The sequence below is a fragment of the Leucobacter faecis genome (assembly GCF_054456695.2).
Window position 1 is genome coordinate 172,490 of sequence record NZ_JBTJER020000003.1, and the last position, 57,671, is coordinate 230,160.

A 57,671-nucleotide genomic window follows, 5' to 3' on the forward strand; every position below is an offset into this window, starting at 1 on the left:
CGAAGCGCATGGTGAACTGGTTCAGGCTTGCGCCCACGACCACGACAACGTCGGCTTGGGCGACGACGTCCATTGCGGCGGCCTGGCCAAATCCACCCGTGACCCCGAGGTCGTACTGGGCGTTGGGAAAGATGCTGCGGCCGAGTGCGGTGGTGGCGGTGAGGGCTCCGAGTGACCCGGCGAGAGCGCCAAGTTCGGCGCCCGCCTTCGCGAGATGAGCGCCGTGGCCGGCGAGAATCAAGGGCCGCTCGGCTTCAATCAGCGTGTGTGCCGCGGTTTCGACCTGGTGGGCGGGGGCGGCTCCTGCCGCGTGCAGTGCGGCGAGACCATCGGGGTGGGGCTTGCTCTGCGCAGTGTCGTGCGCTGCGATCTGGGCTGCATCGTGCTGCGATACCGAGGCAGCGAGCGTGGCAAGCACGGCCGGGTCGTTCAGGTCGATGCCCTCGGGTTTAGGCTTTGGGGCCGGAGCTGGCACCGCGTGTGCGCTCACGATGTCGTAGGGAATGCCGAGCACGACGGGGCGCCGCGCGTGTGCCGCGTACGCCACGGCGCGCTCAACTGTGCGCTCAATGTTGGTGATCGAGAGGGTATGCGTGCGTACGCCCATCGCCGCGGCCAGCATTTCTTGGTCGACGTCCCACGGGCGCGGTCCGGTGCTCGGGGCGTCGCCGACGACCACGAGCATGGGGGTGCGCGCCTGGGCAGCTTCTGCGAGTGCCGTGAGAGTGTTGGTGAAGCCCGCGCCGTAGGTGGTGGTGGCGATGGCGAGCTTACCGCTGACGCGGGTGTAGGCGTCGGCGGCGGCGACCGTGCCTGCCTCGTGACGCACAGCCGTGTAGCTCACGCCCTCTGCAGTGAGGTCTTCAATGAGGTGGGCGTTGCCGTTGCCCATGAGGCCAAAGCTGGCCTCGGTGTGCTGGGCGAGGGCGCGTGCAAGCGCGCGGGTGAGCGTGGTGGGTGATGACATCACAGTGCCTTTCGCGTAACTAAGCGAGGTGAGAGTGGGAACCGTGTATGTCTCGCCGGGCGGGGCACCTGTGGCGTACCCGGCAGCAGCGCCCCTTTTTCGAGCGCCTTGCCGGCCGGGCCTTGTGGCGGCCGGGCTGGACACTGAAAGCATAGCGGCACAGGGGTGCAAAGGTGACAAATCTGAGACCATTGGCTAAAGTGACACTCAACACACCGTGTGCAACAATCGGGCAGAGAGTTCGATAGTTGAACTTCACGGAGGTTGACTTGAAACCGACAAGGGAGTCCTCAACATAATGTCTACCCCCGCCAGTACATATTCCATTCCCATCACGCCAGAGAAACGTAGCGAGCTGCGCCGCGTCGCAGCCGCCACCGTGATCGGAACCACGATCGAGTGGTACGACTTCTTCCTCTATGCGAGCGCCGCAGGCCTCGTCTTTGGCAAGTTGTTCTTTGAACCCGCCGGCCCCGAGTTTGCGACGATCCTGTCGTTCGCGACGGTCGGTGTGAGCTTCCTATTCCGCCCGCTCGGTGCGTTCCTTGCGGGCCACTACGGTGACCGCATCGGCCGCAAGGCGATGCTCGTCATCACGCTGATTCTTATGGGTGTAGCCACCACGCTCATTGGTGTGCTGCCGACATATAACCACGGCGCATACACTGCTGGCATGCTCGCGCCAGTGCTGCTTGTGCTGCTGCGCATCGTGCAGGGTCTCTCGACGGGCGGCGAGTGGGGCGGCGCCGTACTCATGGCTGTCGAGCACGCACCCACGAGGCAACGCGGTCGCATGGGCGCGTTCCCGCAGATCGGCGTGCCGATCGGCCTGCTGCTCGCCTCGGGTGTACTCGCGCTCATGACCGGTGTCATCTCGCCCGGCGAAGCGTTCCTCGAGTGGGGCTGGCGCATTCCGTTCCTGCTGAGCATCGTGCTGATCGTGGTGGGCATCATCGTGCGCCGCACGGTTGAAGAGAGCCCCGTGTTCAACGAGATCGCTGAACGCAAGGAGCGCAGCTCGATGCCCGCTGTGCAGTTGTTCAAGAAGCACGGCCTGCTCGTGCTGCTCGCTGCCCTCACCTTCGCCGGCAACAACGCGGCTGGCTACATGACGACCGGTGGCTACATTCAGAACTACGCCACGCAGCCGCTCGAAGACGGGGGACACGTGGGCATGGAGCGCACGCCCGTGCTGCTCGCGGTCGCGGCGGCTTCGCTCGTGTGGCTCGCGGTGACCTTCTTTGCGGGTGTGATCTCTGACCGGATCGGCCGTAGGAACACCTACATTGCCGGCTGGATCGCGTTTCTTGCTGTTGTCTTCATTCTGTTTCCGCTCGTCAATACGGGCAGTGTGTTCTTGCTGTTCCTGGGGCTCGCACTGTTTGCCATCGGCAACGGGCTCACGTATGGCCAGCAGGCGGCGTACTTCGCCGAGTTGTTCCCCGCCTCGATTCGCTACTCGGGCGTCTCGATTACCTATGCGATCGGCGCGATTCTCGGCGGTGCGTTCGCGCCCATGATCTCGGCTTGGCTGGTTGCTACGACGGGGTCTGCCACCTCGGTGGCGTTTTACATCGCGGGCGTCATGGTGGTGGCGTTCATCGCCACGCTGCTGCTGCGCGACCGCACGGGCATTCCGCTCGAGCACGAGTACGAAGAGCAGCAGCAGACGGGCCACTTCATCTGGGAGAAGGAACCCGCGAAATGGTGAGGTAGTGTCACCGAACGGGCGAAGGCCCGGTCTCACCGCTCTCCGGTCGCGCAGGCTTCGCCCGCGCTCCTGCCAGACCCAGCCAAGCGGTGAGACCGGGCCTTCGCCCGTTCGGCGGTTCGTCGTCCTGCCGGAGCTTGTCACTTCGTCGTCCTGCGGGAGCTTGTCACTTCGTCGTCCTGCGGGAGCTTGTCACTTCGTCGTCCTGCGGGAGCTTCTCACTTCGTCATTCTGCGGGAGCGAAGCGACTCGCAGAATCCAGGACCTCCTCGCGCGCGGCTCGACCCGTGGCGTTTGCGTCGAGACTGCGATCCGACACCAAAAATCGGGGAAATTGATGTTCTAGCCTAGATCGGTGCAGCGGGCTTGAGTGGGTGTGGACCCTGCGACTCCTTCGTCGCGCAGGGTGACGAAGGGGAAGGCGCACCGGCGCAGGGTGACGATGATGGGGATGGAGCGCCAGCCCGGTCGTCTGGGGAGCGGTGTACCCACCAACTGTCGTCTGGGGAGCGGTGTACCCGCCAACTGTCGCCTGGGGGACGGTGTGCCCACCAACTGTCGTCCTGCGGGAGCGAAGCGAGTCGCAGGACCCACACCCGTGGTGCGCGCTAGCGGTAGTTGCGGGCGACCCGCTCGGCGGCGGCTTTGAGCGCGGCGACGACGTCTTCAACGGGATCCGGAGCGTTGAAATGCACGATCGCGATGGCGGCGGGCGCCTCACCCGCGATGCGCAGCGGCACCGCGATTGAGGTGACGCCGTCGATCACCTCGCTCTCGCTGAGCGCATAACCGCGTTCGGCCGCCGAGACTGACTCGGGCGTGGCGGCCTCCTGCCCAAGCAGTGACGTGCGCTCGGCCTGGCTGAGTGACGCCTCGATCGCGTGGCCTGGGGCGCCCAGCTGCCAGGAGTGGCGGTCACCCGGGCGCCGGGCTACCGCGGCTGCCACGCCGACGGGTTCGACCGACGCGAGCGTGATGATCTCGTCGCCGTCGAGCACCGTGACAAACGCGGTCATGCCGGTGGCCTGCGCGAGCCGGGTGAGCTCGGGGGTGACGGCGGTCGTGAGCCCCGGGGCGACGCCGCGCGCGAGCGCTGCCATGCGTGGGCCGAGGCGAATGAGCCCCGCGTCGTCGCGCAGCGCAAAGCGGTACTCCTCGAGTGTGCGCAGCAGCCGGTACGCGTTTGAGCGGTGCACACCGAGCTCCTCGGCGAGCTCAGCGATCGACAGCGGGCGCTGTGCCTCACCCAAGATCTCGAGCGCCTTAAGCCCGCGCGCGAGAGTCTGCGATCCCGCGGGGGCGGGCTGTGCCGGCGTAATGGTCGCGGCGGCTTTGGTGGTTGGGCTCATCTCGACATTCTCCTCTAGGGGCCGCTGGGAACTTTGGGTGGGAGTCAGTATTGAGTCTGGCGCACGAAAAGCGTATGATCAGTGTGCGATATTCAAACGACATGTTCATTATATGAACAAAGCAACGATGCTCACAAGGAGTTACAGTGCAGTTTCACCATCACGGTTACGTCTCGGGCGACCCGCGCGTCCTCCCCGCCGCTGGCGTTGGCGCAGACCGCCCCGAAGACCTCCCCGATGAGATCGATGTGCTGATCGTCGGATCCGGCCCCGCGGGCATTGTCGCCGCGGCGCAGCTCGCGCAGTTTCCCGGCGTTGTCACCCGCATCGTTGAGCGCCGCGAGGGGCGCCTCGTGCTGGGCCAGGCCGACGGCATTCAGGCGCGCAGCGTCGAAACTTTTCAGGCGTTCGGCTTTGCCGCGCAGATTCGGCAAGAGGCCTACCAGATCACCGAGACCGTGTTCTGGACTCCTGACCCCGAGAACCGCGAGAACATCGTACGCTCCTCGATTACGCCTGACGATGCCAAGGGCATCAGCGAGTTTCCGCACCTCATTGTGAACCAGGCCCGCGTCATTGACTACTTCGCCGAGTACGGCTCGCGCGCGCCCGCCCGCAGCAAGGTCGACTACGGCTGGGAGTTCGTCGACCTGACGGTAGGCGAGGGTGAGTTCCCCGTCGAAGTGACGCTGCGCCGGGTGAGTGGCCACAGTGGCGCAGGCATCAACGCGGCGGCAGACGACCTCACAGTGAGCGAGACCCGCACGGTGCGCGCCAAGTACGTGGTGGGCGCAGACGGCGCGGGGTCGCGCGTGCGCAAGTCGATCGGTGGATCGCTCTCGGGCTCGACCTCGATGCACGCGTGGGGCGTGATGGACGTGCTCGCGAAGACCGACTTCCCCGACATTCGCAAGAAGTGCATTATTCACTCTGAAGCGGGCAGCATTCTGCATATTCCGCGCGAGGGTAACCACCTCTGCCGCATCTATGTCGACCTCGGTGAGGTCGACGGGAGCGACGGCGGCAAGGTGCGCAAGACGCCGCTGTCAGACGTGGTGGCTCAGGCCAACGCGATCATGCACCCGTACTCGATCGACGTGCAAGACGTGCCCTGGCACAGTGTCTACGAGGTCGCGCACCGGCTCACCGACCGCTTTGATGACGCCGCCACCTCGCCCGACGGTAAGCCCCGTGTGTTCTTGATGGGTGACGCCTGCCACACGCACAGCGCCAAGGCCGGCCAGGGCATGAACGTGTCGATGCAAGACGGCTGGAACCTGGGCTGGAAGCTCGGGTATGTGCTCGAGGGGCGCAGCCCCGAAGCGCTGCTCGAGACCTATTCGGCCGAGCGCTGGGTGACCTCGAAGAACCTGATCGACTTCGACCACGAATGGTCGTCGCTCATGGCGAAGAAGCCCGAAGAGTTCGACTCGCCATCTGAGCTTGAAGACTTCTACTTGCAGACCGCCGAGTTCCCTGCCGGGTTTATGACCGAGTACACCGAGTCGATGCTGGTGGGGGACCTCGCACACCAGGCGCTCGCGCCCGGTTTTCCCATCGGCAAGCGCTTCAAGTCAGTTGAAACGACGCGGGTGGCCGACGCCGTCGACGTGCACCTGGGGCACCACCACCGCGCCGACGGCCGCTACCGCATCTACGCGTTCGCTGACGCCGGGGGAGAGAAGCTGAGCCGCTGGGCCGACGCCATGCTGGCCGACGGCTCACCCGTACGCCGATTCACGCCCACGGACACCGATGTCGATTCGGTGTTCGATGTGAAGGCCGTCTACCAAGAGCAGCACCACGATGTTGCGATTGATCGGGCGTCGAAGCTGTTTCTGCCCGCGTCTGGCCCGTTCGGCCTCACCGACTACGAGAAGATCTACGCGGTGCACCGCGACGTCGACATCTTCGAAGAACGTGGCGTGAGCCGCGACGGTGCCGTGATCGTTGTGCGCCCCGACCAGTATGTGGCGGGCATCTTCACGCTCGATGACACTGACGGGCTCGCCGAGCTGCTCGGCCGCGCGTTTCTGCCGCAGCAGTAGCGACGTGGCGTGCGCCGCAGGTGACCTGCGGCGCACGCTGCTCGCCCGGTAGGTGACCGATCCGGACCCCTGGCGAGCGGCGCAAAAAAGGCTGAGGCCCCGAGAACGAACTGTTCTCGGGGCCTCAGGTGTTGTGGGCGGCGGTCTGAGCCGCCGCCCACGTGAGCTAATTAGCCAGCGAAGCGGAAGAGCTTCTTGTTGGCGAACTCCAGCATGCCGCCCTTGCCGAGCTCGCGGCCGTAGCCCGACTTCTTCACGCCACCGAAGGGCACGTCTGCGCCCTCGAGGCCTGCGCCGCCGATGAAGACCATGCCCACGTCGAGCTGGTTGCCGATCTCTTCTGCGCGCTCGAGGTCATCACAGATGACGACCGAGCCGAGGCCGTAGGGCGACGAGTTTGCGAGTTCGATCGCCTCTTCGTCGCTCGAGACCTTGTACAGCTGTGCGACGGGGCCGAAGAGCTCCTGGCTGTACACGTCCATCGCGGGGGTGATGTTGGTGATCACCGTGGGGGTGTAGAGGTTGCCCTCGGGGGTGTTATCGCCCACGAGCACCTCGGCGCCCTGGTCGAGCGCACCCTGCACCTGTGCAGTGAGGTTCTTCGTCGCGGCGTCAGACGACATGGGGCCAAAGTCGCCCGCCTCGTACGACTGGCCAGCGATGGCGGCCTTGAACTTCTCAGCGAACTCGTCGAAGTACTTGTCCATGACGACGATGCGCTTCGAGCCGTTGCACGCCTGGCCGGTGTTCTCCATGCGGCCGCCGACAGCGTGCTCAACAGCGTGGTCGAGATCGTCGGTGTCGAGCACGAGGAAGACGTCAGAGCCGCCCAGCTCGAGCACACACTTCTTCAGCTCGCGGCCGGCCTGCTCGGCCACGATTGCGCCCGCGCGCTCCGACCCGGTGAGCGAGATGCCCTGCACGCGATCGTCCTTGATGATGTCGGCGATCTGGTCGTGCGTCGCGAAGATGTTGACGTAGGCGCCCTTGGGGAAGCCGGCGTCGAGGAACAGCTGCTCGAGCGCAAGGGCTGACTCGGGGCACTGTGCCGCGTGCTTCAGCACGATCGTGTTGCCCAGCACCAGGTTGGGCACTGCGAAGCGTGCGACCTGGTAGTAGGGGTAGTTCCAGGGCATGATGCCGAGGATCACGCCGGTGCCCTGGTGGCGCACGAAGGTCTTGAGGCCGTCTTCGACCTCGAGTACCTCGTCGGCGAGCCACTTCTCAGCGTTGTCGGCGAATGCTGCGGTGATGGCGCCCGAGAACTCGGCCTCGCCCACAGACTGCTCGAGGGGCTTGCCCATCTCGCGGTTGATGATCGCGCCGAGCTCGTCCTTGCGCTCGTCGAACAGTTCTGCTGCGCGCTTTGCGAGTGCTGCGCGCTCGGCAACGCTGGTCTTGCGTGCCCACTCCTTGTAGGCGCTCTGCGCCGAGGTGAGTGCTGCCTCGATGTCGGCGGCGGTTGCGTCGGGGTACTCGGCAACGGTCTCGCCCGTGGCCGGGTTGATGACGGCGAACGTGCTCATCAGACTGACTCCTTCAGTAACGTCGTTGTGGTGGATGACACTGTTTAGTCTCCCACAACCGTACGTTTGGCACTAGCTCGCAGCGCCGCAATATGCGCATGTCAGCCACATCTCAGCTTCGGTTTCATGCGTGTATCGATAAGTTGACAACGAATTCCGCAGAAATAGGCCTCGGGTGTAATTTGTCAACGTCATTGTCTGGCAGAATGACAACGTACGAGACGCAATGAGGCCACCTCACTCAAACGATGTAGATCTAGAAACTCACCATCGGCGACGTCGCCGGAAAAGAAGTGCCAATGACGAAACACACTCTCAAAAACGCCACCGAGACCGGCCACATTCACGTCGGTAAGGGGCTTAACCAGGGCGCCCTGGGTGTTGTGGGCTCCACTGTCATCGGGCTTGCTTCAACCGCGCCACTCTATTCGCTCGCCGCGACTCTCGGCTATGTGATCGTTGCGGTCGGTGCCCAGGCCCCGCTCGTGTTTGTGGTCGCTTGTATACCGATGGTCTTTGCGGCACTCGCATATCAAGAACTCAACCGCGAGATGCCCGACTGCGGCACCAGCTTTGTGTGGGGTACGAAAGCATTTGGGCCGGTGACCGGCTGGATCGCCGGCTGGGCGGTTGCTGTTGCCGGGGTGATGGTGCTCGCCAACGTGGGCGAGATCACGGGTAAGTACTTTTGGCTCTTGCTGGGTAACGACGAGTTCGCGAATAACCGCGTCATCGTCATCGCAACGTCGGTGGTGTTCATGGCGCTCATGACGTTCGTGAGCACGGTGGGGGTGCAGATTGGCGAGCGCATGCAGATGGTATTGATGGTCATTCAAACCGTTGCGATGCTCGCATTCGGGGTGCTGGCGCTGCTGCACGCTTCAGACGGAACAAACGCGGGTTCGGTCGCCTTCGACTGGAACTGGTTCAACCCCGCCGAGCTCACGAGCTGGTCCGGTTTCATGCAGGCTGTGCTGCTCGCACTCTTCATCTACTGGGGCTGGGACAGCTGCCTTGCCCTCAACGAAGAGACGAAGAATCCGCGCAAGACCCCCGGTCATGCCGCGCTCTTGAGCATCGTGATTCTCATCGTGCTGTACGTGGGTGTCTCAGTGACGGCGATGATGTTCGCTGGCTTCGGTAACACGGGCTTTGGGCTTACGAACGAGGCCAACCTCGATGACGTGTTCACCGTCTTGAGCGGCGCCCTCTTCGGCCCCTGGGGCTGGTTCTTGATTCTCGGGGTCATGCTCTCGGCCGCGTCATCGACGCAAACCACCATTCTGCCGACTGCGCGCGGCACTCTGTCGATGGCGGTATATCGCGCCCTCCCCGCGAAGTTCGCTGAGCTGCACCCCCGGTTCAAAACCCCGTGGTTCTCGACGACCGTGATGGGCGCCGCGGCGATCGTGTACTACGTCGGCATGTCGATCCTGTCTGAAGACATGCTCGCCGACTCGCTCACCTCGATGGGGCTCGCGGTCGCGCTCTACTACGCCATCACGTCGTTTGGCTGCGTCTGGTACTTCCGCGACACCCTGCGCGACAGCGCCCGCAACCTGTGGCTGCGCGGCATTCTGCCGGCGCTCGGCGGCATTATGCTCGGCTACGCTTTCGTGCAGTCCGCGATCGACATGATCAATGTCGACTACAGCTACACCGTGATCTTTGGGGTGGGCGGCGCGTTCGTCATCGGCGTCGGGGCGATACTGGTGGGCTTTGTGCTCATGGGTTTCTGGTGGCTTCGTGCCGGATCACGCCCGTTCTTCACCGGGCGCAGTCTCAACCGCGACACTCCCGTGTTGGTCCCCGACGCCTAACGCGCTCGGTTGCTTGCGCCGGCGTCGACGGCGTGCCGAGCGCACAATAGCCACGACCACGATCGCCGCGACACCGGCGACGACGAGCCACGGCAGCAGCACACCGAGAACCACGACCGCGCCCGCACCCGTTGCTATGAGGGACGCCCAGCCCGCCATGAGCCCGTCCCAGAAATTGGAGGGGCCGCCGCCGGGCAGCACACTCGGGGCCGTGATTGACACCCAAATTGTCGACTCAGACACCTGTTCGTCGAGCGCCTTGAACTGGGCGCGCAGCCCGTCGAGCTCTTGCTGGCGTTGGGTGAGCGCGCCCTCGGCCTCGATCAACTCGCTCGTGGTGGCCGCCCCGGCCATGAGGTCGTTCAGCCGCTTCACCGAAGTCTCGAGAGCTTTGATGCGGGCCTCGAGATCGACGTACTGGGTAGTTACATCTTGCGCTGAGCTGGTTTGAGACAGCACCTCGCCGACGTCACTCAGTGTCGCAATGGCTGCCTCAAGCTGCGAGGGCGGCACGCGTACCGTGAGTGAAGCACTCGCGGGGGTGTCGCCCGTCGCGCGAAAGACGGTGCGAGATTCGACGCTGCCGCCAAGCTTCGTGACCGCCTGCGTGACCTCGTCTGCGGCTTCGTCGGGGTGTTGTGCTTCGAGCTGCACCTCGGCGGTAGAGATAACGTGCTGGCCTGGATCCATTTCCATGCCTGACGTGGCTTCGGGCGATACCTCGAGCTTGTTGCGCGCAGACTCATCCTGCGCAGACGATGCGCCGTCGAAGGCGAGCCCCGCACCACCCGCGCTGTCTGATCCCGAAGAGCCACTTGCACAACCCACAAGCGAACCGAGCAGGCCGAACGCGAGCGCCACCGCCGCTGCGCGCATCGTGAATCGTTTACCGTTCATGGTCACACCATAGGTGCGCCGGGGCGGCCGCGACAGCGGGGCGCCGATCCGGTGTCAAATTGTGACCGACCGACTAGCCGAGCGAGCTAGGGCAGGGGAATGGTGATCGTGCCGGTGTCGGCGGGAGGCTCGATGATGCGGCCCTTAAGATCGGGGATCCAGCGCATCGCCGCGAGCGCGCAGAGTGTGCCGATGCCGAGCACGATCGCCGACACCATGATGGCGCCGCGCGGCCCAGCCACGTCGATGGCCATGCCAGCGATGGCAGATCCGGTGGCGACTCCCACGAGCTGCCCCGTGCCGACCCAGCCAAACGCTTCAGCTGTCTCAGAGAACCGCACTGACGCGCTGACGATGTTTGAGATCGCGGCGAATGCGGGCGCGGTGCCGATTCCACCGAGAAACAGTACGGTGCTGAGCCACCAGATGTTGAGGCTTACGAGGCAGGCTAGAGTGCCAGCGAGCACGATCGTCATGCGCAGCGCGAGCGACCACGGTCGCATGTCGCGGTGACCGATGAGCAGGCCGCCCACGAGGGAGCCGCCCGCGAAGAGGGCGAGCACGACGCCAGATTCGAGGCTGCCCTGGTCTTCGCCGGTCGGGCCGCGAAACGCCGCGACAATGCCCGCTTCGATCGCGGCGAACGACGCGACAAAGAAGAACCCGATCACGGTCGAGATAATGACGCTGGGGTAGCGCAGCACCGCACCGAAGCCGCGCTTCGCGGCGGGTAGCTTGAGGCTGCCGAGTGCCGGGCTCATGATGAACCAGGCGCCGCCGAGCAGCATGAACCCGGCAGCGGTGAGAAGTCCCACGGTCGTGCCAAACTGCGATGACACGAGCACGGCGACAACCGGGCCGAGCACCCAGATGAGCTCTTGCGCCGCAGCATCGAGCGAGAAGAGCGCCGAGAGCTGGTTGCCAGGCACGAGCCGCGGATACATGGTGCGCACGGCGGGCGTAACCGGGGGAGTTGCGAGCCCCACACCCAGTGCCAGCACCGCGACGACGAAGAGCGGCAGCTTGGTCACGGCGATCGTGGCGAGCAACACCGCGCACAGCACCGACGTGACGGTGAGTACCGGGCGCATGCCCCAGCGGCCCATGAAGCGGCTGCTCAGTGGGCCCGACACAGCCTGGCCCACGCTCTGAGTGGCGAGCACGAGGCCCGCTGACGTGTAGTCGCCGTACGCTAACTGAATGTGCAGCAGCAGAATAATCGAGAGCATGCCAAACGGAAATCGCGCCAGCAGCTGCGAGGAGAGTACTCGAAATACGCCGGGGTTCTTGCCCAATTGACCGTAGATGCTCACCACAGGATTCTAGTGTGTGCCGGGCCGTTGTCACGCGTGTTGCGCTAACTATCGATGGCGTGTCTGAGGCGTCGCGTGATTACGTCAAAGTACCGATGCCGAGGGAGCCCGAGCTTTCTAAAGTGGAAGCGTAAACACTTCACACATTCTTCGTGACATGTAAGGACAAGACAATGGCGTTGCAGCTCAAGCGCATGGACAACTTCGATATTCTCACCAACGACGTGCCCAGGCTCGTCGAGTTCTATAACGGGCTGCTGGGGCTGCCGTTTTACCTGCCGTACGAGGCGAGCGACGTGCCCGAAGAGCAGTGGGCCGGCATCGACTTCGGTAACGTGACGCTCTACATCTTCCACACCACGAATGCGGGCGACGTGTTCCGTCGCTCATCGGTGAACCTCGAAGACCCGGTGGGCATGGACTCATTTGCGTTTGAGATTGAGAACCTCGACGATACGATCGCTGAGCTCGACGGCAAGGTCACCTGGGTGCACGACGAGATCACGACCTGGCAGCAGCCCTCGGGCGTCTGGTACCGCTACCGTCCATTCTTTGACCCCGACGGCAACATGATCTACGTGACTGAGCCGCACACCGAGCACCGCCCGGCGGCGTAACGCACGGCGCACCCTAGGCCGACGGCGCACGCCAGCGAAATGCGCCGTCGGTGTAGGGCTCGGGGCCGAGGCAGCGGTGTTCGCCGTCTTGGACTTGAAAGATCAGTTGGGCATTGCCCATCGACGGGTCACTCGTCTGCTCGGGGTATGCGACGGTTGACTGTAATCCGGCCGCAAAGTTATAGCTGCCGTTCACACCGCGGTATCGCGTCGCGCGTAGCGCCGTGAGGGTGCCTGGCACATCGCTCGGGTCTGCCGCCAGCCGCCACGCACCCGCGAGCACCTGTGCCATGTCGTAGGCGAGCCCGGCCTGCGACAGCCCGGGTGTGACGCCGTAACGCGCGGCATAAGCGCTGCGAAACTGTGCACCGAACGGGTCGGCATACGTGCCAGAGACGGTCGCCCACACCACCCCTTCGGCTGCGGCTCCCATCTCTGTCACAAACTCGGGCACCGACGGCGCATAGATCGTGTAAATGACCGAGGGGCACCCTGCCGCGTGCAACCGCAGCAGCAGCGCTGCCAACACCGACGGCAGAAACTCGCTCACGACGAGCACCGTCGGCGGGTCAAGCGTAATTTCTGCGACGAGCGCGTCAATCGCGGCGGCGTCCTCGGGCAGCGGATCAACCCGCTGCGTGCGCCAACCGCGCTCGGTGAGCAGCGCGAGCGTAGCCGCATCGGCGATCTGGCCGCTGTCGACGGTGGTCTCTACAAAACGCACGGTGCGTTCGTGCGCGCCACTCGTGCCGTCTTCGCGCGTATCAAGCAGCTCGAGAAACCGTGCGAGCCCCGGGCCGTAATTGGATTCGGGCGGCACGCACTGAAACAGCGTGCGATAGCGATCCGGATCACGGGCGAGCGCAGCCAGATGCCTGCTGGAGGTCATCGTGTGCAGCACCGGGATCGTGAGCGAACTCGCCGCGTCGAGCGCGGCCTGTTCGTCAAAGACGTAGCTCATGAGTGCGCCGTGCACTTCGAGATGGCGCAGCGTTTCGAACGTGCGGGCGACGCCAGCGGCCGTGTAGATGTCGGCATCGACGTGTACGGTCTCGATGGACCGCCCGCGCACGCCTCCTGTGCTGTTAAGCTCTTCGACCGCGAGCTCGGCGCCGCGGCGCGACTGGGTGCCGTCGTGCCGGGCGGGGCCCCGCTGTGGGTAGACGAGCGCGAGCCTGATGGGGTGTGGGGCCCGTGACGCCTGGGCCGAGTGAGCCGAAGCGATCCGGGCCGACTGGGTGGTCGCGCTGTGCGGGGTAGGTTCGGTGACGAGCGCCGCGATGTCGAGGGCCCCCAGAGCCTCGGCCGCGACGGGCATGGGCATGCGAGCCCAGCCGTGCTGCACCGCGAGCACACCGGCCGCGGTGCGGCTGATCGCTCCGAGCTTGCCGCGAATCGTTTCAACCTGGGTTGATACGGTGCGCGGGCTCGTAAACAGTGCTTCGGCTATGGCCGGGTTTGAATGCCCCGCGGCGACGAGGGTGAGCACTTCAAGCTCGCGCGGGGTGAGCCGGTGCGGCAACTGCGTGAGCGTTGCTGTCACGAGCGTCGCGGCGGCACCCGATGCATAGTCGGTGGCGAGCGTCACCTCGAGCCAGCGGCGTGACGCGGCGAGCTCGAGCAGAAACCTGATGCGGTCGTGCACAGAATCTCGTTGCCTGCGTGCGTAACGCAGCAGATCGGTGGTCTCGAGGGCCTCGCGTAATAGGGCCCCGCCGCCCCCGTCGGCGGCGACGTGGCCGTCGACGGGGAGCACAAAGCGAAACGAGTTCACGGGAGCGTGACTCACAGGGGCCTCCTTGCGCGAAGCGGGGACTGTAAGGTTACAGATTACTGGGCCAGCTCGTGAGACGGAGCGGGTGCGTCGGATGGAGCGGGTGCATCGGGTGCGAGCAGCTCCGCGTAATCGAGCGTGTGCCACGGCGTATTGCACGGGGTGCCTTCTGCCAGATGAATCGTGCGGCCGGCCGGGTCCAACACCACTGAGGCGAGGGTCGCCCACTGGGCGGCACGGTCTGAGCGGGTGTCGGGGTGGCAGCAAATCGAGCTGGGCGCATCGGCGTGGTCGGCGAGCGCCGCTTGCATGTCAGAGAGGCTGAGCGTGCCTTGCGGTGTGACGACGGTGCGGGTGAGTCGCCCGAGCCGCACGAAGCTGTCAGCCATTGACGCGGGGGCGAGGTCGTAGCCGCCTGCCGGGGTACGCACGAAGTGGTTGGTGTGGGCGACTGCGCCGCCCACCGCGGTTAATGGGTGTAGAGTGCGGGCGTCGCCGGGGGCTGTCTCGATGTTAAGGACCGCCCCGTCTGCGGTCGCGAGAATGTAATTGCCAGATGATGCGCGGGGCACACTCGCAAGCATTTCGACGGCGTCAGAGATATGACGGGCGTCTGCGACCGCCCGCACCAGCACGTGAAACGGCACCCCGTGTGAGCCGCCGTCGAGGGAGCACACGATCGTGTTGATGCCGATTGCGACGCCCGCCTGGTTGAGGGTGGTCTTCGCGAGAAGGCCTGCTTCTACGACGGACACAAAGTTGGGCCCGTCTTGGCGCTCGGTTTCGAGCACGATGACACCGTCAGCGAGCACGTCGAGCCAGTCCCAGTTTTGCGCAACGACTGCTTGCCCCCACTCAACGCGATCGGGTTCGAGGGCGAAGCTTGAGCATTCTCCGCGCAGCCAAGGAGCTACGGCGCCCGCCTTTGACACGGCCTGCCGCCAGAGGATCTCGGTACGGCAGTTCATCGCGAGCACATCGGCGAACGGCAGCCCAGCCCCCTGGGCAATGCCCTCAAGCTCGGTGAGTAGCTGAGGGAAGTGGGCGCGAATCGCGGGCACAAATCCGAGTGCAAAAGCGGTCGCTTCGTCCCACGCCACTCCCTTCGCAGCGAATGCGCGCTCATAGCCCTCGCGGGTGACGCGAATCTGAGCTCGTGCTAGCTCGCCGTACTGGCGGGAGCGGGTGATGGCGTCGCCTGAGACGCGAATACGGGGGTAGCGGGTGGCGCTCATGCCAGGACTCCTGTGGTGTTCAGTGCGAGCGGCCCGTGCGCCGCAATCTGGGCGCGGGCGTGCTCGGCGATGTCTGTGGTCGGGGCGATCCAGGCCCCCGTCGAAGTGACGTGCTGCAACAACCGCTCAAGGAACGCCAGGCGAGAGGGGCGGCCCGTGAGAAACGGATGAAATGTGAGCATGACGTGCCCGCCGAGATCTGCGATGCCGTCGATTTCGGGGAGCCACACGTCGAGCACTTCGCGGGGCGAACGAATCGTCTTCTCCCACGTATCGTTTGCAAACCAAAAGTGCGGGGCGTCATCGAGCAGCCACGACACGGGCACTTCAATGAGGTCGTGGGTCTCATGCTGATACGGCAAGATGTGGTCGAGCAGATTCGAACTGTAGCGCAAGCCCGCCTCCGCGAGCAGGTCGAGCGTGTGCGGTGTGAACTCCCACGAGGGTGAGCGGTATCCGGTAACGGTCGCCCCGAACGAGTGCAGCGTCGCAAGACCCTGCTCGAGCTCCGCGCGCTCTTCCTCAAGCGTGAGCGTGGTGGGATTAGTGTGCGAATGCCCGTGGTGGGCGACTTCATGGCCGGCAACGATGATCGCACGCACCGCGTCGGGGTGCCGCAGCGCATCTTTACCGGGTATGTAGAACGTGGCGGTGACACCGTACTTACGCAGTAGTTCAAGAATCAGAGGCACGCCCACTTTGGGTCCATAGGCGCCCTGCGACAGCACGCCAGGGGAATGCGCGTTGGCGGGGTTCTCGCCAATCCAAAGTTCTTCGGCGTCGAAGTCAAAGCTGAACGTGGCGGCATAGCGCTGCCCGCCGGGCCAGTGAGACATGTGGTTCTCCTAAAGTCGCGCGTGATCGACATTGAATCAAGGCGGGCGTCAAGCCCTGCTTCGAGTCTGCTGGAACCCTAACCGCGTGGCATGCGCGGAATGACGTATCTTTGCGCGTGTTTAGCGGCCCCGCCGGCTGCGCTATCGTGTGCGGCCGTAGATCAGCTTGTGTACCTTGAGGATCGGCCTGGTCGAGGTCGAACGCACGCCCGGCAGGGCCGCGATGCGCAGATTGAGTATCTCCCAGAGTTCGTGGTTATCTGCGCAGCGCACTTCGCACACGATGTCGCTCTCGCCCAGCACGGTCGACACGTATGTCGTCTCGGGCATTGCCACGAGCGCCGCCACGACAGCTTCGTGGCTCGCGGGCTCGACCGTCAGCTGCACGAGTGCGAGCTGCGATTCACCCACCTCGTGTGGGTCTGCGAACGCGATGATGCGCAGGATTCCCTGGTCGCCCAGTCGCTTCATGCGGGCCCGGATCGTCGCCTCCGGGGTGTCGAGGTTGCGTGCGATTTCACGCATCGAGCGTCGGCCGTCTTGTTCGAGCTCGCGGATGATTGCGCGGTCGAGGTCGTCCATTGCGGTGATAGCCATGCCACAACTGTAACCGGCTGCGGTACGAATACGTCATATGGCGGATCGCCACGAGGGGGATTGCGTGGTTTTATCGAATTTGCATTACGCAAATCGCAATCTATAGTGGTTTCATTCAACAAATGCGCAGCACGGCTGACATTCAAAGACGAAGAACCAAGCCGCACGGCTATAAGCCAAGACCGCGCATTGAGAGGACAAAGACGTGACTCAGCACGAGAGCCCCGCGGGCAGCCCGTCGGGTGAAGAATATGCGCAGACCCTGCGCTGGTGGGACGGCTTCACCATCAGCCTGTCGATCCCGGCCGCACTATTTATTGGTATGGGCTACGCGATCGGTGCGGTTGGAGGATGGACTACCCTCGCCCTGCTGGGCGCCGTGGCGATCATCGCTTGCCTGCAAAACTTCATCTACTCAGAGCTCGCCGGCATGTTTCCCCGCATCGTCGGTGGCATCGCCGCCTACGCAAACGAGGCGTGGCGCTCACGCACCACGATCGTGGGCCCCCTCGCAGCCTTTGGTTACTGGTTCGCTTGGTCGAGCTCCCTCGCGATCTACGGCATTCAGATCGGTTCGCTCGTGCAGGCGCAGTGGTTTCCAGAACAGACCTGGACTATCTCGACAGGGCTCGCAGACATCGGCTTCGCTCACTTCGTGGGGCTCGGCGTGCTCGTGCTCGGCTGGATTCTCAACATTCTCGGCATGCGCGTAGCCATGTGGCTGATGTACGTGACCGGCGCCGTCATCTTGATTCCCATCATCGTGTTTGCGCTCGCGCCATTCTTTAGCGGTCAGTGGGACGTCGCTAACCTCGAGTGGGGCCTCGCCGACAGCGGCGAAGCTGGCTGGACCACCTGGATCGCCTGGATGTTCGTGCTCGCATGGTCGGTGTACGGCGTCGAGTCGGTCGCCTCGTTCACCCCCGAGTACAAACGCCCCGTCTCAGACACCCGCCGGGCGCTGCGACTTGCGGGCGTGTTCGTGATCGCCGTGTATGTCCTCGTACCACTCGGCGTGGGCGGCCTCGCCGACAGACAAGACGTCATCTCAGACCCGGTCGCGTTCTACAGCGGCCTGTTTGAAAACTTGCTTCCGGGCAGCGGTCCCGTCGTGACCATCTGTCTCATCGCGGGGCTCATGCTACTCATGATGATGACCACCGCCGATGGCGGGCGCGTACTGCAGGGCAGCGCTGAGCAAGGGCTCACCATTAAGCAGCTCGGCGAACTCAACCGCTTCGGCATGCCCGCACGGGCGATGACCTTCGACCTCATACTCAACGTGATTCTCATCGTGTTCGTGGGCGAAGCCCTCGCGGTCATCACAGCGGGCATCATGGGCTACATTCTGTGCCACGTGCTCGCGCTCTCGGGCTTCGTGCTGCTGCGCATCGACAGACCTCACGCCCCGCGGCCCATCAGGCTCGGCAAAGCGTGGGTCTACGTGGCGGCGCTGCTCGCGATTGTCGACCTCTCGGTGTGGGCGATTGGCACCGCGAACGCCGAGATCACCGGCTATGGCGGCCCGCGCGAAATCCTCATCGCAGTGTTCGTGCTCGCCACCTCGATCGTGCTCTACGCGATCAGGCGCGTCGGCCAAGACAAGCAACCCTGGGTCTGGCGTAACCCGCGCAGCGCGGCCTCGCTCGCCGAGGTCGAAGCACCGGCCCTCGCCCTCGTCACCCGCGGTGAACTCGCGGGCAACGACCCCACCGACTCGGCACACTCGCTCACGAAGGAGAACGCATGAACACCCAGCCACTCACCGACCTCACCGACCTCACAGGCCGGGTAGCGGTCGTTACCGGCGCGGCTCGCGGCATGGGGGCGGCCCACGCACGCTCGCTCGCCGCACGCGGCGCCCGGGTGCTGCTCGCCGATCTCGATGAGGACGTGTTCGAGACCGCACGCGCCCTCAGCGCCCTGGGACCCAAGGCAAGCGCGATCCGGATCGACATCACAAGCCCAGATGCGGCCGCCGAGCTGCGGGCCGCCCTCGCCGCCGCGAGCGAAGGCGACGAGCCACGACTCGATATTCTTGTGCACAACGCTGGCATCATGCACGACTGGCGCACCCTTGACGAGACCGAGGCCGACGAGCTCGACCGGTACTACCGCGTCAACGTGAAGGCCCCCTACGCGATCACCCGCGCGCTTGCAGATCTGTTGCGCGCGAGCGACCACGGTCGCGTCATCATCATCTCGTCGACGTGGGGGCAGGTGCCCGACGGGCACTCGTTCGGCTACATGATCTCGAAGGCCGCGCAGTTGGGGCTCATGAAAGCGCTCGCCGCAGCGCTTCTGCCCGACGGTGTGCTCGTCAATGCGGTGGCACCCGGTTCGATTCACACCCGCATGATTCCCGACGAGTACTACGACGTCGAGGTCGCCTCGGTGCCGCTCGGGCGCCTCGGCAAGCCCGAAGAAATAGCAGAGACGGTCGCCTTTCTCGCTTCAGACGGGGCCGGGTTTCTCACCGGTCAGACGCTATCGGTCAACGGTGGCGCGCTGCGCGTGGGCGTGTAGTGCAGCGCACGCTTGGCTACCACCCCTAGCTTCCTATTTTCACAGTTCACCAACACTAAAGGAGAAGACTCATGTCTGATACCGCAACGCTCGAAAAGAAGAGCAACCGCGAGCTCGTCGAACAGGCGATGCGCCACAGCTGGTTTCCTGTCGCACGCTCGGTAGACCTCGTCGCGGGCGGCAAGCCCGAGTCGGCCGTGCTTTTGGGCGTGCAGCTCGTCGTCTACCGTAATGGCAACGGCGAAGCCGCTGTCGCCTCGCGCCGCTGCCCGCACCGCGGCGCCGACCTGTCTCTCGGCCAGGTGCACGACGCATCGATCGGGTGCCCCTACCACGGCTGGCAGTTTGCGAGCGGCGACGGCCTGTGCGTGCGCGTCCCGTCGATCGAGGATCAGAGCAAAATTCCGGCGAAGGCGCGGCTCAAGACGTTTCCCGTGACCGAGCGCTACGGCCTCGTGTGGACCGCGCTTGAAGAGCCGCTCGAGCCGGTCTACGAGCTGCCCGAGTGGGAGGCAGAGCCGTTTGAGTGGCTGCAGGCGAACCCGCTCGATTCGCCCGTGGGTGTCGCGGTGACGGTCGAGAACTTTCGCGATGTCGCCCACTTCCCGTTCGTGCACAAGGTGTCGATGGGCCCCACCCCCGAAGTGGTCGAGCCGCTCAAGGTCACCCGTGATGGCAGCCACGTGTGGATGAGCCGCCCGCTGAACGCGGGCACGGGTGAATGGGCCGGTGATGGCGACTGCACTATGCAGTATCACTGTGTTGCCCCTGGCTTGTCGTCGATCACCTACGACTACGAGAAGTTTGGACGCCGCGTAGTGGCGGGTTTCCCGAGCCCCATCTCGTTTGAGCACGTGAAGATCTTCTGGGGTGTGGCAAACGCGCTCGACTACACGGGCGCAGACCTCGAAGAGAACCTGCGCCTCGAAGAGATGGTGTACCTCGAAGACATTCCGATCGTCGAGAACCTGCAGCCGCGAGAGGTGCCGTGGGACGCAGAGATCGAAGAGTTCTCTGCCCCCGCCGATATCTTCACGCTCAACTACCGCCGCGCGTTCCTCGATCGCGCACGCCGCACGGAGGAGAAGTTCTATGGCCGCGACGCTGCTCAGTAGCACCCACGTCGCCCCGACGCACCGCGTCACGGTGCGAACGGTGGGGGAGGAGGCGACGGGCATTCGCTCGTTCGCCTTCGAACCCATCGACGGGGTGCCACTGTCGGGGTGGAAGCCGGGCGCCCACATCGACTTGCACCTGCCCTCGGGCACCATTCGGCAGTATTCGCTGTGCGGTGACCACGAAGACCGGGCGGGGTACCGCATCGCGGTGCTCGAAATACCCGACGGTCGCGGTGGATCAGTTGAAGTACACCGCGAACTGCGCGAGGGAGCCACTCTCGATATTGGGGTGCCACGCAACGATTTTCGCTTGAGCGATGCCCCCGCCTACCTGTTCGTAGCGGGCGGTATCGGCATTACGCCCATCCTGTCGATGATTCGCGACGTTGCGAGGCGAGGCAAGCCGTGGCGGCTTGTCTACGGGGCTCGCACCGCGCAGCACTTCGCGTTTACCGCCGAGATCGACGAGCTCGCCCGCACCACATGGGGCAGGGTCGACTATTTCGCTCAAGACGAGGTGGGGCACGCACCGCTTGCGCAGCTGGTACGCGACTCGGTCGGTCACGGGGTGTACTGCTGCGGGCCCGGCCCGCTGATGGATGCGCTCGGCGCCGAAATGACGGCGCAGGGTCGCGGTAGCGACCTCGTTATTGAACGCTTTGCACCGGTAGCCCCCATCGCGGCTGAGGGAGCCGAGGGCTTCGAAGTCGAACTCGCTGACAGCGGTGTGAGCGTCACCGTGGCGCCTGACGAGTCGATCCTTGACGCGATTCGCGCCGCCGGTATCGACGCGCCCTCATCGTGCGAGATGGGCATCTGCGGCACCTGCGAGACCCGCGTCGTCTCGGGTGACGTCGATCACCAAGACTCGCTCCTCACCGACGACGAACGTGATGCGGGTGACGTCATGATGATCTGCGTCTCGCGGGCTCTCTCGCCCAAGCTGGTGCTCGCGCGGTAGCGCACTTCTGGCGGCGCTGGCCGCGAATGCGCTTGGGGCGCCGGATCACTGATCCGGCGCCCCATGTGTCTTGCGGGTGAGCTTGCGAACGGCCCGCACACCTACGACCTAGTAGCTTGACGAGCTCGTCGAATAGCTCGTGCCGCCGCCCTGGGCGCGACGGCCCTGTCGGCGCTGACCCTGGGCTGCTCCGCCGTGGCCGCGGCCCTCGCCGCTGTGGCCCTGGCTGCGCCCGGATCCCTGACCGCGACCCTGGGCGCTGCCGCCCTGGCTACGCTGGCCGTGTTCCTGGCCCCGCTGGCCCTGGCCGCGGCCCGCACCCTGGCCACCCTGGCCACGATCCGGAGCTGCGCCCTGACCGCCCTGACCGCCCTGACCGCCCTGGCCTGCTGCACGACCCCGGCCGCCACGCGAACGCTTGCGTTTCGCGTTGGCGCCCTGCGAGTTGCCCTGGCCTGCGGGGGCGTGACCCGCGGCGCGCTGCTGCGCAGCCTGCGCCTCGGCGCGCTTGCGCTCGGTCTCCTTGGGGTCGACGCGGGGAGCGACCTCGCCAATGAGCGGCAGTACCGCGGCAGCTTCGGCGACGCGAGCATCAAGCTGCTGGGGCGTGACCCGGATCTTGGCCGCGCGCATGATCTGTCGCATCTCACCGCGCTGTTCGGGCAGCACGATGGTGACAACGTCGCCCTCGTTGCCGGCACGAGCGGTGCGGCCCGAGCGGTGCAGGTACGCCTTGTGCTCGACGGGCGGGTCGATGTGCACGACGAGGTCGACGCCGTCGACGTGCACGCCGCGGGCGGCGACGTCGGTGGCGACGAGAACCTTGGCCTCGCCCGACTTGAACTCTGCGAGGTTGCGGTCACGAGCGTTCTGCGACAGGTTACCCTGCAGCTCAACAGCCGGAATGCCGGCCGCGGTGAGCTGCTTCGCGAGCTTCTTCGCCTGGTGCTTCATGCGCGTGAAGAAGATGCGGCGCGCGGTGCCCGAGGCGAGCGCCTCGATGAGTGCGTCCTTCTGGCCCTTGCCAGCTACCTCGAATACGTGGTGTGTGAGCTGCGGTACAACGGACTCGGCCGAGTCGACCGAGTGCATGATGGGTGAGTGCAGGTACTTCTTGACGAGGTTGTCGACCCCGTTATCAAGGGTCGCACTGAAGAGCAGACGCTGGCCCTGCTTAGGGGTCTTGTTCATGATGCGCGTGACGACGGGCAGAAAGCCCATATCGGCCATGTGATCGGCCTCGTCGAGCACCGTGATCTCGACACCGTCGAGGCTCACGACGCCCTGCTTCATGAGGTCGTCGAGGCGGCCTGGGGCAGCGACCACAATATCGACGCCGGCCTCGAGCGCGGCCTCCTGGCGGCGCTGCGGCACGCCACCGAAGATGGTGGTGACCTTGACGCCAACGGGGTCAGCGATCATCTTGATCGTCTCGGCGAGCTGCGTGACGAGCTCGCGGGTGGGCGCGAGCACAATGCCGCGGGGGCGGCTCGGGCGGCGCTTCTTTGCGGCATCCTCCATGAGGTTTGCGACGAGCGGAATACCAAACGCGATCGACTTGCCCGAGCCGGTGCGGCCGCGGCCGAGCACGTCGCGGCCCGCGAGGGTGTCGACGAGTGTGTCGCGCTGAATGGGGAAGGGCGCGGTCTTGCCGTTCTTGGCGAGCGCGTCGGCGATCGCCTCGGGTACGCCGAGCTCAACGAATGAGGGTGTGGGTGATTCGGTCACTGGTGACCTTTCATGCTGGGGGCAGCGCTGCGGGGCGGCTTCGCACCCCTGTGGGCGCACGAAAGTCGCTGATACACGCGTCGCTGCAAAGTGTCGAGTGCGCGGGATCGCGCATCCGTTCGCCGCGGGTCGGGCCGAACGGCGCCCAGGCTTGCACGTGTGTTGAAGCGTGTGAGCGGGCGGTGCGGTGATTGCGACGCGTGGCGCATAAACGCCAACCTGTTGAGCTTACCCGACAAGCGGCCGAATCACGAGTGCTATTTTTTGAGGCGTGCTTGTGCGCAGAATGTCGTGATCTGGGCCCGCGGGGCGTGGCATGATCTGTGTATGGGACGCATCTCGATTAGGGAGTACTACGACGACGACCTCGACGCGGTAGTGCGGTTGTGGTGGGAGGCGCACGCCTCCACCGAGCCGCCCGTGTACTCGCTCGCAGAAGTGACGGCCTCATGCCGGGAGGACCACGCGGTCGTGGCGGTGCACGACGGCGAAGTAATCGCGGCCGCTGTGGGGCGCGCTGCCCACGCGCAGGGTTGGATTGTCTTCTTTGGGATCAGTGAGCACTCTCGCACCGAGAACGTGTCGGGGCAGCTGCTCGACGCGCTCGAACGCAAGATGGCCCCGCTCGGACTGAGCGTCTTGAGCGTGCTGATTCCCGAGGGTGGCAGGCTCGACCTGCTCACCTCGAACGGGTTTCAGACCAGGCACAGCCTACGCTACCTCGAACGGCAGATGCCCGTTCAGCGACGCGAGCTCGACCTGCTCAAGGACGTCGGCGGCCGCGTGCTGCCCAGGCACCTGTGGGAGAACGTGGCTGGGATGCGGCGCGAGAAGCAACTGCTCGAGGAGCGTCTCGTGGCTCCGCTGGCCCAGCCGGATCTCGCCGATCGTTACGGGGTGGTGCCGCCGCGGGCGGTGATGCTGTTCGGGCCGCCCGGTACGGGCAAGACAACGTTTGCGAAGGCTGTGGCGTCGCGGCTTGACTGGCCGTTCGTGGAGGTGTTTCCCTCTCGACTGGGCGACGGCAAGAGCTCGATGGCGGCGTCGCTGCGCAGCGTGTTCGAGCGTATTGCTGAACTCGAGCACGGGGTCGTGTTCATCGATGAAGTCGAAGAGATTGCGTCGCAGCGCAGCGATCCGCCGAACCCGACGCAGGGGGTTACGAACGAGCTGCTCAAGATCGTCGCCGACTTTCGTGACCGTGAAGGGCTGTTGCTCGTGTGTGCGACGAACTTTGTGCGCGGACTCGATGCCGCGTTTATGCGACATGGACGGTTCGACTACGTGCTGCCAATTGGGCTGCCCGACGCGGAGGCGCGCGAGGCGATTTGGCGCCGTTACGTGCCCGACGAGATCGCCCAGACCGTCGATTTCGCTGAACTGGTGGAGCGCAGCAGCGGGCTCACCCCGGCCGACATCGAGTATGCAGCGCGGCGCGCTTCGCAAGACGCGCTTGCGCGCGCGTTGCGTGCACAGGACGGGCTGGGCGCAGCCCCCCGCGCTGTGCAGCAGCCGACCGACCTGTCGACCGCTGACTACCTTGAGGCGCTCAGCCACACCCGTGCCACCGTTTCTGCTGAACAGCAGTCTTCGTTTCTCGAAGACATCGACACGCTCGCCCGGCTGTAGCCGGGCCGCGATGTCGGTGGCAGCGCATAGGGTCGAGGGAGACGGCTGCCGGGGATCCGGAGCGAGCAACAGAGGAAGGAACACCGCGTGTTCATTCAGCAGCGGGCAGACGGGGGCACCCGCCTCGTCACGAGCGCGAGCGACCTTTCGGCGGCGAGCGCGTGCGAGTTCGCGTTTTTGCGGCGCGTCGACGCGAAGTTTGGGCGCGACGTTGTCGTGCCGCTTGACGATGATGCGATGTTGGCGCGCGCGGCCAGGCTGGGTGACGCGCACGAGGAGCGCACGCTCGCGGCGTACGTGCGGCAGTGGGGCGAGGGCGCGCCGGGGGAGCCCGGCGGCGTCGCTCAGATTGAGTGGCCCGCATCGATGAGCGAGGCTGATCTGCTCGCGCGGCAAGAGGAGACGGTGCGGGCGCTTACCGGCCGCGCCGAGGTGGTGTTTCAGGCCACCTTTTTCGATGGGGTGCAGCGCGCCGCTGACGGCGCAGGGGCGCCCGAGATCGGGTTTGTCGGGTTCGCCGACTTTTTGCGGCTTACCCCGTCGGGCGCATACGAGGTGCAAGACACGAAGCTGGCGCGCCGGGCGCGCGTGACCGCGCTCATGCAGCTCGCCGCCTACGCTGAGCAGCTGGAGCGTGTGGGCATCGAGCCTGCCCAAGAAGCGGTGTTGATCTTGGGCGACGGGGCGCGCTCGGTGCACCGCGTGGCAGACGTAGCGCCGGTGTTTCGGTCGCGCAGGCAGCGCTTGCACGAGATCTTGATCGCGAGCGCGCTGCGGGCGGGGCCCGATGGGCTCACCTCGTCGGCGGCGCCTGTCGCCTGGGGCGACGCGGGCGTTTGGGCGTGCGGTCGGTGCGAGGTGTGTGAGCCCGAGATCACGCGGCATCGTGACTCGTTGTTGATCGCGGGCATTAGGCGCACGCAGCGTGACAGGCTCATCGCGGCGGGCTACACCAACATTGAAGATGTCGCCGCGGCGGGCGTCTCAGCGGGGTGGGTGGAGCCGCGTGGGCTGCAGGCGCCGAACGCAGGGGGTGAGTTCGAACCACACAGCTGCCTCATTTTAGAGTTCGAAGTGCCGGGTATCTCGCAGCGGGTACTCGAGCGCATCGCCCGCCAGGCTGCGCTGCAGTTGCGGGCCGAAAGCGGCACACTGCCGCCGGTGGAGGTGGCGGTGCCCGAGGCGTTGGGCGCGATTCCAGCCCCCAACCCGGGCGACCTGTTTTTTGATTTTGAGGGCGACCCGATGTATCGGGAGCCGGGTGGTGAGGGCGCCAGGTGGGGGCTCGACTACCTGTTTGGCATGGTCGATGCGAACGAGTCGTTTACTGCATTGTGGGCGCACGACCTCGCTGCCGAGAAGCAGGCGCTCATCGATTTTCTTGCGCTCGTGCGTGAGCGCCGGGCCGCATACCCGGGCATGCGCATTTACCACTATGCCGCGTACGAGCGCACCCACCTGTTGAGCATCGCCGCCCGTCACAGTGTTGGCGAAGCAGAGGTCGACCAGCTGCTGCGCGAGCACGTGCTCGTGGACCTGTACCCGATCGTGCGGCAGGCGCTGGTTGTAGGCTCCCGCTCCTACTCCATCAAGAAGCTCGAACCGCTGTATATGGGTGACGAGCTGCGCGACGAAGCGGGGGTGACGAACGCGGCCCAGTCGGTGACCGAGTACGCCGATGCGATGGCGGCGCTGGCGTCTTCCCGCGCTGCCGAGCGCGCTGAGGGTGAGCGACGGCTCGAGGCGATCGGCGACTATAACCGTTACGACTGCGTCTCGACGCTGCGGCTGCGCGATTGGCTGCTCTCGCTCGCGGCGGCTGCTGGCGTTTCTCCGTATCAGCCGAGCGACAACGACCGAGGTGACGATACGGGCCCCGACCTCTCGGCGAGCGCGATCGGAGAAGAACTGCTCGAGCTCGCCGCCGTCGCCGCCGACCGTGATGAGCCCGAGGAAGCGCAGGCGCTCAGGCTCGCCGCGAGCGCCATCGATTACCACCAGCGCGAACAAAAGTCGTTCTGGTGGGCGCACTTTGCGAGGCTCGTCGACCCCGTCGAAGAGTGGGCCGACACGAAAGATGTGCTCGTCGTCGAACCCGCCCTCACCCGCATCGAAGACGAATGGCACAAGCCACCCCGCGCCCGCACCGAGCGGCGCAGGTTGCGCCTCGCCGGGAGCATCGCACCCGGCAGCTCACTCAAAAGCGGCGACGTCTACCTCGTGTATGACACTCCCACGCCGTTTCCTCAGATTGGCGCCGCCCCTGGGGCGCGAGGGGCCAGGCGTGCCCGCATCGTCGAACGCGACGGCGACGTGATCGTCGTCGACGAAACGCTCGCGGCGGGCAGCGAGCCATACTTTGAGTTGCCGGTCGCGCTCACCCCGGGTCCGCCACCCCCTGCGGGCGCACAGAAGGGCGCGATTGAAGAGTGGGGGCAGGCGCTCGCCGCCGCCCGCCGCGCAGGCACCGCCTTTCCGAACGCGGTCTACGAGCTGTTGCGCCGTGACGAGCCTACGATCGCAGGCGGGTTCGCTCCCATCGACGCCGCACCAGACGGTGCGATCCGGGCGCTGACGTCGAGTCTTACCCGCTCAGAGCACGCGGCGCTTGCCGTGCAGGGTCCGCCCGGTACCGGTAAAACGTACCTCGCGTCGCGCGTGATCAAGCGGCTCGTGGAAGAGCGGGGGTGGCGCATCGGGGTGGTGGGCCAGTCGCACAAGGTCGTCGAGAACGTGCTCAACGCGACCGTGCTCGCAGGGCTCCCTATGGGCCAAGTCGCGAAGGTACCGCAGGGCGGCAAGCTCGCAGACGACGCGCCTCAACCCGAGTTTGCTGTGCTGCCCGGCAACGGGCACGCCGAGTTCTTGCGCACCCACGAAGCGCAGGGCACCGGCTGCGTCATCGGCGGCACCGCCTGGGACTTTAGCAACGAAAAACGGTTCGCACGCGGCAGCCTCGACTTGCTCGTCGTTGATGAGGCGGGCCAGTTCTCACTCGCCCCCACGATCGCGGCATCGGTGGCGGCCGAACGTCTGCTGCTGCTGGGCGACCCGCAGCAGCTGCCGCAGGTCTCACAGGGCTCACACCCCGAGCCCATCGACGAGTCGGCGCTCGGCTGGCTCATCGCCCACCACGACACACTGCCCGCCAGCCGCGGCTACTTTCTTGCCGATACCCGTCGCATGCGCGCCGAGCTCGCAGACGTCGTCTCTGAACTGTCGTACGAGGGCAAGCTGCGCGCCCACGAGAGTGCCGGCAGCCGCGAGGTGACCGGTGCCGGGCCTGCGGGGCTCACCTGGCATCCCGTCGAGCACGCGGGCAATGCGACCTATGCGCCAGAAGAAGCGGCCGAGGTCGTACAGATTGCCCGCCTAGCGCTTGCCGGTTCCCTGCGCGAGTCAGGCGGGAGCCCGCGCCCACTCACCCCAGACGACGTGATCGTCGTTGCCGCCTACAACGCTCAGGTTGAGTGCGTAAGCGAAGCGCTCGCCGCCGCGGGGCTCGGTGGGGTGCGGGTTGGCACGGTCGACAAGTTTCAGGGCCAAGAGGCCGTAATTGCGATCGTGACGCTCGCCGCATCGAGTGCTGAAGACGTGCCGCGCGGGCTCGACTTCTTGCTCATGCGTAACCGGCTTAACGTGGCGATTAGTCGCGCCCAGTGGTCGGCGCACCTCGTCTCGTCGTCGCGCCTCGGCGCTGGCTTACCGGGTAACGTCGAGGGGCTCGCTGCGCTCTCGGGCTATCTGCGGCTGCTTGAACGGGCGCACTGATGCCGCAGCCCTGTTCGGTGCTGCGGCATCTGCGTGCCCGGCCCTGACTTTCAGTTCACCAACGGTTCTTCAGCGCACGGTAGCGTACAGTTCGCGCCACTGCTGTGACTGGATCACTTGGCGGGCGGGGCCGTGGGCTGCCAAAGTCCGGTTAAACAATAAAATATTGTCGAAGTAACTCTGCACGGTGGCAGGGTTATGGTGCACTGCAAGGATCGTTCTTCCAGAGGCGGAGAGCTCGCGCAACTGTTGCGTGATGATGAGCTCGCTGGCATGGTCTACGCCAGTGAGAGGTTCATCAAGAATAAACAGCTCGGCCCGCTGCGCGAGCGCTCGTGCAAGAAATACACGCTGCAGTTGACCCCCTGAGAGATCGCCGATGCGGCTACCAGAATAGTCGCCCATTCCCAGCTGAGACAGTGACTCCGCGGCAACTTTTCGATCGACCGCACGCACTCGCTGTCCAAATTTTCGTCTCGGATAGGTGCCGAGAAGGACCGTGTCAAAGGCTGTGATGGGGAACGTGAGATCAATATTACTTCGTTGGGGTACATAGGCCACCCTGGGTCTCACTTTGCGTAACGGCTGACCGAAAAATGTGACACTTCCGTGTATCGAAGCGGTCAAACCGAGCAGGCTCTGTACCAGCGTCGACTTCCCGGCTCCGTTCGGCCCCATGAGTGCAGAGAGCGAACCTGAAGGGAGAGCAAACGACACGCTGCTCGCTATTACGGTGCCGGGGTACCCAATGGTGAGGTCTACAGATTCAAGGGCGGTGCTACTCAACGGCATCTACCGCCGCACCCAACCCTGCACCAATCTGCTTGATGTTGAAACGAAGCATCTCAAGGTAGGTCGCGCCGTTCGTGTTTGAACCCCCAAGCTCGTCAGAGAAGACTTCGCCGAATATGGGGGTCGTCGTTTCGCTTGCGACGGTCTCCATCGGGCGCGTGTCAACGTTTGACTCGACGAACAGTGCGGGGACAGGGTTGTTCTTCAGCTCCTCAATGAGCGTTGACACCTGCGCGGGTGAACCGAGGTCGCCCGTGTCGATTGCCCAAATATATAGGCCCTGTAGGCCATATCGGTCGTTCATGTACTGGAATGCGTTCTCACTTGTGACGAATGTTCGATGCGCTGGTGGGATCGTTGCTACGGTATCGGTGTATTCGCGGTCGATCACAGCAAGCTTCTCAAGGTAACTCTCTGCACGAGCGGCGTAGTTTTCTGCGTGATCGGGGTCGGCCGAGATGAGCCCGTCGCGGATATTCTTCGTATAGATCATTCCCACATTGGGATCAAGAAATGCGTGTGGATTAACTTCGTGCTCGCTTCCAGGCCCGTCGGAAAGGTACATCGGCTCCACCCCCACACTCGCCTCAACGACATGTTCATCGTCCAACCCGCTGCCTGTCGTGTCCAACAAACTCTCCAGCCAACCGTCTCCGAGCTCCATATTCAGACCGTTCCAAATGATTACGTCTGCCTCGGCTGTGTGCGATACATCGTCGGGAAGCGGCTGATACTCGTGTGGGTCTGTTCCGAGTGGGACAATGCTGTGCACGCTGACGTCGTCACCCCCCACCTCTTTCACGATGTCCTCAAGGATCGAGAATGTTGTCACTACACTGAGCTGCTGTTTGGCTTGGCCCGGGCCCGATGCATCGACGATTGCACATCCTCCAAGGAAGAGAGCGGCCGCCGCCGCAACGGACAGTACCGAGCGGGTATTTTTCTTCATACAGTTTCTCTTTCGGGTAGGGAATGATCGGGAGAGGTGCGGAGGGGCGCTGCAGATGCTTTTGTCCTTCGCTGGGAACACTTCTGAACCGCGAAAACCACGACAAAGATGGTCGCAGATGCGAGAACAATTGCAGGGCCGGAGGGGACATTGAGGTAGAAGCTCGCAATCAACCCGGTCAAGCTCGCGAATGCGCCAAAGCCCGCGGCAATGATCATCATTCGGCTGACGGAGCGCGCGATGAGAAAGGCGGTGGCTGCAGGCGTGATTAATAGTGCGACAACAAGGATCACGCCCACCGCTTGCAAGGAAGCAACCGTCACAAGGGTGAGCAGCGCCATAAGCGTGTAATGCATAACGACGGGTGATATTCCATAAGTGGCGGCGATCACCGGGTCGAAGGTGGTGATCAGTAGCTCTTGGTACAGCAAAGCGACGGCCAACAGAACCAGTACTGCTACCGAAATCGTCACGAGCATGTCGCTTCGACCGATGGCGAGGACATTGCCAAACAGAATCTTCGTGAGGTCTGTCGACGAGGGTTTCAGTGATATTAGTACGATTCCTAGCGAGAACATGGCGGTGAACACGATCCCGATGACCGCGTCATTTCGGATCCTTGTCTGGCTGCTGAAGTAGCTGATCCCCGTCGCGGTGAGAAGGCCGGCAATCAGAGCACCGGGGAAGAACCCGAAACCGAGCGCTGCCGACGCCGCAATGCCGGGGAGCACCGCGTGAGAGATCGCATCTCCGATGAGGGACGCGCCACGCAACAGTGTCAGAGTTCCCACAATGCCGCAGACCACGCCCACGACAAGTGAGGTGGTGAGCGCCCTTTGCAAGTATGCATACACAAAAACGGATTCAAAAAATTCCAATTGACAATATCCTCCAAATCTTCATTCCGACCACTGTAACAAATAAGTTCGGTTAGGCGAACTTTGCAGTTCGATAGCGTTTCGGGGGGATTGATTCAAAATTGAGACCTTGTTTTCGGGCACAGAAGCGTAGTGTGAACGAGGGAGTCGCGAATGGCTCCCTCGCACTGACTCGGTTCGCACTGACATGGAGGTCAACATGGCTGAGAATCCCGGCACGCTGTCGAAAGAAGAAAGGGCTGCCGTGAAGCAGCGTGCGGCTGAGCTGCGCGCGCAAGAACGTGCGGGCAAGAACCGCGCCGCGGGTGAGCAAGCGGTGCGTGAAGCGATCGCTGAGATGCCGGATCAGGATCGCGAGCTCGCCGAAGGAATCGACAGCATTGTGTCTGAGGTCGCTCCGCACCTCATGCCGAAAACCTGGTACGGGTTTCCGGCGTATGCCGACGCGAACGGCAAGATCGTGGTGTTCTTTAAGGCGGCTTCCAAGTTCACGACGCGGTATGCGACTCTCGGATTCGAGGAAGCTGCGCAACTTGACGACGGTGAGCTGTGGCCCACCTCGTTTGCGCTCGTTTCGCTCACACCAGAGTCGAAGCGCACCATTGCTGACTGCATTCGCCGGGCGGCGGGCAGCCCAAGCGCCTAATGCTGGGCATGCGCCGGGCAAACGTGGTTGAGTGGGCGCATGACTGCATCATCGGAGATCACGAAACACGACCGTAGGTTTCTGCAGCGCTGCATCGACCTGGCACAAGAAGCACTCGACAGCGGCGACGAGCCGTTCGGGTCGGTGCTGGTGAACGCGCAGGGTCAAGAGCTGTTTGCCGACCGCAACCGCGTGGCAGGCGGCGACCACACGCGCCACCCCGAGTTTGAGATCGCCAGGTGGGCAGCCGCTCATCTCACTGTGGAGGTGCGGCACGCCGCGACCGTCTACACCTCGGGTGAACACTGCCCCATGTGCGCCGCAGCGCACGCCTGGGTCGGCCTCGGGCGCATCGTGTATGCGAGCAGCAGCGCGCAGCTCACGACGTGGCTCGCAGAATGGGGCGTCGCTCCCGCACCAGTGCTCCCGCTGCCCATTCACGCTGTGGCGCCGCTCACTCCCGTGGCCGGACCCGACGATGAACTTAGCCAGCAGGTGCGCGCGCTGCACGCGCAACATTACTCACAAGATCTCAGATAGGTCCCTGCGAAGGCTCAGGTTGCAGCCCCGACGGCTCTCGGTGAGGATTTAAGGCGGGGGCCAAATACGGCCCCCGCCTAGAACAAGCGACTCAAGTCGCTTTGCTCGGAGTATGAACGGTCTGAGACCTAGTGGTCCATCCGGTAAATGAAGGCAGCCATCGCCTCTCGAGTGACTTTTTCCTTGGGTGCGTAAGCCGGCTTCGAACCGGGGACCTGGTTGCCTGTGGAGAGGCCACTGCTGTGCATCCAGCTAATCTCGTTGTAGAACTTGCTCTTGGGGGTCATGTCAGAAAAGGGTGACGAGCTGGGGCCCCGATACTTCGAATTGCTGAATCGATACAGGAAAGCAGCCATGGCCTCACGGGAAATTTGGTCCTTGGGGGCAAACACCGGCTTCTGTCCGGGTCGCGCAGTGCCGGTAGAGATATTGCGCTTGTGCATCCAGGCGATCTCTCGGTAGAACTTGTCAGTTGGCTTCACATCAGCGAATGGTGACACCCGAGGGGCCGTGTAATTCTCGCCAGAGAGACGGTACAAGAATGCGGCCATGGCTTCGCGAGACACCCGGTCCTTAGGGTTGTAAGTTGTTTCGCCTGTGCATCCCTCGATCTTATTGCCAGAACTCAGCCCCGCCGTGCCCATCCAGTTGATCTCGCGATAGAACTTGGACCAGGGGCGTACGTCGAGAAAGTGCCCCTTTTGGTTCTTCGTGATTGCTGCGAAATTCGTCACATTCGTCGAGTTGAAGCCAGCTCCGTTGTAGACAATTCCCACCCCTACGTCGGTAACCTCGGGGTCGACCATCATCGCGGCCACCTCATAGTCGTATGCGGATTCAAGCAGGAAATCATATCCAGTGAGCCAGTCGTAGCTACCGATGACTGATTGACCGACCCAGTCAGCGTTGGGCGAGAGGCTCAGCAGGTTACTTTGTGTACTGACCCAACCTCGGTTCATCACGGTGGTGCCCCAGCTACGGGCTTTGGTGCTGAGCGCAGTGTCGTAATTGACGATTGGTAGGCAGAGATCGACTCGAACAGCGTTGAATAGATCCCGAAACTCAGCCTCATTGTCTGAAGAAAGTGAGCCCCCAATGGGGCCTCGAGTGCCGAGGCTGCTGGTGTCAGCGGAGGCTACATCTAGTAGGGGGAGGCGCGCCACGAGCGATTCTTGCAGGTGGCTCGCCTGACCGCTGTCGGTTGACTTGGTGGACTCTCGGGCGATGTTTTCTTGGGGCTCTGCACCAGTGCCCTCGGCCGAAGCGTCTTCAACGAGCGGAGCTACTTGCTCCTGCGCGTTTTCAGACCCGAGATTGCCTTCTCCTTCGTCAGGGGCTTGCCTTGAGCTCTCATCTGGTGCCGAAAGATCCTGTGTATCGCTCGTCCTCGTTTCGTCGGGCTGCTCGTCATAAGCGAACGAAGCGGCACTTGGAACGAGCGCCGATAAAGCGATTCCACAGCTAACGGCAATCGCTGCTGACTTGGTAAATAATTTACTCATAACGGAATCATATTGGGCGTAATGAGTGGGTCAACACGCACCACACGACAACATGCAATATGCCACACAGTGGGATGTGGCAAGGCACACGTGACGGCAGCGGCACCGCGCTACGGTTACACCATGACGAATTTCGGAGGCACCGCACCCGTTCCTGCACCTACGCCGCCGTCGCGGCGCTCGCAAATTCCCGCGTTCGAGGTGATGCGCATCACCGACGAGATCGCGCGTCGCCGCGCCGCCGGTCACAACGTGGTTTCACTGTGCGCGGGTGAGCCCGATGCGATGCCCGCGCCCGGTACGCTGAGGCCCGCGGGGTACACCGGGCCACTCGGCACGAGCCCGTTGCGCGAGGCGATCGCGGGGCACTATCGTCACTGGCACGGCATCGACGTCGACCCCGGCACGGTCGCAGTGACCACCGGATCATCGGGCGCGTTTCAGCTCGTGTTTCTTACGGTGTTCGATCCGGGCGACCGGGTGGCGCTCGCGAGCCCCGGCTACCCCGCCTACCGCAACATTCTCGCAGCGCTCGGGGTCGAGGTCGTCGAGATTGCGACGGGCCCCGAAACGCGTTACCAGCCCACACCAGAACTGCTCGACGCGGCCGTCGCGAGCGGCGGCCCCCTCGCAGGCCTCATCGTCGCGTCGCCCGCTAACCCCACGGGCACCATGCTTTCGCGTGTTGAGCTGCAGGCTCTCGTCGACTGGTGCGATGCCCACGGTACACGGCTCATCAGCGACGAGATCTACCACGGCATCACCTTCCCCGAAGCTGGCGCCCCTGACGCCCGCGGTGTGAGCGCACGGGAGCTCTCGAGCGAGGCGATCGTGATCAACTCGTTCTCGAAGTACTGGGGTATGACCGGCTGGCGACTGGGGTGGGCGCTGTTGCCCGCATCGCTTGTGGCGGCGTTCGAAGCGCTCGCATCGAACTTTGCGCTGTCGCCGCCGGCGCCCGCGCAGGAGCTCGCGCTCACCGCGTTCACACCAGAGACGTACGCGAAACGTGACGCGGTCGTCGAAGACTTCGCGCGCGCTCGCGCCCTGATCCTTGACGCCGCACCGAGCCTCAACTGGGGCAAGGCAGCACCCTCAGACGGGGCGTTCTACTTCTACTCCGAGCTCGGCAAGTCACAGCTCGAACGCTACGGCGATTCGGTCGGGTATGCGCGGGCGCTGCTCGAGGGCGCTGACGTGGCAGTTGTGCCCGGCGTTGATTTCGATCCGGCCGAGGGGCACAAGGCGGTGCGGCTCTCGTACGCGGCGGGCGAGAAAGCGGTGGCCGAGGCGCTCGAACGAATCCTGCGCTTCCAGGCATAGTCGGTTCGAGGTCAAGGTAATCAAATGGTTGGTGCCGGCCGAAAGCGGTCGGCACCAACTAACCGAGAGGCTACTCCCGCAGCAGCATCCTTCCGGCCTGGCCGCTCCAGATTCGATCCTGATCGGGAAGATCGGCGCCCAAGTAATAGTCGGGTATCTCGATGGGGACCCCCGCGGGGAAGTACGTGCCAAACGGTGCTCCCGGTACGAACAGCCCGATACCTCCGGCAGATTCTGAGGTATCTCGTTCTGAGAGCTGCTCGACGTTTCCGCTGGGAAAGGTTACGTTCGGAAAATCAATGGTGTAGCACTCTTGATTGTTGTTACTCTCAGGCGTCGCACACCACCGGCCGTTGATGTCTTCGACGACAGGCTCGGCAGAGCGCTCTGCCTGCGAGCGGGCATCAGCATCAGCATCAACTCCACTGCTTGCACCGTCTTCCCACGGCACGACTATGCGGTCGACGCCGCAGGCCGCCGTGCTGGTGCTGTCGACCTCCCAGAGCAGTAGCAGCCCCTCGTCGCCCGGGCTAAACGCGTGGGCGTTCGATAGGTAGTCGGCCGCCGAATCGCTGCATGACGCCCAGTTGGCGGTGCCGCGCAGGGCGGTCTCGGCTCGGCGCAGCACACCCGCATCCTTGACGTCGATGAAATCGGTGAGCTGTGCCTGCTCGCCCGTCTCGAGGTTTACCGTGGTCGAGAACGCGAGCGAGTTGCGGTCTCGTGTGCCCAGCGTGTAACTGGTGCGGGTGGCGACGGTGCCATAGTTTTCGTACACTCCCGCATGCTCGAGCGTGTACGTAGCGTCGCTCTCACAGGTGTCACCACCGGGTGCGAGCATTTGATTGCCACACTCCATCAGCGTGACCGTTGAATATCGCTCGAGACCAGCCTGCAGCTGCGCGGCATAGTCGTCTGCGACCGTGCGGGCGAATGCGTCTGCGATGTCGGGCTGCACTCCCGTGATGAGCATTTCGGGGGCACCCGCTGTGAGCACAATCTTTGTGCCGCCCGCATCTGTGACCCGCACCGAAGTCGTACCCTCGTCCGCCGCCACGATCGGGTCAAAAACGAAGTCAGCGGCGCTGGCCTCGTTGCCCGTGTCGCTTGTGCCCGGCCCGTCAGCGACGGCGCGATCGTTTTTGCCCGGCTGCGCCAGCACGACCCATGTGACCGCGCCGCCGATGATGAGGGCCGCCGCCACGCACCCAGCTACAACTTTGCCTGCTGTGCTGGCCAAGAAGCCGGGCTTTGCGGGTGTTCCTGCGACACAGGTCGGGGGCGCGGGCGCACCCGCGGGCACCTGCGGGGGCGCGAAAGCGGTCGGGTCGAAGTGTGGAGGAGGCGCCGGTGCGCCCTGCTGCGCGCCAGCTGGGCCGCCCGCGTTCGGTGGGGGAGTTTCGGGGCGCGCTGCGCGGTCATCCATGCTTGATCGCCTTTCGTGTCTGAACGCCTCTAGTGTGCCACGCAAACGACGCATGTCGCACTACTGGTCCGACACAAAAAGGCGCGGGCTCTTCGCAAACGAGGAGCCCGCGCGCGAAGCGGCCTACTGAGTTAGGCCACGATCCGGATCGGCACACCCGCTGCGACACCGATGCGACTGCGCAGCCCGTCGGTGACCGCGGGGGCGGCAGCGTCGACGCCAAGCGCCTTGAGCACCGCGGGGGAGTGCGAGCCAAGCTCGAGCACGACGGCCGAGACCTGCTCAGCGAGCGGCCCCTCGAGCGCCGCCACCGCGCGTGCGGCCGCTGAGCGTGCCGCGCGAGGCAGCGCCGCGTCATCTGCGCAGGCAACGTCGGCGCTCGTGTACACGACGCCTGCGCCCGTGCGCACCTCGCCGCGCACGCCAGCTTCGGCCTGCGTCACAACGACCTCGAGATCGCTGGCGGCGCCGGTCGCGGGGGTGAGGGGGAATGAAAACTTCGAAGGGGCGTCACCGTGATCATGATGATCAGGTGACGCCCCTCCGAATGAAAACTTAAGATCCATAGGTCCTAAGCGTACTCGGGCAAATTATGCCTGAGCTGCAAGCACGTCCTCGACAGACGAGAAGGGCAGGCCCTCGAACGCGTCTGCGACACCCTTGTAGGTGACCACGCCGTCGTGAGCGTTGAGGCCCTTGGCGAGCGACGCGTCGTCGTTCAGTGCCTTGACCCAGCCCTTGTCTGCGAGCGCCACCACGTAGGGGAGCGTCGAGTTGGTGAGGGCAGCGGTCGAGGTCTCGGGGACCGCACCGGGCATGTTCGCCACGCAGTAGTAGATCGAGTTGTGCACCTGGAAGGTGGGATCATCGTGCGTAGTGGGGCGCGAGTTCTCGAAGCAGCCGCCCTGGTCGATCGCGATGTCGACGAGCACCGAGCCGGGCTTCATCTGCGCAACCATCTCGTCGGTGACGAGCTTGGGAGCCTTCTTGCCGGGGATCAGAACCGAACCGATCACGAGATCAGCTTCCTTCAGAGCCTCGGTGATGTTGTGCGCGTTCGAGGTGCGGGTCTGGATACGACCTGCGAACTCGTCCTCAAGCTGCTTGAGGCGGGGGATCGCGATGTCGATCACGGTGACCTCAGCGCCCATGCCGAACGCGATACGTGCAGCCTGCTCGCCTGCAGCGCCGCCGCCGATGACGACAACCTTGCCGCGACGGGTAGCGGTCACGCCACCGAGGAGCACGCCACGGCCGCCGTTCGCCTTCATCAGCGAGTATGCGCCAACCTGCACAGAGAGGCGACCAGCGACCTCTGACATGGGGGCGAGGAGGGGGAGGCCGCGGCTGGGCAGCTGCACGGTCTCGTATGCGATCGCGGTGGTGCCCGAAGCGAGCACTGCGTCGGTGAGCGTCTTGTCTGCAGCGAGGTGCAGGTAGGTGAAGAGCACCTGACCCTTGCGCATCTTCGCGTACTCAGAAGCGATGGGCTCCTTGACCTTGAGGATCATGTCGGATTCAGCCCAGATCTGGTCTGCACCCTCTACGATCTTCGCGCCAGCGGCGATGTACTCGGCATCGGTGATGGCCGAGCCGAGGCCGGCGCCAGCCTGCACCAGCACCTCGTGGCCACGACGGGCCAGCTCGAATACACCGGCCTCCGTGATGGCGACGCGGTTCTCGTTGTTCTTAATTTCGGTAGGAATACCGACGCGCATGATGTGCTCCAAAGGAATCAGCGTTGGATTGGGTCTCGTCAGCTCGTACTACTTCGCGAACGTTGCGTGGTAGCGTCGTTCGTAGCAGTGGAGCCAGCTTATTGTGCAGTATATTCGATATCGATAGCAAAATGGTGAATTCTCTTCGGAATTCGTTGTCTGGCAGAAGTTCGCACCCGGAGAGGTTGATGTACATGGCAGATGTAACGAAGATTCTGCGGCACGACATTGAATTAGATGACGTTGACCGCAAGATCCTCGCCGAGCTGCAGGCGAACGGTCGAATCACCAATGCAGAGCTCGCAGAGCGGGTGGGCGTGGCCGCCTCAACCTGTATTGCACGCGTGCGCAGCCTGGTGAGTCGGCGCGTCATCACGGGTTTCACCGCGACGGTTGATCCGCGCATGATCGGTCTCGACCTGCAGGTGCTCATTAGCGTGACGGTACGCTCTGGCGCTCGCCAGCTGATCACCGAAATGAGCGACCAGCTCAAGGCGCTGCCCGAGGTGACGCAGCTGTTCTTTCTCGGCGGCGTCGAAGACTTTATTATTCACCTGGCGGCGCGCGACTCAGACCACGTGCGCGACTTTGTGACCGAGCACCTCTCGGCGCACCCCGCCGTGTCGTCCACACGCACGAGCATCGTGTTCAGTCACCACCAAAACCCGGTCAGCGCCGCCTAACGCTAGTGCGTGTCGGGCGGTGTGAGCCTGGTCTCGTGTGCGTCAAGCGCAAGCTCGGCCGCGCGCAGCGCGTGCGAGCTATAGCGGCCGATCGCCCGTTCCTCGAGCAGCGCCGTCCGTTGTGCCTCGAGTGCGGTGCGGGTCAGCCTGACGTACGCGCGGGCCGGGCTCTCGGCCGGAGATTCCGGCTGTGCCGCAGGGTCGGCCGCGGCGCCGTCTGACCCAGCCGAACCCGCGCCCGGCTCAGCGCCGCCCATGGTGAAAGCCAGAGGGGCGAGAGCACTTTTGGCGCTGGCGCGGGCACGGGCGGTGACCTGCTCGGCGGTGGCATGATCCGGAGCCTCGTTGGCGATCGCATCGTTGATTGCGTCGTTGCCAGCCTCGATCAAGTCGCCGCCGAGCGCCGCGAGCTCGGCCGCGCTCGATCCGGCGCCAGCGCCGCTGGGCCACAGCCTATGAATGAGCGGGGGCAGCGTGAGACCGTGTAGTAGCAGGGTGAGGACGGCCACTGCGAACGCCACCATAATCAGCTGCGGCCGGTAGGGAATGGTGACCGGGATCGACTGCGCCGCGGCGAGCGTGACGACGCCGCGCATGCCGCTCCAGCTGAGGGCAGCGCCGTCGCGCCAGCCGAGCGGCTGCTCGCGCTCGTGCGCAATGTCGGCGTGTACTCGCCGTTCGAAGATCGAGATGCGCCTGAGCTGTTGTGTGTTGGGGGTAGGCTCAGCGCGCCCCGCAGCGCGTTCGACTGCGCGCTTGAAATGGCGCCCGCGCCGCTCGTACGAGCGCACCGTGCTGCGCATCGTGAGCAGCAGCGGCGCCATGAACAGCGCGCGCAGGGCAATGAGCACGCCGACGAGTACGAGCGCAATAAGCGGCACGTGCGCGACGACAAAGTCGCTGTCGTGCACCTGCTCTACGAGGGCGTGCAACTGCAACCCCATGAGCAGAAACACGCCGTTTTCGAGCGCGAACTGCAGCGTACGCCAATTGAGGCGCTCGTTCATGCGCGCCGTCGCGCTAAACCTGCGCGACGCGTGGTGACCGGTGTAGAGGCCGGTCACCACGACCGCGAGCACGCCCGAGGCCCCCAGCTCTTCGGCCGGAATGAACGCGACGAACGGCACCACAAACGACACCATCGTGTCGTAGACCGGGTTGCCCAGCTTCGCGCGCAGCCACACCGTAATGACGCCCATGAGCATGCCCACAATGAGCGCAACCGTCACCGAGTAGGCGAACGAGCCCGCCGCCTCCCAAAACACGAACGACCCAGCGACGGCGGCGATCGCGGTTTTGAGCAGCACGAGCGACGTCGCATCGTTGACGAGGCTCTCGCCCTCGAGAATGGCGACGACGCGATCGGGCATGCCGAGCCGTTTACCGATCGACGTGGCGGCGACCGCGTCGGTCGGGCTCACGACTGCGCCCAGCGCGATCGCCGCGGGCAGCGGAATGCCCGGCACGATGAGGTGCAGCACCGCGCCGACAACGACCGCCGAGATCACCACGAGCAATACAGACAGCCCGATCACCGGTTTGAAGTTGCGGCGAAAATCGACGAGGGGCACGTTTACGGCGGCCGCGTAGAGAAGCGGCGGCAGCACCCCCAGCAAGATCAGCTCGGGTGACACCTCGACGAGCGGCACGAACGGCAGGTATCCCGCACCAATACCGATCACCACGAGCAAGAGCGGCGCCGCCACGCCAATGCGGCTGCCCAGAATGGACGTGCCAACGAGCACGACGACTCCGATCACGAGCAGGAGTCCGTATTCCATGGGCCACGTCGCTTTCGTGTTGGGGTTCGGTGCCGAGAAGGAGGTGCTTTAAGTGTATTGGCGCGGCTGACGCGGCTGGCGCGGCTGGCGCGGCTGGCGCGGCTGGCGCGGCGCTACCTGCGCCTGGCGAGCCCCACCACGCCCGCGCACGCGATCACGACGAGCGCGATCGCGCCGACCTGCAATGGGGCAAGGCGTTGGGCGAGCACGACGAGGCCCGCGAGCGCGGCGACCGCGGGCCCGAGACTCGACAGCACTCCGAAGACGCGCACGGGCATGCGACGCAGCGCCACGAACTCGAGGGCGTACGGCACCACCGAAGTCAACAGCGCAGCCCCCACAAACACGAGCGCGAGGCTGGGCGCCGCCGCGAATGCGCGTACTGCGTCGCTCCCGCCAAACGGCAATGCCGCGAGAGCCGCGATCGTCATCGCGACCGCGAGCGGGTCGATACCGCGAGTGCCGGATCCGAGCCTCGCTGAACTTACGATGTACAGCGCCCAGCATGCCGCAGCGGCGGCCGCGAACGCGATGCCGCCAGCCGCGAGTTGTACGCCAGGGGCTGCCCCGAGTAGCACGACGCCCGCGAGCGCGAGCGCGACCCAGCCGAGGTCGATGAGTCGCCTCGACCCGAGGGCCGCTACCGTGAGTGGGCCGAGCAGTTCAATCGTGACGGCCACGCCGAGCGGAATCTGCTCGAAGGCAAGGTAGATGCACGAGTTCATTCCAGCGAGGGCGAGCCCCAAAGCAGTGACGGTAAACCAAGTGCGGCGTGACCAGCCCCGCACCCGCGGCCGCACGATCACCAGCAGCATCACCGCGGCGAACGTGAGCCGCGCGGTGGCGGCCCCGAGTGGTCCGATCTGCCCAAACATTCCGCCGACAAGCGCGTTGCCAAACTGCACGCTAAAGATCGCGGCGATGGCGAGCACGCTCGGGGGTACGCGCTGCAGAGAGAATGAGGTCATTGCACAAAACCCTACCTCTGCCTAGAGGCCGCGAACTCTAGGCGCAACGCGGCCCCGGGGATCGATACCCTATAGAAGAGCATTGGCCGAGCGTGACAGGAACGAGAAACGATGAGCCTAACGACGACGGTCTTGAAACTGCGCGCCGACGCACAGGCGGCGGGGCGCAAGAGCGCCACCCCCGACGACACGTTTGAAGCGTTCGAAGAGTGGGTGCAAGAAGAACGCGGGCTCAACCTGTACCCGGCGCAAGAGGAAGCGATCTTAGGCATCACGCTCGGCAGCAACGTGATCCTCGCCACCCCCACGGGTACGGGTAAGTCACTCGTTGCGCTCGGCGCGCACTTCACCGCGCTCGTCGAAGGCCGACGCACCGTCTATACGGCGCCCATCAAAGCGCTCGTGAGCGAGAAATTCTTCGAGCTTGTGCGCATCTTTGGCGCAGAGAACGTGGGCATGGTGACCGGCGACTCAGCCATTAACGCTGACGCACCAGTGCTGTGCTGCACCGCCGAGATTCTCGCTAACCTCGCGATCCGCGACAAAAACGTCGATAACCCCGACACGGGTGGCATCACCCAGGTCATCATGGACGAGTTTCACTACTACGCAGACTCAGAGCGCGGCTGGGCATGGCAGGTGCCGCTGCTCCTTATGCACGACGCGCAGTTCCTGTTGATGTCGGCGACGCTGGGCGACGTCACTGATCTCGCCGCAGACCTAAGCGAAGCAACCGACCGCGACACCACCCTCGTGACGGGTGTCGAACGCCCCGTACCGCTGCACTTCAACTATGCGGTGTCGCCCGCTCACGAGGTCGTTGAGGAGCTCGTCGCCGACAAGCAGACCCCCGCATACCTGGTGCACTTCAACCAGTCACACGCTGTCGAACAGGCGCAGGCCCTCGCGAGCATCAAGATCGTCGACCGGGCGGGCCGCGACGAAATCGCGGCGGCGCTCGGTGACTTCAGATTCTCCACCGGGTTTGGTACGACGCTGTCGCGGCTCGTGCGCTCGGGCATCGGTGTGCACCACGCGGGCATGCTGCCGCGCTACCGCCGCCTTGTTGAGCAGCTCGCCCAGCGCGGGCTCCTCAAAGTCATCTGCGGCACCGACACCCTCGGAGTGGGCATCAACGTGCCCATTCGTACCGTCGTGATCACCGCCCTCACCAAATTTGACGGCGAGAAAATGCGCCGGCTGAGCGCCCGCGAGTTTCACCAGATCGCGGGCCGTGCTGGGCGCGCAGGCTACGACACCGAGGGCGACGTAATAGCGCTCGCTCCAGAGCACGAGATCGAAAACGCAAAGGCCGAGGCAAAGGCGGCCGCGAAGGCCGCGAGCGCGAAGGGCGGCAAAAAGCCCAAGCCTGCCAAAAAGAAGTCAGCCCCGCAGGGGTTTGTGGCGTGGAACGAGCAGACGCTCGACAAGCTGGTCGCCTCAGAACCCGAACCGCTCGTGAGTCGCATGCGCGTCACCCACTCCATGGTGCTCGGCGTGATCGGCCGCGGTGAGGAATGGGAAGGTGAAGCGCTCAACACGATGCAGATGCTCATCTTCGACAGCCACGAACCCAAAGCAAAACAGTTCGCGCACGCCCGCACCGCGCTAGAAATCTTTCGCACCCTGCGCAACGGCAACATCGTTGAGATCCACGAAGACGAGAACGGGCACAAACTTTTGCGGCTCACCGTCGACCTGCAGGCAAACTTTGCGCTCAACCAGCCGCTGTCGCCGTTTGCGCTCGCCGCCATCGAGTTGCTTGACCCCGAGTCGACGAGCTACGCGCTCGACGTGATCTCAATCATTGAGGCGACGCTCGAGAACCCGCGCGCGATCGTGCGGGCGCAAGAGCACAAGGCCCGCGGCGAAGCGATCGCGGTCATGAAGGCCGACGGTATTGAGTACGACGAGCGCATGGAGCTGCTCGAAGAGATCACCTACCCGCAGCCGCTCAAGGAGCTGCTCGACGAAGCGTTCCACGAGTACACGAAAGAGGTGCCGTGGGCGCGCGACTACGAGCTCAAACCCAAATCGGTGGTGCGCGACATGGTCGAGCGCGCCTTTGGATTTAGAGACATCGTCTCGTTCTACCAGCTGGGTCGCGCCGAGGGCGGCGTGCTGCGCTACCTGAGCGACGCGTTTCGGGCGCTCGAGCGCACGATCCCCGAGCAGGCGAAGACCCCTGAACTTGAAGAGCTCATCGATTGGCTTGGGGAGCTCGTGCGCCAGGTCGACTCGAGCCTCATCGATGAGTGGGAGGAGCTGGCGAACCCCGAGGCAGCGGCAAAACACGCCGCCCAGGTCGCGCAGGCTGCCCAGGCCGGTGAAACGGTCGCACCGCCCACCCGCTCGGTGCTGCGCAACGAGCGTGCCTTCTTGGTGATGCTGCGCAACGCACTGTTTCGCCGGGTGCAGGCGGCGGCCTTCGAGCACTATGGTGAACTCGCCGAGCTCGACGGCGCGCACGGTTTTGGCGAACAGAAGTGGCGCGACGCGCTCGCAGGCTACTACACGGAGTACGACGAGATCCTCGTCACGGCCGACGCACGGTCGGCGGGCCTCGTCGAGATTGACCGCAACCCTGAAACGGCGGGGGAGGGCGCGTGGCGGTTTAGGCAGGTGTTGCTCGACCCGCAGGGGGACCGCGACTGGGCGATCGAGGGCACCATCGACCTCGCCGAGTCAGAGGCGCTGGGTGAGCCTGCCGTGCGGGTCGAGCGCGTCGGCCCCTTCGCGCACTAGACTCTCTCCATGCGCCTCGGAGTCATTGACGTTGGGTCAAACACCGTTCACCTGCTGATTGTAGATGCGCACGCGGGCGCGAGCCCCGTGCCGTATCACTCGCAACGCTCGGTGGTGCGCCTCATGCGCTACCTGGGCCCCGCGGGCGAGATTCTTGAAGAGGGCGTGCAGCTGATCCTCGAAGCCGTACGTGAGTCGGTGCAGACCGCTAACGAGATCGGCGTCGACGACCTGATTTGCACGGCGACGAGCGCGGTGCGCGAGGCCGCCAACGGCGAAGATGTGCTCGCCCGCATCGCGGCCGCGGGCGGTATCACCCCCGATGTGCTGTCGGGGGAAGATGAGGCCCGCATCACGATGCTCGCGGTGCGCCGCTGGCTCGGATGGTCTGCCGGCGAGATTTTGCTGTTTGACATTGGCGGCGGTTCGTTCGAGATCGCGCAGGGCTCAGACGAGTACCCCGATGTGCAGGTTTCGCTGCCGCTCGGGGCTGGCCGCTCGACGATCCAATACCTCGCAGAAGATCCTCCCTCGCGCGAGGCGGTGTCGCAGCTGCGCGCGCACGCCCGCAGCGAGTTCACGCGCGTGCGCGATGAACTGTTTCAGGGGCGCCCGCGGCCCAAACGCGTCGTGGGCACCTCTAAGACGATCAGGTCGCTCGCGCGGCTCGTGGGTGGCCCCGCCGACCCCGTCACGGGCGATCTTGCGCCGCTGCACTATACGGGCCTGCGCGAGTGGGAACCGTCGCTGCGCGACATGCCCGGTTCCGTGCGCGAGTACCTGCCGGGCATCACGCCCGAGCGCGGCTACCAGATCATGGCGGGTGCCGTGGTGCTGCGCACCGCCATGAAGGTGTTTGACGTTTCGACGCTCACGATCTCGCCCTGGGCGCTGCGCGAGGGCATCGTACTGCGCTACATCGATGCGCTCGATGGCCGCGGCGCTGACCCGGTAAGCGAGTAGCTTGATCCGGATCCCTGCGCCGCAGCGCCCGCGGTGACACGAAGCCACCGAGCTTGTCGCCTGTGTAGGGTGTATGCCGAGTCACCGCGTGACGAAAGTAAAATATGCGCGACAACTTCCGTTTCTGGGGCAGTCTTAACCGGAAGTAGTCGCGCATATTTTTGTATCCGGGGTTGGGGCTATGGTCCTCAGAGCACCCACATCGCATGGACCCTGTGACTCCTTCGTCGCGCAGGGTGACCGGGAAGTATCAATCGAGCTCTGTGATCGCCGCGCGCACGGCGGCCGCGAGCTGCCTGACCGCGAGCGACGGTTCGAGCCGGGGCCCCTGGCCGGGCGCCGCGAGCACCAGCGAGCGCGCGAACTCGGGGGCCGCGATGGGCCGCAGCTCGACGCCGGGGTGGTGCGATCCGATCGCGAGCTTCGGAAACAGGCCGATGACCATGCGGGCGGCGACCATGCCGAGCATCACCTGTACGTCGTCGGTGCGAATGGCGACGTCGAGCGTGCGGCCGGCGGCCGCGAACGTGTCGATCAGCACGGTGTCCATCGGGTCGCCCTGGGTTGAGCCAAACAGCCAGCGTTCGTCAGCGAGGGTGAGCAGCGTCTCGAGGTCGATCACCTCGTGCGTGGCGAGCGGGTGACCCTCGGGCAGCGCGAGCATGAGCGGGTCACGCAGCACCTCGGTTTGCGCGGTGCCGGGACGAAACGGCAGATCGTAACCCACCACCGTGTACACCAGCGCCGCGTCGAGCTTGCGCTGGTTGAGGTCGGCCACGAGCGGCACCGACTCTTCGAGGTGCGCGTCGACTTCGATGCCCTGCGCAGCGACCCGCGAGACGATGCCGGGCAGAAGCTTTGCAGCGGCCGTGGGAAACGTGCCAAACCTCAGTCGTACCCGGCCGTGCGCGGTGAGCTCGCGGGCGTCCTGCAGCGCGCGGTCAGTGAGAGTCAAGATCTGGTCGCCGCGATCGAGCAGCAGTGCCCCGACCTGCGTGGGGGTGCTGCCGCGGGTCGAGCGTTGCAGCACGGGCGCGCCCACGAGCTGTTCGAGATTCTTCAGGTGATAGTCGACGGTCGGCTGGCTCCAGCCGAGCGCGCGGGCGGCGCGCGTCACCGACCCCTCGGCGCGTACCGCGCGCAGGGCTTCGAGCTGGCGCAGATCAATCACGCTTGGTCACCTACTCCATATATCGCACATCGTACAGAACGTCGCATTTGTCACATACATCATATGTGACCCCTGAGAAGTGAGGGGGATTCCGCCCGCCACAATGTGCACGCCACGATGGAACCATGCTCTACGCCGTCTCTGCGCTCAATGACGCTGCCCTCAACGACGCTGCCCGTGGCGACGCCGCCCATGGTGACGCTGCTCTTCACGAGGCAGCCCCCGAGACCGTGGCCGCGCACCCCCACGCGGCCACACCCTACGCCGACGCCCTCGACCGGTACATCTCACGCGACCCGCTACAGCTGATGGTGCCCGGCCACGGCGGCAGCGACTACGGCATTAGTGGGCGCCTATCGCAGTTTTTTGGCGAGCGCATGCTGCGCCTCGACGTGCCGATGCTCATCGACGACATCGACCTCGGTGACGACAACCCGCTCGACCAGGCGCTCGCGCTCGCGGCCGACGCGTGGGGCGCGAAACGCACCTGGTTCTTGACGAACGGCGCCTCACAGGCCAACCGCACGGTTGCGCTCGCGGTGCGCGGCCTAGGCGAAGACGTCGTCTCGCAGCGCAGCGCCCACTCGAGTTTCAGCGACGGGGTGCTGCTCGCGGGGCTCACCCCAAGCTTCGTGTTTCCGTCAGTCGACGAGGTAAACGGCATGGCACACGGTGTTTCAGCGGCCGCGCTTGACGAAGCGCTCACCGCGGCCGCCGCCACGGGGCAGGCTGCGTCTGCGGTCTACATCGTTTCGCCGAGCTACTTTGGCTCGGTCGCAGACGTGCAGGCCCTGTCGGAGGTGGCGCACGCGCACGGCGCCCCGCTCATCGTCGACGGTGCCTGGGGCCCGCACTTCGGGTTTCACCCGGGGCTACCCGAGTCGCCCGCCCGCCTCGGCGCCGACCTCGTAATTTCTAGCACGCACAAGCTAGCGGGTTCTCTCACTCAGTCGGCCATGCTGCACCTGGGTCACGGTCCCTTCGCAGACCAACTCGAACCGCTCGTCGAGCGTGCCTTCGCGATGACGGCCTCAACCTCGACGAGCGCGATCTTGCGCGCCTCGCTCGACATCGCTCGCCACGCGCTCGCCACGGGCGAAGAAGCTATTGGCCATTCCATCGATGCGGCCGAGCAGTTTCGGGCGCTGCTTCGGGCAGACGATCGCTTCAGCGTCGTAAGCGACGATTTCGGTCGCTTCGCCGACATCGTCGACACCGACCTGTTGCGTGTGCCGATCGACGTGTCGGCAGCCGGCGTGAGCGGGCACTGGATGCGCCAGCACCTCATCGAAACCGAGGGTATTCACTTCGAAATGTCGACCGCCACCGTCGTGGTGGCCGTGATCGGCGCGGGTAAGGCACCCGACCTCGGCCGGGTCTACCGCGCGATGGTCGCGGCTATCGAGTCGCCCGCGGCCGAGCGCGAGCGCGCCCACCACGCCCGGGCCGAGGCGTTTCCGCCGCTGCCCGCGCCGGGGGCGCTGCGCATGCTGCCGCGTGCGGGCTTCTTTGCCGACACCGAGGTGGTGCCCGCGCACGAGGCGATTGGTCGGGTGTCAGCAGACACGCTTGCCGCCTACCCTCCCGGCATTCCCAATGTGATGCCCGGCGAAGAGATCACGGCCGAGACGGTCGCATTTCTCGCAGCAGTGGGCGCATCGCCCTCGGGCTACGTGCGTGGCGCCGTCGACCCAGACGTCGCTCACATGCGTGTGGTGCGCGAGCCGCGCGACGCCTAGCCAGACGCGGCAAGCACACACGACACACGCAAGATACACGCTTCGGCCGGGGTGATGCGCCCCGGCCGTACCCCGTCGCCCACCGGTGCGGGGATAATGGAACGATGCCGCACACCGGCGACCGCGTTCCGTCGGGGCCTACACGCCCCAGACAACGAAGTCTAGAGAGAGACAACAACGAATGACCATGACCCTGCGACAGCAGCTCTTTCGCGTGAAGCCCGTGCCCCGAGACGGGGGCGACGGCAAGAGCGAGCTCAAGCGGACTATCGGCCTGTTTCAGCTCACCATGATCGGTGTGGGCGGCACAATCGGCACCGGTATCTTCTTTATCCTGTCTGAGGCGGTGCCGATCGCCGGCCCCGCCGTGATCTGGTCGTTCATCATCGCGGGCGCCGTCGCGGGCCTGTCGGTGCTGTGCTACGCCGAGCTTGCGAGCGCCGTGCCCGTCTCGGGCTCCTCATACTCGTACGCCTACAGCACGCTGGGGGAGCTGCCCGCTATGGGCGTTGCCGCCTGTCTGCTGCTCGAGTACGGTGTCTCGACCGCGGCCGTCGCGGTCGGGTGGTCGCAGTACGTGAACCAGCTGCTCGGCAACGTGTTTGGCATCCATCTGCCCAAGGCGCTTTCGTACGCCCCCGAAGAGGGCGGCATCATCAATCTGCCCGCCGTGATTCTCATCGGGCTGTGCATGTTCCTCTTGATTCGCGGCACCTCTGAGTCGGTCGTCGCCAACACCATCATGGTGCTCATCAAGATCGCGGTGCTGCTGTTCTTCGTCGCCGTGGGCATCACGGGCTGGAACGCCGATCACTTCGCAGACTTCGCGCCGTTTGGATTCGCGGGCGTCATGACCGGCGCTGGCCTCATCTTCTTCTCGTTCGTGGGGCTCGACGCTGTCGCCACCGCGGGCGACGAGGCGAAGAACCCCAAGCGCAACTTGCCGATCGCGCTGATGTCGGCGCTCGCGGTCGTTACGACCGTGTACGTGCTCGTCGCTGTTGTAGGCCTCGGTGCGCAAGCCTCGGGCGACTTTGCTGGCCAAAGCGCTGGCCTGTCGGCGATCCTCGAGAACATCGTGGGCGCGACCTGGCCGGGCACCGTCGTCGCCGCGGGTGCTGTGATCTCGATCTTCAGTGTCACGCTCGTCGTGCTGTACGGCCAAACGCGCATCCTCTTCACGATGTCGCGCGACGGCATGGCGCCCAAGATCTTCCAGAAGGTCAACCCGCGCACGCAGACCCCGGTCGCCAACACGATTATCGTGTCGATCATCGTCGCGGTTCTCGCGGGCGTTCTGCCCATCAACTTCCTCGCAGAAATGACGTCGATCGGCACGCTCGCAGCGTTCCTCGTCGTCTCGATCGCGGTGATGGTGCTGCGCAAACGCGAACCTGATCTCGAGCGTAAGTTTCGCGTACCGCTCTACCCGGTCGTGCCGATTCTGTCGATCATCGGCTGCCTCTGGATCATCAAGGACCTGCGCCCCATCACGATCATCGTGTTCGCGATCTGGACGGTGCTCGTGCTCACTTGGTACTGGTTCACTGGCCGCAAGAACTCGGTGCTCGGTCACCAAATCGAGACCGGCAAGATCGTGCTCGTGGGCCCCGGCCGGTATGAGCTCACTGAGCCCGCCGATCTCGCGGTCGACGCGGCAGATTTTGATCCGGATCACGCCCGCGGTGCAGGCTCGAGCGATGGCGGCGCGTCATGACCGGGCAGCTTGCCCCGGGCGCCGTAGTCGTGGGCGTCTCGCCCGCGCACCCCTCGCGCGCGGCCGTGCGGTTGGGGGCGCTGCTCGCGCGCTCACACCGCGCCCCGCTCGTGCTTGCAGCCGTCACCTCGGCGGCGTGGCCACCGCTGCCCTCGAACCGCGGCGCAGACAGCGACTTTCGTGAGTTTGCAACACGCCAGGCCGAGGCAGCGCTCGCCGAGGCACGAGCGTGGGTACCGGGTGACCTCGACGCCGAGGTGCTCGTCAAGGGCGCTTCGAGCGCCAGGCGCGGCCTCATCGAAGTGTGCGAGGAGCTTGACGCGCTGCGGCTCGTGGTGGGTGCGCGCGCCGAAGGGGCGCACCACGAGATCGAGCTGGGGTCGGTCGCCTCGGGCCTCATGCAGAGCGCACCTCTGCCAATCGCGATCGCGCCGCACGACTTTGACATCGCAGACGGCACGCGCGTGCCCAGGCTCACCGCGTCATACAGCGGCTCAGAAACCTCGGGTGAGCTGGTGCTGGGGGCCGCGGCAACCGCGGCCAAATTTGGCTGCGGCATTCGCGTCGCCTCGTTTCACACGCGCCCGCGCGGTTTCGCAGAGGCGGGCGTGGGACTCGACGTCGAAGACGAAGTGATTGCGCAGTGGGGCACGGTGATCCGGCAGCACGTGACCCAGCTGCTCAGTGACATCGAGGAGTTTGCGACCCCGCCCGAGGTGAGCGACGCGGTCGTGGGAGTCGGCCACCAGTGGCATGATGCGCTGCGCGCAGTCGACTGGCTGCCCGGCGAGCTGCTGCTCGTGGGCTCTACCAGCCTCGGCCCGATCGCGCGTGTATCGCTCGGATCGCACGCCGTAAAAATTGTGCGGCACTCACCAGTTCCGGTCGTCGTCGTCCCGCGGCGGGCGACCGGTGGCTACATTGCCCAAGCGAAGCACGCCTAGCTTGCGTTTCGTTCCCATCTTCCACACCACAAGGAGTCAACATGTCTAACCTTTCACAGCCGGCCGCTCAGGGAACGCGGCTCGACGAACTGTGGTCGATTTTGCCCGAGGAGTCAGCGGCTGACGAGGCGGGCGTGCTACACATCGGCGGTGTCTCGGTGGCTGAGCTCGCCCAGCAGTACGGTACCCCGCTCTATGTGTATGACGAGGCAGGGCTGCGCAGGCAAGCACGCAGGCTACAAGACGGGTTGCGTGAGCGCTGGCCGAACTCAGAGGTGCTGTTTGCTTCGAAGTCGTTCCCTGCAGTGGGCATGTACAAGCTCGCGGCCGAAGAGGGGCTGTCGGTTGATATCGCCGGCGCGGGAGAGCTGAAGCTTGCGCTCGCGGCCGGTGTGCCGCCTGAGCGGCTGCACTTTCACGGTAACGCGAAGACCGACTTTGAGTTGGCGTTCGCTCTCGAGGTGGGCATCGACACGATCATCGTCGACAACGAAGACGAGATCGATCGCCTGGAACGACTGCTCACGAAGCCGCAAAAGCTGCTTTTGCGCGTGATTCCCGGTGTCGACGCGAAGACGCACGCCTCGCAGGCGACAGGCGGTGACGACTCGAAGTTTGGGTTGCCAATGGACCAGGCGATCGCCGCTATCGAGCGCATGCGCGCGCACCCGCTGATGCAGTTTGAGGGGGTGCACCTGCACATCGGCTCGCAGATTCTCGATGTCGATCAGTTTGCCGAGGCCGTCACAAAGATCTCGACCGCCGGCACGTTCGACACCTACGATGTGGGCGGAGGTCTCGGCGTGAAATACACCTACGACGAGACGGCACCCGAGATTGGCGACTACCTCGACGCGATCGTGGGCGCCGCCCGCGCCCACCTGCCCGCTGACGCGAAGCTGCTGATCGAGCCCGGCCGTTCACTCGTGGCACGCTCGGGGGTCACGCTGTACCGCGTCACCACGGTGAAGAGCACGGGGCACGTGTTTGCCGCCGTCGACGGCGGTATGGCCGATCAGCTCGACGCCGCACTCACCGACCAGCGCTTTGAAGCGGTGCTCGGTAACCGCACACTCGATGCGTGGACGAATACGGTGCAGCTCGTGGGGCGCCAGTGCGAGTCGGGCGACCTGCTTGTTGACAGGGCACGGCTGCCGATGCCGCACGTGGGTGACCTCGTGGTGCTCGCCACAACCGGTGCCTACGGTTACACGCTCGCCAACAACTACAACGGTGCGCTCAAGCCCGCAATCGTGTTTGTGCAAGACGGCAAGGCGCGCCTGGTCGCCAGGCGCGAGACCTACGACGACCTGCTGGCCACCCACGCCCCGGCGCTCGAGGCGTAACGCGCGTTTCAGAAACACCACAGGCCCCGGCGCATGCTGGGGCCTGTGACGTTTGATCCGGATCGATATGGCCCAGGGTCGAAGCTAGATCTGCTCGACCGCGAAATAGTTGCCTTCGGGGTCAGCGAAGTTAAAGGTCGTGCGGCCGCCCATCGTGATGAGCTCGCCGACGGTGACACCCGCGGCATTGAGTCTTGCGCGCATGCCAGAGGCGTCCTTGCTGCCGAAGAGGATTGACGGGGTCGCGAGGTCGAGTTCGGGAGACATGCTGGCCACCGTCGAACGGTCAAACAGTACGAGGGCGGCGCGATCGTCAGGAAAAGCGGCGAGCTCGACCGACAGCACGTGGCCGTCCATGCGCTGGGTGTCGCGCCGGGAGAACCCGATCTCGCGTTCCCAGAACGCGGCCACGCGCTCGGGGTCGTTGACGTACACCATGACTTTGCCGAACCGGTCGATCATTGGGGTCTCCTTGGAAGCATCGGTTGAACGGGCGTGCCGCCAGTATTGCAGTGGCGGCACGCCCGGGCAACCGCTTCTGCACGGCCCGTTTTGAGTTGGAGTGGGGGTTCGTGTAAAGTTAAATCTTGTTGCGCCGCTCCGGTAGCGCGGCAAGAAGTTCCTCTTGGGATATGGTGTAATTGGCAACACATCGGTTTCTGGTACCGACATTCTAGGTTCGAGTCCTGGTATCCCAGCCACATAACTCCCCGGTCATCACGACCGGGGAGTTTTTCGTTGCGTGGTGCACGTTGGCGCCGGTCTTGGGTTAGGGATGCCGGTGTTGTGCCTGAGGGAAGATACGCAAGGTACGCCGTACGCATGACAATACGCTCCATCTGCGGTAAACTATCTCTGATGTCACTGGTTCGTCCGGTGTCTGACTCCTAGCGCCCTGACTGCTTCGGCAAGCGGGGCGCTTTGTATTTCTCGGCGAGAGGAACTGCTTGATGGATCAGCACGAGCTAACTCGATTTCTCAGCGCGCCGAGGTTTAACCGCTATCTGGGATCGTGCGAGCTGGGGTTTCTGCTGAGCCAGGGCACCAATGTGCTGATGCAAGCGGCGCGGCGCGCGCGAAGGTCTACACATCGTAGAACCCCGCCGGGGCATGATGACGTCGTCGCCCACCTCTCTTTCGGCACTTGGTATTCGCTGCTCCCGGGCCAGCAACTCCATAGCGGGCAACGACAAGTTCTGTGGGAAGAAGCCATTGCCGCTGCATTCCCTGAACGGCATCAGGTGCCAGCGCGAGCGATCAGGCACACTGTTCACGCCGTGTACGACGTGCGAAATCGCGTCGCGCACTTCGAACCGATCTATGACCTGTACCTTGCAGGTAAGCGCTCTGCAATGGTGCGTCTGCTGCATATGATCGACCGTCCAATGAAGAACTGGTTTATGGAAGTCGAGCGATTCAGCGATGAGATTGAGCGTTTCGTAGAGACGTGGCCGACGGTCGCGGTGCAGCGATAGGAGCACGCCTGCTCGCTCGGTGGCCTACGCGTCGGGGAGTGCCTGGTGTGTCGCGATCGCCATGCGGTTCCATGAATTGATCGCACAAATCGCCATGAGTAGCTGCACGCTCTCTTGCTCTGAGAACTCGGCCTGCACCTCGCCCCAGACCTCATCGCTCACGCCACCGTCGGCAATGAGTGTGACCTCTTCTGTAAAGGCGAGGGCCGCACGCTCGCGCGCCGAGTACAGACCGGGGGCTTCGTGCCACCCGGCGAGCACGTCAAGTTTGCGCTGTGCGACACCGGCGTTGCGCCCCTCACGCGTGTGCATGTCGAGACAGTATGCGCAGTGGTTGAGCTGTGAAGCGCGCGTCTTGACGAGCGCCAACAGTTCTTCGCCGAGGCTGCCCGCGTGAACGTAATTCTCGAGCGAGAGCATCGGGGCGTATGCGGCCTTGTCAGCCGCCGCAATGTCGAGCCGCTGAATATGTTCACTCATAATGGAACTCCTTTCGAAGCACATCGCGTGTGCGGCGAAGCTCGTCGAAACATGCGCGAGTGCTCACTCGCTAGCAGGCTACACCCGCTGCAGGTAGCAGTCACGCGCCCAGAGACAACGACCCTGCGGCCGCAGACAACATGTGCAGCGCTAACCTGAAACGGTGACACACCAGGGATCGGGCTTCGAAGAAGACCCGCGCAAGTTCGCGGCGCTGCGCAACCGCAATTCAGCGACCTACATTTCGGGCGGCGCGCTCTCGATGATGGCCGACAACATCGAGCACGTACTCGGGTACTGGGTGCTGTGGCAGGTGTTTCAGTCACCGTGGCTCGTCGGATTTCAGATCGTGAGCCACTGGCTGCCCTACCTGCTGTTCTCGGTGTACGCGGGCGCGCTCGCCGAAAAATATGACTGCCGCCGCATCATCCAGATCGCGCAGGGGCTATTCATGTGCGTGTCGCTCGCCTGGGGCATCCTGTTTCTCACGGGCACACTCGAACTGTGGCACGCGGTCGTGCTGCTCGTGCTGCACGGCCTCGCCGGCTGCCTCTGGATGCCCGCCGAACAAATGATGCTGTACGATTTCGTTGGCCCCCGGCAGCTGCCCGGCGCGGTGCGCATCAACTCGACGTTCCGCTCACTCGCGTTTCTCGCGGGCCCGATCGTCGGATCAGCCCTGCTGCTCACCGCGGGCCCCGGCATCGGCATGCTCATCAACATCCTCTTCTACCTGCCGCTCACAATCTTTCTCGCGCGCACGAAGATCACCGGCCACAATCGCGACGCGGGGCGCGGCAAGGGCGATGATTCGATCCGGATCAAGCCGAGCGGTGAGCCCCAGAGCGATCGGATGTCGATCTTCGATGCGTTCAGGGTGCTGGGCACGGTGCGCCGTGACCGGTTGCTGTTTGGCATGGTGCTGCTCAGCGCGCTCGGGGCCGTGACCATTGGTGCGGTGCTGCAAAACGCGATGCCCGAGTTCGCCGATATTTTTGGGGCGGGCAGCGAAGGGTTCGCTTACGGGGTGCTGTTGTTTGCGAACGGCATCGGAGGCGTCGTGGGCGGGTTCTTGCTCGAAGCGACACGCAGGGTGCCCGCGACGGGCACGACGGCCGCGTGTGCCGCGGCCCTGCTGGGCGTAAGTACCGTGGGCTTTGCGCTCGCCCCGTCGCTCGCCGTGGCCGTGATCGCGCTCGTGGCGGGCGGGCTTGCCCGTATCACCGCCGACTCGACCGAGATGAGCATCGTGCAGCTGGAGGCCCCAGTGGGCGAGCGTGGGCGCATCATTGGGGCGTACACCATGTTTGGGCCGGGCATGATGACGTTTAGCGGCGTCACGGTCGCGGTGCTCGGGTCGTGGGTGGGGCTGCAGGGATCAGTGCTCGTCGGCGGGGTGGTGCTGACCGTTGGCGCTGCGCTCGTGTGGCTATTCGTCCTGCGTGGCGCGCGCCCGCGGCAGACAGTGGAAGAATAGGAGCCATGGCAACTCCCGTGAACTCACCGCGCGGCATGCGCGACTTTCTTCCCGCTGACAAGGCACGCCGTGAGCACGCGCTCTCGGTGATCAAGGGCGTCTACCGCGCCCACGGTTTTGACGAGATCGAAACACCGGTGGTTGAGGATCATGCGCGACTGCACGCCGGCCTGGGAGGCGACAACGAGAAGCTCTCGTTTTCGATCTTGAAGCGCGGCATTCGCGCAGAGCAGCTCGAAAAGGCTCAGGCTGCGGGCGACGCCGAACTGCTCGCAGACCTCGGCCTGCGTTTCGACCTGACGGTGCCGCTCACCAGGTTCTACGCGACCAACCGGGCCGAGCTGCCGCCCGTGTTTCGTGCGATTCAGATCGCGCCGGTGTGGCGCGCGGAACGCCCACAAAAGGGACGCTACCGGCAGTTCGTGCAGGCCGACATTGACATCATCGGCGAGGCCGGTCTCATCGCCGAAATCGAGCTCATTACCGCGACTTCGCAGGCCCTTGCGACGCTCGGGCTCTCTGGCTGCGTGATTCGTGTCAACGACCGGCGAATCTTGTTTGGGCTTTTGGCACACTGTGGCTTCGCCGCCGAGACACACGACCGCGCCCTGATCACGGTCGATAAGCTCGACAAGATTGGTGCGTCGGGTGTCGTTGAGGAGCTGCGCGAGATCGATGCTGCCGCGGCCGAGCAGCTGGGTGCCGTGCTGGCAGACGTTGAACCACTCCTGGCGGGCGACGGTATCGCATTGACCCGTGAGGCGATAGCGAGCGTGCTGCCCGAGGGCGCGGCCGAAGACGGCATTGAAAACCTGGGCGCGCTGGGCGAAGCGCTCGACGGGGCGCTGCCTGCGGGGGTTGAGGTTCGATTTGATCCGACGCTTGTGCGCGGCATGGGCTACTACACCGGCACAATCTTTGAGGTGGCACACCCGGGATCAGGTAGCTCAGTCGGCGGCGGCGGCCGATACGACGGCATGGTCGGTCGGTTCTTGGGGCAGGACGTGCCCGCCGTGGGATTCTCGATCGGGTTTGAGCGCGTGGTTGATTTGATCTCACTGCCCGAATCGACGGGCCCCGAGGCCGTAGCTCTCGTCTACGACACCGACGTAGCGTTTGCTGACCTGCTGGCACTCAAGCGCGCGCTCGTAGAAAAGGGGCACCGGGTGCGCCTCGAAAAGCGCCAGAAGAACATGAAGGCGTTGCTCGCGCGTATCGTCGCCGAAGGGTTTGTGAGCGTCGCGAATGTGCGCGCCGGCATGCGTGAGGTCGAAGACATCGAGATTCGACAGCTCGACGGTTAGTCAGCAAATTCGCAGCGCCGGGCGTTGACGGGTAACCCCTCGGGGGTGTGTGCTGTACGCACGAACACCCTCGAGGAGGCTCCCATGTCCAAGCAGGTTTTCATAAACTTCGCCACCGATGACCTCGAACGCTCGAGCGCGTTTTACGTCGCACTCGGGTGTGAGATTAACCCACTGTTTAGCAATGAGCAGGGCGTATGCGCGGTGTGGAGTGAGCACATTTATTTCATGCTTTTGACTCGCGAATACTTCGGCACCTTTACTGAAAAGAAAGTGCCAGATGCGCGCAGAGTGGCGCAGGTGCTGGTGGCGCTCGCTCAGGGCTCACGCGATGAAGTCGACGCGACCGTCACAGCAGGACTCGCCGCTGGCGGGGCAGAGCCCGCGCCCGCGCAAGATCTCGGATTTATGTATTCGCGAGACCTCGAAGACCCTGACGGGAACATCGTAGAGCTCTTCTTCATGGATCCGGCCGCCGTCGAAAGTGGCCCGCCAGACATGCCCTAGTGCTGCCAGAGCTGCGATCGGATCGTGCCAGTTACACCGCCGCGCCTCGGGCTTTCGGGCGTGACACCCTAAACTAGTGTTCGGCGGCAATCTCGCCGCCGAACACCTGCGCCGACCCCGACTGCGGGGCGGCGCGATCCGGAGCATCCGAACAGAACCCAAGGAGCGCATGGT

The 57,671-nt window shown here is 64.6% G+C and carries 47 protein-coding genes and 1 tRNA gene (2 of these 48 running past the window's edge); 26 read left to right on the top strand and 22 right to left on the bottom strand.

The window, feature by feature from the left end:
* Positions 1–967: the 5' portion of a thiamine pyrophosphate-binding protein gene (locus tag ACXR2W_RS04490; protein WP_458814027.1), read on the bottom strand. The gene continues 881 nt to the left of window position 1, outside the view; the window shows 967 of its 1,848 coding nt (coding positions 1–967); its start codon is at positions 965–967; the stop codon falls past the left edge of the window.
* Positions 968–1,265: 298 nt separating this feature from the next.
* Here ACXR2W_RS04490 and ACXR2W_RS04495 point away from each other — a divergent pair, with 298 nt between their 5' ends.
* Complete coding sequence (locus ACXR2W_RS04495; RefSeq protein WP_458814029.1) at positions 1,266–2,678, top strand: MFS transporter; 1,413 nt, start codon at positions 1,266–1,268, stop codon at positions 2,676–2,678.
* A gap of 608 nt (positions 2,679–3,286) precedes the next feature.
* Here the strand turns inward: ACXR2W_RS04495 and ACXR2W_RS04500 are convergent.
* A complete protein-coding gene (locus tag ACXR2W_RS04500) occupies positions 3,287–4,027 on the bottom strand; it encodes an IclR family transcriptional regulator (RefSeq protein ID WP_458814031.1) in 741 nt (246 codons plus the stop codon).
* A gap of 146 nt (positions 4,028–4,173) precedes the next feature.
* On the opposite strand from ACXR2W_RS04500, the gene ACXR2W_RS04505 reads away from it, so the two are divergent.
* Complete coding sequence (locus tag ACXR2W_RS04505) at positions 4,174–6,075, top strand: FAD-dependent monooxygenase (RefSeq protein ID WP_458814033.1); 1,902 nt, start codon at positions 4,174–4,176, stop codon at positions 6,073–6,075.
* 170 nt (positions 6,076–6,245) lie between these two features.
* Here ACXR2W_RS04505 and ACXR2W_RS04510 read toward each other — a convergent pair whose 3' ends face one another.
* Complete coding sequence (locus ACXR2W_RS04510) at positions 6,246–7,601, bottom strand: NAD-dependent succinate-semialdehyde dehydrogenase (RefSeq protein WP_458814037.1); 1,356 nt, start codon at positions 7,599–7,601, stop codon at positions 6,246–6,248.
* 299 nt (positions 7,602–7,900) lie between these two features.
* Between ACXR2W_RS04510 and ACXR2W_RS04515 the strand changes: the two genes are divergently transcribed.
* Entirely contained in the window at positions 7,901–9,421 is a 1,521-nt protein-coding gene (locus ACXR2W_RS04515) for an APC family permease (RefSeq protein ID WP_458814039.1), read from the top strand.
* Here the strand turns inward: ACXR2W_RS04515 and ACXR2W_RS04520 are convergent.
* Both ACXR2W_RS04520 and ACXR2W_RS04525 read right to left on the bottom strand, forming a co-directional pair.
* Positions 9,356–10,318 carry a DUF4349 domain-containing protein gene (locus ACXR2W_RS04520; protein WP_458814041.1) on the bottom strand — a complete coding sequence of 321 codons (963 nt, stop codon included), beginning with the start codon at positions 10,316–10,318 and terminating at the stop codon, positions 9,356–9,358. The two genes, ACXR2W_RS04515 and ACXR2W_RS04520, sit on opposite strands and share 66 nt — an antisense overlap.
* A gap of 86 nt (positions 10,319–10,404) precedes the next feature.
* Positions 10,405–11,631 carry an MFS transporter gene (locus tag ACXR2W_RS04525; RefSeq protein WP_458814043.1) on the bottom strand — a complete coding sequence of 409 codons (1,227 nt, stop codon included), beginning with the start codon at positions 11,629–11,631 and terminating at the stop codon, positions 10,405–10,407.
* 173 nt (positions 11,632–11,804) lie between these two features.
* Here ACXR2W_RS04525 and ACXR2W_RS04530 point away from each other — a divergent pair, with 173 nt between their 5' ends.
* Entirely contained in the window at positions 11,805–12,248 is a 444-nt protein-coding gene (locus ACXR2W_RS04530; protein WP_458814045.1) for a VOC family protein, read from the top strand.
* 13 nt (positions 12,249–12,261) lie between these two features.
* Here the strand turns inward: ACXR2W_RS04530 and ACXR2W_RS04535 are convergent, their stop codons facing one another.
* The 4 genes from ACXR2W_RS04535 to ACXR2W_RS04550 form a co-directional block, all read right to left on the bottom strand.
* Positions 12,262–14,037 (bottom strand): ABC transporter substrate-binding protein, encoded by a 1,776-nt coding sequence (locus ACXR2W_RS04535; RefSeq protein ID WP_458814047.1) that lies wholly within the window; start codon positions 14,035–14,037, stop codon positions 12,262–12,264.
* 41 nt (positions 14,038–14,078) lie between these two features.
* The gene (locus tag ACXR2W_RS04540; protein WP_458814049.1) at positions 14,079–15,257 is read right to left on the bottom strand and encodes a C45 family autoproteolytic acyltransferase/hydrolase; all 1,179 of its coding nucleotides are present in this window, start codon (positions 15,255–15,257) and stop codon (positions 14,079–14,081) included.
* Complete coding sequence (locus ACXR2W_RS04545; protein WP_458814051.1) at positions 15,254–16,093, bottom strand: polysaccharide deacetylase family protein; 840 nt, start codon at positions 16,091–16,093, stop codon at positions 15,254–15,256. The genes ACXR2W_RS04540 and ACXR2W_RS04545 overlap by 4 nt, the downstream gene beginning before the upstream one ends.
* A 141-nt stretch (positions 16,094–16,234) precedes the next feature.
* The gene (locus tag ACXR2W_RS04550) at positions 16,235–16,690 is read right to left on the bottom strand and encodes an Lrp/AsnC family transcriptional regulator (RefSeq protein ID WP_458814053.1); all 456 of its coding nucleotides are present in this window, start codon (positions 16,688–16,690) and stop codon (positions 16,235–16,237) included.
* 205 nt (positions 16,691–16,895) lie between these two features.
* Between ACXR2W_RS04550 and ACXR2W_RS04555 the strand changes: the two genes are divergently transcribed.
* From ACXR2W_RS04555 to ACXR2W_RS04570, 4 genes are all read left to right on the top strand, one after another.
* Entirely contained in the window at positions 16,896–18,440 is a 1,545-nt protein-coding gene (locus tag ACXR2W_RS04555) for an APC family permease (RefSeq protein WP_458814055.1), read from the top strand.
* Positions 18,437–19,216: an SDR family NAD(P)-dependent oxidoreductase gene (locus ACXR2W_RS04560; RefSeq protein ID WP_458814057.1), complete on the top strand. Its 780-nt coding sequence runs from the start codon at positions 18,437–18,439 to the stop codon at positions 19,214–19,216. The genes ACXR2W_RS04555 and ACXR2W_RS04560 overlap by 4 nt, the downstream gene beginning before the upstream one ends.
* A 71-nt stretch (positions 19,217–19,287) precedes the next feature.
* Positions 19,288–20,331: a Rieske 2Fe-2S domain-containing protein gene (locus ACXR2W_RS04565; protein ID WP_458814059.1), complete on the top strand. Its 1,044-nt coding sequence runs from the start codon at positions 19,288–19,290 to the stop codon at positions 20,329–20,331.
* The gene (locus ACXR2W_RS04570) at positions 20,309–21,295 is read left to right on the top strand and encodes a PDR/VanB family oxidoreductase (protein WP_458814061.1); all 987 of its coding nucleotides are present in this window, start codon (positions 20,309–20,311) and stop codon (positions 21,293–21,295) included. The genes ACXR2W_RS04565 and ACXR2W_RS04570 overlap by 23 nt, the downstream gene beginning before the upstream one ends.
* A 108-nt stretch (positions 21,296–21,403) precedes the next feature.
* Here the strand turns inward: ACXR2W_RS04570 and ACXR2W_RS04575 are convergent, their stop codons facing one another.
* A complete protein-coding gene (locus ACXR2W_RS04575; protein WP_458814063.1) occupies positions 21,404–23,023 on the bottom strand; it encodes a DEAD/DEAH box helicase in 1,620 nt (539 codons plus the stop codon).
* A gap of 327 nt (positions 23,024–23,350) precedes the next feature.
* Between ACXR2W_RS04575 and ACXR2W_RS04580 the strand changes: the two genes are divergently transcribed.
* Together ACXR2W_RS04580 and ACXR2W_RS04585 are read left to right on the top strand one after the other, a co-directional pair.
* Positions 23,351–24,652, top strand: a complete 1,302-nt coding sequence (locus ACXR2W_RS04580; RefSeq protein ID WP_458814065.1) for an ATP-binding protein — start codon at positions 23,351–23,353, stop codon at positions 24,650–24,652.
* An 87-nt stretch (positions 24,653–24,739) separates the two neighbouring features.
* Entirely contained in the window at positions 24,740–28,423 is a 3,684-nt protein-coding gene (locus tag ACXR2W_RS04585; RefSeq protein ID WP_458814067.1) for a TM0106 family RecB-like putative nuclease, read from the top strand.
* Positions 28,424–28,492: 69 nt separating this feature from the next.
* Here the strand turns inward: ACXR2W_RS04585 and ACXR2W_RS04590 are convergent, their stop codons facing one another.
* The 3 genes from ACXR2W_RS04590 to ACXR2W_RS04600 are packed head-to-tail and all read right to left on the bottom strand — an operon-like array spanning position 28,493 to position 31,042.
* Positions 28,493–29,215 carry a metal ABC transporter ATP-binding protein gene (locus ACXR2W_RS04590; protein ID WP_458814069.1) on the bottom strand — a complete coding sequence of 241 codons (723 nt, stop codon included), beginning with the start codon at positions 29,213–29,215 and terminating at the stop codon, positions 28,493–28,495.
* A complete protein-coding gene (locus ACXR2W_RS04595; protein WP_458814071.1) occupies positions 29,202–30,164 on the bottom strand; it encodes a metal ABC transporter solute-binding protein, Zn/Mn family in 963 nt (320 codons plus the stop codon). The genes ACXR2W_RS04590 and ACXR2W_RS04595 overlap by 14 nt, the downstream gene beginning before the upstream one ends.
* The gene (locus tag ACXR2W_RS04600) at positions 30,161–31,042 is read right to left on the bottom strand and encodes a metal ABC transporter permease (protein ID WP_458814073.1); all 882 of its coding nucleotides are present in this window, start codon (positions 31,040–31,042) and stop codon (positions 30,161–30,163) included. The genes ACXR2W_RS04595 and ACXR2W_RS04600 overlap by 4 nt, the downstream gene beginning before the upstream one ends.
* 199 nt (positions 31,043–31,241) lie before the next feature.
* Here ACXR2W_RS04600 and ACXR2W_RS04605 point away from each other — a divergent pair, with 199 nt between their 5' ends.
* Positions 31,242–31,688, top strand: a complete 447-nt coding sequence (locus ACXR2W_RS04605) for a hypothetical protein (RefSeq protein WP_458814075.1) — start codon at positions 31,242–31,244, stop codon at positions 31,686–31,688.
* Positions 31,689–31,727: 39 nt separating this feature from the next.
* The gene (locus tag ACXR2W_RS04610) at positions 31,728–32,228 is read left to right on the top strand and encodes a nucleoside deaminase (RefSeq protein ID WP_458814077.1); all 501 of its coding nucleotides are present in this window, start codon (positions 31,728–31,730) and stop codon (positions 32,226–32,228) included.
* A gap of 128 nt (positions 32,229–32,356) precedes the next feature.
* Here ACXR2W_RS04610 and ACXR2W_RS04615 read toward each other — a convergent pair whose 3' ends face one another.
* Complete coding sequence (locus ACXR2W_RS04615) at positions 32,357–33,730, bottom strand: S-layer homology domain-containing protein (RefSeq protein ID WP_458814079.1); 1,374 nt, start codon at positions 33,728–33,730, stop codon at positions 32,357–32,359.
* A 123-nt stretch (positions 33,731–33,853) separates the two neighbouring features.
* Between ACXR2W_RS04615 and ACXR2W_RS04620 the strand changes: the two genes are divergently transcribed.
* On the top strand, positions 33,854–35,053 hold the full coding sequence (locus ACXR2W_RS04620) for a pyridoxal phosphate-dependent aminotransferase (RefSeq protein WP_458814081.1): 1,200 nt from the start codon (positions 33,854–33,856) through the stop codon (positions 35,051–35,053).
* Positions 35,054–35,123: 70 nt separating this feature from the next.
* On the opposite strand, the gene ACXR2W_RS04625 is transcribed toward ACXR2W_RS04620, so the two are convergent.
* From ACXR2W_RS04625 to ald, 3 genes are all read right to left on the bottom strand, one after another.
* The gene (locus ACXR2W_RS04625; RefSeq protein WP_458814083.1) at positions 35,124–36,479 is read right to left on the bottom strand and encodes a hypothetical protein; all 1,356 of its coding nucleotides are present in this window, start codon (positions 36,477–36,479) and stop codon (positions 35,124–35,126) included.
* Between the two features lie 131 nt (positions 36,480–36,610).
* On the bottom strand, positions 36,611–37,045 hold the full coding sequence (locus tag ACXR2W_RS04630; RefSeq protein ID WP_458814085.1) for a hypothetical protein: 435 nt from the start codon (positions 37,043–37,045) through the stop codon (positions 36,611–36,613).
* A gap of 24 nt (positions 37,046–37,069) precedes the next feature.
* Positions 37,070–38,197: an alanine dehydrogenase gene (gene ald / locus ACXR2W_RS04635; protein WP_458814341.1), complete on the bottom strand. Its 1,128-nt coding sequence runs from the start codon at positions 38,195–38,197 to the stop codon at positions 37,070–37,072.
* Between the two features lie 194 nt (positions 38,198–38,391).
* Between ald and ACXR2W_RS04640 the strand changes: the two genes are divergently transcribed.
* Positions 38,392–38,880, top strand: a complete 489-nt coding sequence (locus ACXR2W_RS04640; RefSeq protein WP_458814087.1) for an Lrp/AsnC family transcriptional regulator — start codon at positions 38,392–38,394, stop codon at positions 38,878–38,880.
* A gap of 2 nt (positions 38,881–38,882) precedes the next feature.
* Here the strand turns inward: ACXR2W_RS04640 and ACXR2W_RS04645 are convergent, their stop codons facing one another.
* The gene (locus ACXR2W_RS04645; RefSeq protein ID WP_458814089.1) at positions 38,883–40,661 is read right to left on the bottom strand and encodes a cation:proton antiporter; all 1,779 of its coding nucleotides are present in this window, start codon (positions 40,659–40,661) and stop codon (positions 38,883–38,885) included.
* Between the two features lie 113 nt (positions 40,662–40,774).
* Positions 40,775–41,629 (bottom strand): EamA family transporter, encoded by an 855-nt coding sequence (locus tag ACXR2W_RS04650; RefSeq protein ID WP_458814091.1) that lies wholly within the window; start codon positions 41,627–41,629, stop codon positions 40,775–40,777.
* 111 nt (positions 41,630–41,740) lie between these two features.
* Between ACXR2W_RS04650 and ACXR2W_RS04655 the strand changes: the two genes are divergently transcribed.
* Positions 41,741–44,374: a DEAD/DEAH box helicase gene (locus ACXR2W_RS04655; protein ID WP_458814093.1), complete on the top strand. Its 2,634-nt coding sequence runs from the start codon at positions 41,741–41,743 to the stop codon at positions 44,372–44,374.
* A 9-nt stretch (positions 44,375–44,383) separates the two neighbouring features.
* Complete coding sequence (locus tag ACXR2W_RS04660; protein ID WP_458814095.1) at positions 44,384–45,337, top strand: Ppx/GppA phosphatase family protein; 954 nt, start codon at positions 44,384–44,386, stop codon at positions 45,335–45,337.
* A gap of 250 nt (positions 45,338–45,587) precedes the next feature.
* On the opposite strand, the gene ACXR2W_RS04665 is transcribed toward ACXR2W_RS04660, so the two are convergent.
* On the bottom strand, positions 45,588–46,508 hold the full coding sequence (locus ACXR2W_RS04665) for a LysR family transcriptional regulator (protein ID WP_458814097.1): 921 nt from the start codon (positions 46,506–46,508) through the stop codon (positions 45,588–45,590).
* Positions 46,509–46,633: 125 nt separating this feature from the next.
* Here ACXR2W_RS04665 and ACXR2W_RS04670 point away from each other — a divergent pair, with 125 nt between their 5' ends.
* The 4 genes from ACXR2W_RS04670 (at position 46,634) to lysA (ending at position 52,254) form a co-directional block, all read left to right on the top strand.
* On the top strand, positions 46,634–48,247 hold the full coding sequence (locus tag ACXR2W_RS04670) for an aminotransferase class I/II-fold pyridoxal phosphate-dependent enzyme (RefSeq protein WP_458814099.1): 1,614 nt from the start codon (positions 46,634–46,636) through the stop codon (positions 48,245–48,247).
* 181 nt (positions 48,248–48,428) lie between these two features.
* A complete protein-coding gene (locus ACXR2W_RS04675) occupies positions 48,429–49,964 on the top strand; it encodes an APC family permease (protein WP_458814101.1) in 1,536 nt (511 codons plus the stop codon).
* Positions 49,961–50,908 (top strand): universal stress protein, encoded by a 948-nt coding sequence (locus tag ACXR2W_RS04680; protein ID WP_458814103.1) that lies wholly within the window; start codon positions 49,961–49,963, stop codon positions 50,906–50,908. The genes ACXR2W_RS04675 and ACXR2W_RS04680 overlap by 4 nt, the downstream gene beginning before the upstream one ends.
* A 41-nt stretch (positions 50,909–50,949) precedes the next feature.
* On the top strand, positions 50,950–52,254 hold the full coding sequence (gene lysA, locus ACXR2W_RS04685; RefSeq protein ID WP_458814105.1) for a diaminopimelate decarboxylase: 1,305 nt from the start codon (positions 50,950–50,952) through the stop codon (positions 52,252–52,254).
* An 84-nt stretch (positions 52,255–52,338) separates the two neighbouring features.
* On the opposite strand, the gene ACXR2W_RS04690 is transcribed toward lysA, so the two are convergent.
* Positions 52,339–52,716, bottom strand: coding sequence for a VOC family protein (locus ACXR2W_RS04690; RefSeq protein ID WP_458814107.1), 378 nt, complete (start codon positions 52,714–52,716; stop codon positions 52,339–52,341).
* 164 nt (positions 52,717–52,880) lie between these two features.
* Here ACXR2W_RS04690 and ACXR2W_RS04695 point away from each other — a divergent pair.
* Positions 52,881–52,955: transfer RNA gene (locus ACXR2W_RS04695), tRNA-Gln, on the top strand.
* A 249-nt stretch (positions 52,956–53,204) separates the two neighbouring features.
* Complete coding sequence (locus ACXR2W_RS04700) at positions 53,205–53,729, top strand: hypothetical protein (RefSeq protein ID WP_458814109.1); 525 nt, start codon at positions 53,205–53,207, stop codon at positions 53,727–53,729.
* A gap of 24 nt (positions 53,730–53,753) precedes the next feature.
* Here ACXR2W_RS04700 and ACXR2W_RS04705 read toward each other — a convergent pair whose 3' ends face one another.
* A complete protein-coding gene (locus tag ACXR2W_RS04705) occupies positions 53,754–54,209 on the bottom strand; it encodes a carboxymuconolactone decarboxylase family protein (RefSeq protein WP_458814111.1) in 456 nt (151 codons plus the stop codon).
* Positions 54,210–54,372: 163 nt separating this feature from the next.
* Between ACXR2W_RS04705 and ACXR2W_RS04710 the strand changes: the two genes are divergently transcribed.
* From ACXR2W_RS04710 to eno, 4 genes are all read left to right on the top strand, one after another.
* Positions 54,373–55,686: an MFS transporter gene (locus tag ACXR2W_RS04710; RefSeq protein WP_458814113.1), complete on the top strand. Its 1,314-nt coding sequence runs from the start codon at positions 54,373–54,375 to the stop codon at positions 55,684–55,686.
* A 5-nt stretch (positions 55,687–55,691) separates the two neighbouring features.
* Complete coding sequence (gene hisS / locus ACXR2W_RS04715) at positions 55,692–56,990, top strand: histidine--tRNA ligase (RefSeq protein WP_458814115.1); 1,299 nt, start codon at positions 55,692–55,694, stop codon at positions 56,988–56,990.
* A gap of 84 nt (positions 56,991–57,074) precedes the next feature.
* Positions 57,075–57,497 (top strand): VOC family protein, encoded by a 423-nt coding sequence (locus ACXR2W_RS04720; RefSeq protein ID WP_458814117.1) that lies wholly within the window; start codon positions 57,075–57,077, stop codon positions 57,495–57,497.
* Positions 57,498–57,669: 172 nt separating this feature from the next.
* Positions 57,670–57,671: a 2-nt sliver of a phosphopyruvate hydratase gene (gene eno, locus ACXR2W_RS04725; protein ID WP_458814343.1), read on the top strand. 1,279 nt of this gene lie beyond the right edge of the window; a 2-nt sliver of its 1,281-nt coding sequence is all that appears in the window; its start codon straddles the right edge of the window (only 2 of its three bases are visible, at positions 57,670–57,671); its stop codon lies beyond the right edge, outside the window.

Coding starts and splice junctions, on each gene's coding strand:
- ACXR2W_RS04610 (WP_458814077.1), top strand. CDS start 31,728: ATGACTGCATCATCGGAGATCACGAAACACGACCGTAGGTTTCTGCAG.
- ACXR2W_RS04655 (WP_458814093.1), top strand. CDS start 41,741: ATGAGCCTAACGACGACGGTCTTGAAACTGCGCGCCGACGCACAGGCG.
- ACXR2W_RS04550 (WP_458814053.1), bottom strand. CDS start 16,690: ATGGCTATCACCGCAATGGACGACCTCGACCGCGCAATCATCCGCGAG.
- ACXR2W_RS04590 (WP_458814069.1), bottom strand. CDS start 29,215: ATGCCGTTGAGTAGCACCGCCCTTGAATCTGTAGACCTCACCATTGGG.
- ACXR2W_RS04560 (WP_458814057.1), top strand. CDS start 18,437: ATGAACACCCAGCCACTCACCGACCTCACCGACCTCACAGGCCGGGTA.
- ACXR2W_RS04495 (WP_458814029.1), top strand. CDS start 1,266: ATGTCTACCCCCGCCAGTACATATTCCATTCCCATCACGCCAGAGAAA.
- ACXR2W_RS04510 (WP_458814037.1), bottom strand. CDS start 7,601: ATGAGCACGTTCGCCGTCATCAACCCGGCCACGGGCGAGACCGTTGCC.
- ACXR2W_RS04540 (WP_458814049.1), bottom strand. CDS start 15,257: ATGAGCGCCACCCGCTACCCCCGTATTCGCGTCTCAGGCGACGCCATC.
- ACXR2W_RS04570 (WP_458814061.1), top strand. CDS start 20,309: ATGGCCGCGACGCTGCTCAGTAGCACCCACGTCGCCCCGACGCACCGC.
- ACXR2W_RS04670 (WP_458814099.1), top strand. CDS start 46,634: ATGCTCTACGCCGTCTCTGCGCTCAATGACGCTGCCCTCAACGACGCT.
- hisS (WP_458814115.1), top strand. CDS start 55,692: ATGGCAACTCCCGTGAACTCACCGCGCGGCATGCGCGACTTTCTTCCC.
- ACXR2W_RS04705 (WP_458814111.1), bottom strand. CDS start 54,209: ATGAGTGAACATATTCAGCGGCTCGACATTGCGGCGGCTGACAAGGCC.
- lysA (WP_458814105.1), top strand. CDS start 50,950: ATGTCTAACCTTTCACAGCCGGCCGCTCAGGGAACGCGGCTCGACGAA.
- ACXR2W_RS04620 (WP_458814081.1), top strand. CDS start 33,854: ATGACGAATTTCGGAGGCACCGCACCCGTTCCTGCACCTACGCCGCCG.
- ACXR2W_RS04515 (WP_458814039.1), top strand. CDS start 7,901: ATGACGAAACACACTCTCAAAAACGCCACCGAGACCGGCCACATTCAC.
- ACXR2W_RS04630 (WP_458814085.1), bottom strand. CDS start 37,045: ATGGATCTTAAGTTTTCATTCGGAGGGGCGTCACCTGATCATCATGAT.
- ACXR2W_RS04565 (WP_458814059.1), top strand. CDS start 19,288: ATGTCTGATACCGCAACGCTCGAAAAGAAGAGCAACCGCGAGCTCGTC.
- ACXR2W_RS04690 (WP_458814107.1), bottom strand. CDS start 52,716: ATGATCGACCGGTTCGGCAAAGTCATGGTGTACGTCAACGACCCCGAG.
- ACXR2W_RS04500 (WP_458814031.1), bottom strand. CDS start 4,027: ATGAGCCCAACCACCAAAGCCGCCGCGACCATTACGCCGGCACAGCCC.
- ACXR2W_RS04595 (WP_458814071.1), bottom strand. CDS start 30,164: ATGAAGAAAAATACCCGCTCGGTACTGTCCGTTGCGGCGGCGGCCGCT.
- ACXR2W_RS04530 (WP_458814045.1), top strand. CDS start 11,805: ATGGCGTTGCAGCTCAAGCGCATGGACAACTTCGATATTCTCACCAAC.
- ald (WP_458814341.1), bottom strand. CDS start 38,197: ATGCGCGTCGGTATTCCTACCGAAATTAAGAACAACGAGAACCGCGTC.
- ACXR2W_RS04645 (WP_458814089.1), bottom strand. CDS start 40,661: ATGGAATACGGACTCCTGCTCGTGATCGGAGTCGTCGTGCTCGTTGGC.
- ACXR2W_RS04675 (WP_458814101.1), top strand. CDS start 48,429: ATGACCATGACCCTGCGACAGCAGCTCTTTCGCGTGAAGCCCGTGCCC.
- ACXR2W_RS04605 (WP_458814075.1), top strand. CDS start 31,242: ATGGCTGAGAATCCCGGCACGCTGTCGAAAGAAGAAAGGGCTGCCGTG.
- ACXR2W_RS04720 (WP_458814117.1), top strand. CDS start 57,075: ATGTCCAAGCAGGTTTTCATAAACTTCGCCACCGATGACCTCGAACGC.
- ACXR2W_RS04625 (WP_458814083.1), bottom strand. CDS start 36,479: ATGGATGACCGCGCAGCGCGCCCCGAAACTCCCCCACCGAACGCGGGC.
- ACXR2W_RS04660 (WP_458814095.1), top strand. CDS start 44,384: ATGCGCCTCGGAGTCATTGACGTTGGGTCAAACACCGTTCACCTGCTG.
- ACXR2W_RS04615 (WP_458814079.1), bottom strand. CDS start 33,730: ATGAGTAAATTATTTACCAAGTCAGCAGCGATTGCCGTTAGCTGTGGA.
- ACXR2W_RS04545 (WP_458814051.1), bottom strand. CDS start 16,093: ATGTCTCACTGGCCCGGCGGGCAGCGCTATGCCGCCACGTTCAGCTTT.
- ACXR2W_RS04650 (WP_458814091.1), bottom strand. CDS start 41,629: ATGACCTCATTCTCTCTGCAGCGCGTACCCCCGAGCGTGCTCGCCATC.
- ACXR2W_RS04680 (WP_458814103.1), top strand. CDS start 49,961: ATGACCGGGCAGCTTGCCCCGGGCGCCGTAGTCGTGGGCGTCTCGCCC.
- ACXR2W_RS04640 (WP_458814087.1), top strand. CDS start 38,392: ATGGCAGATGTAACGAAGATTCTGCGGCACGACATTGAATTAGATGAC.
- ACXR2W_RS04700 (WP_458814109.1), top strand. CDS start 53,205: ATGGATCAGCACGAGCTAACTCGATTTCTCAGCGCGCCGAGGTTTAAC.
- ACXR2W_RS04520 (WP_458814041.1), bottom strand. CDS start 10,318: ATGAACGGTAAACGATTCACGATGCGCGCAGCGGCGGTGGCGCTCGCG.
- ACXR2W_RS04580 (WP_458814065.1), top strand. CDS start 23,351: ATGGGACGCATCTCGATTAGGGAGTACTACGACGACGACCTCGACGCG.